Annotated in this window: 53 protein-coding genes and 6 pseudogenes (1 of these 59 running past the window's edge); 32 read left to right on the forward strand and 27 right to left on the reverse strand. The window is 70.2% G+C overall.

The annotated features are described in order from the left end of the window. The 6 genes and pseudogenes from H293_RS0141405 to H293_RS0141425 all read left to right on the forward strand — a co-directional run. Positions 1-294, forward strand: a pseudogene (locus H293_RS0141405) (SDR family NAD(P)-dependent oxidoreductase); the annotation flags it as partial. 203 nt (positions 295-497) lie between these two features. Beyond that, positions 498-1,661 carry an epoxide hydrolase family protein gene (locus H293_RS0141410; protein ID WP_033416307.1) on the forward strand — a complete coding sequence of 388 codons (1,164 nt, stop codon included), beginning with the start codon at positions 498-500 and terminating at the stop codon, positions 1,659-1,661. A 187-nt stretch (positions 1,662-1,848) separates the two neighbouring features. Continuing rightward, a pseudogene (locus tag H293_RS59430) lies at positions 1,849-2,171 on the forward strand (transposase); the annotation flags it as partial. A gap of 217 nt (positions 2,172-2,388) precedes the next feature. Further along, a complete protein-coding gene (locus H293_RS60730) occupies positions 2,389-2,877 on the forward strand; it encodes an MFS transporter (protein ID WP_259294648.1) in 489 nt (162 codons plus the stop codon). Positions 2,878-2,915: 38 nt separating this feature from the next. After that, positions 2,916-3,164 (forward strand): hypothetical protein, encoded by a 249-nt coding sequence (locus H293_RS60735; protein ID WP_051138232.1) that lies wholly within the window; start codon positions 2,916-2,918, stop codon positions 3,162-3,164. 147 nt (positions 3,165-3,311) lie between these two features. Then, entirely contained in the window at positions 3,312-4,334 is a 1,023-nt protein-coding gene (locus H293_RS0141425; protein ID WP_199790255.1) for a zinc-dependent alcohol dehydrogenase family protein, read from the forward strand. Between the two features lie 21 nt (positions 4,335-4,355). On the opposite strand, the gene H293_RS0141430 is transcribed toward H293_RS0141425, so the two are convergent. Beyond that, positions 4,356-5,333 (reverse strand): helix-turn-helix domain-containing protein, encoded by a 978-nt coding sequence (locus H293_RS0141430; RefSeq protein ID WP_020123659.1) that lies wholly within the window; start codon positions 5,331-5,333, stop codon positions 4,356-4,358. Then, on the reverse strand, positions 5,330-6,151 hold the full coding sequence (locus H293_RS0141435; protein WP_020123660.1) for a peptidoglycan-binding protein: 822 nt from the start codon (positions 6,149-6,151) through the stop codon (positions 5,330-5,332). The genes H293_RS0141430 and H293_RS0141435 overlap by 4 nt, the downstream gene beginning before the upstream one ends. 275 nt (positions 6,152-6,426) lie before the next feature. On the opposite strand from H293_RS0141435, the gene H293_RS0141440 reads away from it, so the two are divergent. Continuing rightward, positions 6,427-6,873 carry a peptidoglycan-binding domain-containing protein gene (locus tag H293_RS0141440; protein ID WP_020123661.1) on the forward strand — a complete coding sequence of 149 codons (447 nt, stop codon included), beginning with the start codon at positions 6,427-6,429 and terminating at the stop codon, positions 6,871-6,873. Positions 6,874-7,029: 156 nt separating this feature from the next. Further along, positions 7,030-8,676, forward strand: a complete 1,647-nt coding sequence (locus tag H293_RS0141445) for a peptidoglycan-binding protein (protein WP_020123662.1) — start codon at positions 7,030-7,032, stop codon at positions 8,674-8,676. A gap of 94 nt (positions 8,677-8,770) precedes the next feature. Here H293_RS0141445 and H293_RS51155 read toward each other — a convergent pair. From H293_RS51155 to H293_RS0141460, 3 genes and pseudogenes are all read right to left on the reverse strand, one after another. Next, positions 8,771-9,187, reverse strand: a pseudogene (locus H293_RS51155) (alpha/beta fold hydrolase); the annotation flags it as partial. A 204-nt stretch (positions 9,188-9,391) separates the two neighbouring features. After that, entirely contained in the window at positions 9,392-10,063 is a 672-nt protein-coding gene (locus H293_RS0141455; RefSeq protein WP_020123664.1) for a class I SAM-dependent methyltransferase, read from the reverse strand. A 124-nt stretch (positions 10,064-10,187) separates the two neighbouring features. After that, complete coding sequence (locus H293_RS0141460) at positions 10,188-11,366, reverse strand: cytochrome P450 family protein (RefSeq protein ID WP_020123665.1); 1,179 nt, start codon at positions 11,364-11,366, stop codon at positions 10,188-10,190. A 197-nt stretch (positions 11,367-11,563) separates the two neighbouring features. Here H293_RS0141460 and H293_RS0141465 point away from each other — a divergent pair, with 197 nt between their 5' ends. After that, positions 11,564-12,169, forward strand: a complete 606-nt coding sequence (locus H293_RS0141465; RefSeq protein ID WP_199790256.1) for a hypothetical protein — start codon at positions 11,564-11,566, stop codon at positions 12,167-12,169. 139 nt (positions 12,170-12,308) lie between these two features. Here H293_RS0141465 and H293_RS0141470 read toward each other — a convergent pair whose 3' ends face one another. Continuing rightward, positions 12,309-12,902, reverse strand: a complete 594-nt coding sequence (locus H293_RS0141470) for a GNAT family N-acetyltransferase (RefSeq protein WP_020123667.1) — start codon at positions 12,900-12,902, stop codon at positions 12,309-12,311. A gap of 142 nt (positions 12,903-13,044) precedes the next feature. Between H293_RS0141470 and H293_RS0141475 the strand changes: the two genes are divergently transcribed. Then, positions 13,045-13,383: a hypothetical protein gene (locus tag H293_RS0141475; protein ID WP_310591958.1), complete on the forward strand. Its 339-nt coding sequence runs from the start codon at positions 13,045-13,047 to the stop codon at positions 13,381-13,383. A 296-nt stretch (positions 13,384-13,679) separates the two neighbouring features. On the opposite strand, the gene H293_RS0141480 is transcribed toward H293_RS0141475, so the two are convergent. Then, positions 13,680-14,894, reverse strand: a complete 1,215-nt coding sequence (locus H293_RS0141480; protein WP_020123669.1) for an amidohydrolase family protein — start codon at positions 14,892-14,894, stop codon at positions 13,680-13,682. A gap of 103 nt (positions 14,895-14,997) precedes the next feature. Here H293_RS0141480 and H293_RS51160 point away from each other — a divergent pair, with 103 nt between their 5' ends. From H293_RS51160 to H293_RS0141495, 3 genes are all read left to right on the forward strand, one after another. After that, positions 14,998-15,498 carry a MarR family winged helix-turn-helix transcriptional regulator gene (locus tag H293_RS51160; protein ID WP_020123670.1) on the forward strand — a complete coding sequence of 167 codons (501 nt, stop codon included), beginning with the start codon at positions 14,998-15,000 and terminating at the stop codon, positions 15,496-15,498. Positions 15,499-16,036: 538 nt separating this feature from the next. Then, positions 16,037-16,927 carry an alpha/beta fold hydrolase gene (locus H293_RS53210; protein ID WP_259294649.1) on the forward strand — a complete coding sequence of 297 codons (891 nt, stop codon included), beginning with the start codon at positions 16,037-16,039 and terminating at the stop codon, positions 16,925-16,927. After that, positions 16,924-17,520, forward strand: coding sequence for a DinB family protein (locus tag H293_RS0141495; protein ID WP_020123671.1), 597 nt, complete (start codon positions 16,924-16,926; stop codon positions 17,518-17,520). Before H293_RS53210 ends, H293_RS0141495 begins: the two co-directional genes overlap by 4 nt. A gap of 71 nt (positions 17,521-17,591) precedes the next feature. On the opposite strand, the gene H293_RS59435 is transcribed toward H293_RS0141495, so the two are convergent. After that, positions 17,592-17,906 carry a hypothetical protein gene (locus tag H293_RS59435; protein ID WP_199790257.1) on the reverse strand — a complete coding sequence of 105 codons (315 nt, stop codon included), beginning with the start codon at positions 17,904-17,906 and terminating at the stop codon, positions 17,592-17,594. A 77-nt stretch (positions 17,907-17,983) separates the two neighbouring features. On the opposite strand from H293_RS59435, the gene H293_RS59440 reads away from it, so the two are divergent. The 3 genes from H293_RS59440 (at position 17,984) to H293_RS0141515 (ending at position 19,784) form a co-directional block, all read left to right on the forward strand. Further along, the gene (locus tag H293_RS59440; RefSeq protein WP_020123673.1) at positions 17,984-18,409 is read left to right on the forward strand and encodes a hypothetical protein; all 426 of its coding nucleotides are present in this window, start codon (positions 17,984-17,986) and stop codon (positions 18,407-18,409) included. A 269-nt stretch (positions 18,410-18,678) separates the two neighbouring features. Continuing rightward, entirely contained in the window at positions 18,679-18,846 is a 168-nt protein-coding gene (locus tag H293_RS58715; protein ID WP_020123674.1) for a hypothetical protein, read from the forward strand. Continuing rightward, the gene (locus H293_RS0141515; protein ID WP_020123675.1) at positions 18,846-19,784 is read left to right on the forward strand and encodes a hypothetical protein; all 939 of its coding nucleotides are present in this window, start codon (positions 18,846-18,848) and stop codon (positions 19,782-19,784) included. The genes H293_RS58715 and H293_RS0141515 overlap by 1 nt, the downstream gene beginning before the upstream one ends. Positions 19,785-20,310: 526 nt before the next feature. Here the strand turns inward: H293_RS0141515 and H293_RS0141520 are convergent. Next, positions 20,311-20,736: a DUF4267 domain-containing protein gene (locus H293_RS0141520; RefSeq protein ID WP_020123676.1), complete on the reverse strand. Its 426-nt coding sequence runs from the start codon at positions 20,734-20,736 to the stop codon at positions 20,311-20,313. Positions 20,737-20,867: 131 nt separating this feature from the next. Next, positions 20,868-21,314 (reverse strand): anthrone oxygenase family protein, encoded by a 447-nt coding sequence (locus H293_RS0141525; RefSeq protein WP_020123677.1) that lies wholly within the window; start codon positions 21,312-21,314, stop codon positions 20,868-20,870. A gap of 90 nt (positions 21,315-21,404) precedes the next feature. Between H293_RS0141525 and H293_RS0141530 the strand changes: the two genes are divergently transcribed. After that, positions 21,405-21,983, forward strand: coding sequence for a TetR/AcrR family transcriptional regulator (locus H293_RS0141530; protein WP_020123678.1), 579 nt, complete (start codon positions 21,405-21,407; stop codon positions 21,981-21,983). Between the two features lie 312 nt (positions 21,984-22,295). Here H293_RS0141530 and H293_RS0141535 read toward each other — a convergent pair whose 3' ends face one another. After that, positions 22,296-22,733, reverse strand: coding sequence for a DoxX family membrane protein (locus H293_RS0141535; RefSeq protein ID WP_020123679.1), 438 nt, complete (start codon positions 22,731-22,733; stop codon positions 22,296-22,298). An 85-nt stretch (positions 22,734-22,818) separates the two neighbouring features. On the opposite strand from H293_RS0141535, the gene H293_RS0141540 reads away from it, so the two are divergent. Beyond that, the gene (locus H293_RS0141540; protein WP_028808657.1) at positions 22,819-23,499 is read left to right on the forward strand and encodes a helix-turn-helix transcriptional regulator; all 681 of its coding nucleotides are present in this window, start codon (positions 22,819-22,821) and stop codon (positions 23,497-23,499) included. Between the two features lie 31 nt (positions 23,500-23,530). Here the strand turns inward: H293_RS0141540 and secD are convergent, their stop codons facing one another. The 3 genes from secD to H293_RS0141560 form a co-directional block, all read right to left on the reverse strand. Continuing rightward, positions 23,531-25,744, reverse strand: coding sequence for a protein translocase subunit SecD (gene secD, locus H293_RS0141545; RefSeq protein ID WP_078612838.1), 2,214 nt, complete (start codon positions 25,742-25,744; stop codon positions 23,531-23,533). A 560-nt stretch (positions 25,745-26,304) separates the two neighbouring features. Then, positions 26,305-26,970, reverse strand: a complete 666-nt coding sequence (locus H293_RS0141555) for a response regulator (RefSeq protein WP_020123682.1) — start codon at positions 26,968-26,970, stop codon at positions 26,305-26,307. Then, positions 26,967-27,917 (reverse strand): HAMP domain-containing sensor histidine kinase, encoded by a 951-nt coding sequence (locus H293_RS0141560; RefSeq protein ID WP_020123683.1) that lies wholly within the window; start codon positions 27,915-27,917, stop codon positions 26,967-26,969. The genes H293_RS0141555 and H293_RS0141560 overlap by 4 nt, the downstream gene beginning before the upstream one ends. 337 nt (positions 27,918-28,254) lie before the next feature. Between H293_RS0141560 and H293_RS0141565 the strand changes: the two genes are divergently transcribed. The 4 genes from H293_RS0141565 (at position 28,255) to H293_RS0141580 (ending at position 30,502) form a co-directional block, all read left to right on the forward strand. Continuing rightward, a complete protein-coding gene (locus H293_RS0141565; protein WP_020123684.1) occupies positions 28,255-28,581 on the forward strand; it encodes a TraR/DksA family transcriptional regulator in 327 nt (108 codons plus the stop codon). A 46-nt stretch (positions 28,582-28,627) separates the two neighbouring features. Further along, the gene (locus H293_RS0141570) at positions 28,628-29,002 is read left to right on the forward strand and encodes a TraR/DksA family transcriptional regulator (protein WP_028808660.1); all 375 of its coding nucleotides are present in this window, start codon (positions 28,628-28,630) and stop codon (positions 29,000-29,002) included. Continuing rightward, positions 28,999-29,820, forward strand: coding sequence for an acetate and sugar kinases/Hsc70/actin family protein (locus H293_RS51175; RefSeq protein WP_020123686.1), 822 nt, complete (start codon positions 28,999-29,001; stop codon positions 29,818-29,820). Before H293_RS0141570 ends, H293_RS51175 begins: the two co-directional genes overlap by 4 nt. A 61-nt stretch (positions 29,821-29,881) precedes the next feature. Beyond that, positions 29,882-30,502, forward strand: a complete 621-nt coding sequence (locus H293_RS0141580) for an Rv1733c family protein (RefSeq protein WP_020123687.1) — start codon at positions 29,882-29,884, stop codon at positions 30,500-30,502. A gap of 115 nt (positions 30,503-30,617) precedes the next feature. Here H293_RS0141580 and H293_RS0141585 read toward each other — a convergent pair whose 3' ends face one another. Further along, on the reverse strand, positions 30,618-31,355 hold the full coding sequence (locus tag H293_RS0141585) for an SDR family NAD(P)-dependent oxidoreductase (RefSeq protein WP_020123688.1): 738 nt from the start codon (positions 31,353-31,355) through the stop codon (positions 30,618-30,620). 92 nt (positions 31,356-31,447) lie between these two features. On the opposite strand from H293_RS0141585, the gene H293_RS0141590 reads away from it, so the two are divergent. Continuing rightward, positions 31,448-32,287 (forward strand): LysR family transcriptional regulator, encoded by an 840-nt coding sequence (locus tag H293_RS0141590; RefSeq protein ID WP_020123689.1) that lies wholly within the window; start codon positions 31,448-31,450, stop codon positions 32,285-32,287. A 129-nt stretch (positions 32,288-32,416) separates the two neighbouring features. On the opposite strand, the gene H293_RS0141595 is transcribed toward H293_RS0141590, so the two are convergent. Then, positions 32,417-32,854 (reverse strand): glutaredoxin domain-containing protein, encoded by a 438-nt coding sequence (locus H293_RS0141595; RefSeq protein ID WP_020123690.1) that lies wholly within the window; start codon positions 32,852-32,854, stop codon positions 32,417-32,419. 297 nt (positions 32,855-33,151) lie between these two features. On the opposite strand from H293_RS0141595, the gene rox reads away from it, so the two are divergent. From rox to H293_RS51180, 3 genes are all read left to right on the forward strand, one after another. Beyond that, positions 33,152-34,645, forward strand: coding sequence for a rifampin monooxygenase (rox, locus tag H293_RS0141600; RefSeq protein WP_020123691.1), 1,494 nt, complete (start codon positions 33,152-33,154; stop codon positions 34,643-34,645). A gap of 216 nt (positions 34,646-34,861) precedes the next feature. After that, positions 34,862-35,446, forward strand: a complete 585-nt coding sequence (locus tag H293_RS0141605) for a hypothetical protein (RefSeq protein ID WP_020123692.1) — start codon at positions 34,862-34,864, stop codon at positions 35,444-35,446. Positions 35,447-35,549: 103 nt separating this feature from the next. Next, positions 35,550-36,179, forward strand: a complete 630-nt coding sequence (locus H293_RS51180) for a TetR/AcrR family transcriptional regulator (RefSeq protein WP_020123693.1) — start codon at positions 35,550-35,552, stop codon at positions 36,177-36,179. 79 nt (positions 36,180-36,258) lie between these two features. On the opposite strand, the pseudogene H293_RS60740 reads toward H293_RS51180, so the two are convergent. The 3 genes and pseudogenes from H293_RS60740 to H293_RS0141620 all read right to left on the reverse strand — a co-directional run. Next, positions 36,259-36,678: pseudogene (locus tag H293_RS60740) on the reverse strand (TetR/AcrR family transcriptional regulator); the annotation flags it as partial. Then, a complete protein-coding gene (locus H293_RS51185; RefSeq protein ID WP_020123694.1) occupies positions 36,593-37,144 on the reverse strand; it encodes a DUF6597 domain-containing transcriptional factor in 552 nt (183 codons plus the stop codon). The pseudogene H293_RS60740 and the gene H293_RS51185, both read right to left, overlap by 86 nt. A 70-nt stretch (positions 37,145-37,214) precedes the next feature. Next, the gene (locus H293_RS0141620; protein WP_020123695.1) at positions 37,215-37,586 is read right to left on the reverse strand and encodes a winged helix-turn-helix transcriptional regulator; all 372 of its coding nucleotides are present in this window, start codon (positions 37,584-37,586) and stop codon (positions 37,215-37,217) included. 83 nt (positions 37,587-37,669) lie between these two features. On the opposite strand from H293_RS0141620, the gene H293_RS0141625 reads away from it, so the two are divergent. After that, positions 37,670-38,578, forward strand: a complete 909-nt coding sequence (locus H293_RS0141625; RefSeq protein ID WP_020123696.1) for an NAD(P)-dependent oxidoreductase — start codon at positions 37,670-37,672, stop codon at positions 38,576-38,578. Between the two features lie 102 nt (positions 38,579-38,680). Here H293_RS0141625 and H293_RS55920 read toward each other — a convergent pair. Next, positions 38,681-38,833 (reverse strand): annotated as a pseudogene (locus H293_RS55920) (helix-turn-helix domain-containing protein); the annotation flags it as partial. A 383-nt stretch (positions 38,834-39,216) separates the two neighbouring features. On the opposite strand from H293_RS55920, the pseudogene H293_RS60745 reads away from it, so the two are divergent. The 4 genes and pseudogenes from H293_RS60745 to H293_RS0141655 all read left to right on the forward strand — a co-directional run. Further along, positions 39,217-39,450 (forward strand): annotated as a pseudogene (locus tag H293_RS60745) (hypothetical protein); the annotation flags it as partial. 410 nt (positions 39,451-39,860) lie between these two features. Then, entirely contained in the window at positions 39,861-40,304 is a 444-nt protein-coding gene (locus H293_RS0141645; RefSeq protein WP_020123700.1) for a DUF485 domain-containing protein, read from the forward strand. After that, entirely contained in the window at positions 40,301-41,932 is a 1,632-nt protein-coding gene (locus H293_RS0141650) for a sodium/solute symporter (protein ID WP_020123701.1), read from the forward strand. Before H293_RS0141645 ends, H293_RS0141650 begins: the two co-directional genes overlap by 4 nt. A 95-nt stretch (positions 41,933-42,027) precedes the next feature. Further along, positions 42,028-42,528, forward strand: a complete 501-nt coding sequence (locus tag H293_RS0141655) for a pyridoxamine 5'-phosphate oxidase family protein (protein ID WP_020123702.1) — start codon at positions 42,028-42,030, stop codon at positions 42,526-42,528. 39 nt (positions 42,529-42,567) lie between these two features. On the opposite strand, the gene H293_RS0141660 is transcribed toward H293_RS0141655, so the two are convergent. Beyond that, positions 42,568-46,743 carry a beta-galactosidase gene (locus H293_RS0141660; RefSeq protein WP_020123703.1) on the reverse strand — a complete coding sequence of 1,392 codons (4,176 nt, stop codon included), beginning with the start codon at positions 46,741-46,743 and terminating at the stop codon, positions 42,568-42,570. A gap of 473 nt (positions 46,744-47,216) precedes the next feature. Further along, a complete protein-coding gene (locus tag H293_RS0141665; RefSeq protein ID WP_020123704.1) occupies positions 47,217-48,401 on the reverse strand; it encodes an ROK family transcriptional regulator in 1,185 nt (394 codons plus the stop codon). Positions 48,402-48,538: 137 nt separating this feature from the next. On the opposite strand from H293_RS0141665, the gene H293_RS0141670 reads away from it, so the two are divergent. Further along, positions 48,539-49,993 carry an APC family permease gene (locus H293_RS0141670; protein WP_020123705.1) on the forward strand — a complete coding sequence of 485 codons (1,455 nt, stop codon included), beginning with the start codon at positions 48,539-48,541 and terminating at the stop codon, positions 49,991-49,993. Between the two features lie 73 nt (positions 49,994-50,066). Here the strand turns inward: H293_RS0141670 and H293_RS0141675 are convergent, their stop codons facing one another. The 5 genes from H293_RS0141675 to H293_RS0141695 form a co-directional block, all read right to left on the reverse strand. Next, positions 50,067-51,836 (reverse strand): RICIN domain-containing protein, encoded by a 1,770-nt coding sequence (locus H293_RS0141675; RefSeq protein WP_020123706.1) that lies wholly within the window; start codon positions 51,834-51,836, stop codon positions 50,067-50,069. 185 nt (positions 51,837-52,021) lie between these two features. Next, positions 52,022-52,843, reverse strand: coding sequence for a carbohydrate ABC transporter permease (locus H293_RS0141680; protein WP_020123707.1), 822 nt, complete (start codon positions 52,841-52,843; stop codon positions 52,022-52,024). Continuing rightward, positions 52,840-53,823, reverse strand: coding sequence for a carbohydrate ABC transporter permease (locus tag H293_RS0141685; protein ID WP_020123708.1), 984 nt, complete (start codon positions 53,821-53,823; stop codon positions 52,840-52,842). The genes H293_RS0141680 and H293_RS0141685 overlap by 4 nt, the downstream gene beginning before the upstream one ends. 115 nt (positions 53,824-53,938) lie before the next feature. Continuing rightward, complete coding sequence (locus H293_RS0141690) at positions 53,939-55,192, reverse strand: sugar ABC transporter substrate-binding protein (RefSeq protein ID WP_020123709.1); 1,254 nt, start codon at positions 55,190-55,192, stop codon at positions 53,939-53,941. Positions 55,193-55,293: 101 nt separating this feature from the next. After that, positions 55,294-56,318 carry the 3' portion of a glycoside hydrolase family 127 protein gene (locus H293_RS0141695; RefSeq protein WP_020123710.1) on the reverse strand. It continues 961 nt past the right edge of the window, so 1,025 of the gene's 1,986 nt are visible here — the last part of the coding sequence; the start codon falls outside the window, past its right edge — the gene reads right to left on this strand; it ends in the stop codon at positions 55,294-55,296.

Here is a 56,318-nt window from a genome sequence, read left to right on the forward strand (position 1 = left end):
GCAGGTTCCGGGCCGATGATCGCCCCACACGTGGCGAACGTTCAGATCGCCACCGGCGGGATGCGCAACTGGATCCTCAACCTGCATACCGCGCTTTCCGGTACCGGCGTCTACGCCGCGCACGTGGCGATTGCCGCCTTCATCGGCCAAGGCGGCCAGGACTCCCAGCCAGAGACGATGGCAGACGCTTACTGGCGGCTGCACATCGAGCGAACCGAAGCCGAGCTGGTCATCGAGGACCTGCCGGACGACTACCTGGAAAAGGGTCTGGCGGACAAGTTCATGGAGTCCTGAGGCTGTCGTAGACGCTCAGCCGCCGTGCAGGGCCGGCCGGGTCCGCTCGACGAGGTCGACCATTCCGAAATCCCTCGGGCGCCCCCGACCGGACCGTACTACCTGGCGAGTGTGATGCCCGAGATCAGGGCACTCTCCTCGGCGGCCAAGACTTATTTGAAATGAGCATTTCAAATGACCTGTCAGTGCTTAAGGTATCTGTCATGAAAAAACGTACGACTTCTGCGATCGACTTCATTCCGAAGATCGATCCAGCAGTGGTGGAGGACCTACGCGCTCGGGCCCGCGCGACTCGCTGGCCCGACGCTCACGAGGACGCCGGGTGGTCCCTCGGTGTCGAACTCGACTACCTGCGCGAACTGGTCGAGTACTGGGCGGACGGATTCGACTTCGAAGCCCATCGCGCCAGGCTCGCCGCGCTGCCGGGCCGCCGGGTCGAAATCGACGGCATTGGCATTCACTTCATGCATGCCCGCGCCGAGGCGGGATCGGGGAGCGCTGCGCCGATCCCGCTGCTCCTCGCGCACGGCTGGCCGGACTCGTCGTGGCGCTACCGCAAGGCCGTGCCGCTGCTGACCCGGCCTGCGGCGCAGATGGGCGCGGACGCTCAGGTCTTCGATGTCGTCGTCCCCGACATGCCCGGTTTCGGCTTCTCCGACCGGCTCATCGGCAAAGCACCTGACGTACGTGCTGTTGCCGGTATGTGGGCCGAGCTGATGACGGCTCTCGGGTACGAGCGGTTCGCCGTCGCGGGCGGGGACTTCGGCGCCCATGTCGTGCGCTATCTCGCGCTTGATTTCCCTGACCGGGTCATCGGCGTGCACCGGATGGACGGCGATCTTCCGACCGGGGACCCTGCGACGTTGACCCAGGAGGAGCGTGACTGGATCCGGGACAGCCAGAACTGGCAGGCACGCGAGGGCGCGTACTCGGCGATGCACGTCACGAAGCCGCAGACGATCGCCGTTGGCCTCATGGACTCGCCGGCCGGCCTGGCCGCCTGGGTGGTGGAGAAGCTGCAGTCCTGGAGCGACTGCGGTGGTGATCTGGAGTCCGTCTACACACGGGACGAGATCCTTGATCTGCTCACCGAGTACTGGGTGACAGGCACGATCGGATCGTCGATCCGCTCCTACCGGGCGATGGTGGAGATACCGGCGGAACAGCTCCCACGACGAGTCGAGGTTCCCTCCGGCTTCACGATGTTCCCTCGAGACTTCAAGAACGCACCGCGGGCCTGGCTCGAGCGGATGACGAACCTCGTCCATTACAGCGAACCCGAGCGAGGGGGGCACTTCGTCCCGTTCGAGGAACCCGACCTTTACGTTCAGGAGTTGCGGAACTTCTTTGGCGCCGGGTGGTTGTGAGCAGGCGGCAGCCTGTTGTTGTCAGCATGAGAGATGAAGATGCGTGAGGCCGTTGTCCTTGAGCACGGACGCTGAAGGCTTCGAGTTCGTCGCGTGCGGCGGCCCGCCGAGCACGGTGGGTGGGCGCTCGGGGGTTCGACCGTTCGATCGTTGAGCGGCTGGTGCCGGATGAGTTGTGGGAGCTCATGGTGACCGGGAGGTGCTGGCCGCAATCGTGTTCGTGGCCACGTCGGGCTGCACGTGGCAGCAGCTGCCGTTCGGGCCGTCGGGAGCGAGGGCTCACTGGCGCTTTGCCGGGTGGTCGAAGGCTCGGGTGGGGGCCAGGCTCCACCGCCTGGTCCTCGACGAGCCCGGCGCCCGCGGCGAGCTGGACTGGTCCCGCTGCGCGATCGACTCGGTGAACATGCGGGCCCTGAAAAGGGGGAGCTGACAGGCCCGAATCCTGTCGACCGGGGCAAGTACGGCTCGAAGGTCCACCTGATCACCGAGCGGACCGGTCTGCCCCTGTCCGCGATGCTGACCCTGCGGCTGCCCCGGCGATGGACGCTGGTCCTCGCCCTGGCCGTGTTCGCTGTCGGCCACGCCGTCGTGGCCGTCGCTTCCAGCTTCACCGTGCTGCTGGCGGCGCGTTTCCTGACGGCGCTGGCGACCGGCGCGTTCTGGGCGGTGGCCACCGTGGTGGCCGCGCGCGGTCGGTCCCGCCGCGAGCTCCCGCGCGCTGGGCGTCGTGGGCTCCGGCGCGATGCTCGCCAACGTCGTCGGCGTGCCGCTGGGCGCCTTCGCCGGACAGCTCATGGGCTGGCGCGGACCGTTCTGGGCGCTCGCCGCCCTGGCCGTGGCCGCCATGGCACTGATCGCCCGGCACGTCCCGCACGACGGGCCCGCCCAGGAGGCGGTCTCCGTCCGGTCCGAACTGTCCGCGCTGCGGTCCGAGCGCCTGTGGCTGGCCCTGGCGGCCTGCGCGACCACGACAGGCGGCGTGCTGTCGACGTACTCCTACGTCTCGCCGCTGCTCACCGACCGGGCGGGCCTGGCCTCGGCCCTGGTACCACTGGTCCTGGTCGGCCTCGGGGCCGGCGCCCTGGCCGGCTTCCTGGTCGGCGGCCGTCTCGGCGACCGCCGCCCGTACGCGACGACGATCACGGCCCCAGCGGTCACGACGGTCCTGCTGCTGACGATCTGCCGGCCGGCCATGCCGGGCCGACGATCGCGCTGATCGCCCTGCTGGGCCTGTTCGGGCTCGGCGCGAACCCCGTGCTCATCGCCCTGGCCGTCCGCTTCGCCGGCCGCTCCCCCACTCTGGGCTCCGCGCTGACTGTGTCGGCGTTCAACCTCGGCATCGCCGCCGGTTCCTGGGCGGCGGGACACGCCCTCGAATCGTCGCTGGGTGCCACGGGGCCGGCCGCGGTCGGCACCGTCATCGCCGGGCTGACCCTGATCCCCACCATCGCCATCGCGCTCACCCGGCGTCGTACGGCCGTCGTCCGCCCGGGCCACCGGTAGGCGGCGCGCCCCGGGCCGGTTACGCCCTTCCGGCGGGCTCGGCGGCGCCAGACCCACAAACCGAGGAAGCCGCGGCGATCCCGTGTCTTCCTGAACCAGTGACCGGCGCCCCATGGCGCCGGAACAAGCAAGCAAGGAGCAACCACCATGCGTGGAGTAGTGATGCACACCGCCGGTGACGTACGCGTGGAGGAGCGCGACGACCCGAAGATCATCGAGCCGACCGACGCCGTCGTGAAGCTGACCGCGACCTGCATCTGCGGCTCCGACCTGTGGCCGTACCGCGGGATCGAGCCCGCGGACCACACGCTCATGGGGCACGAGTACGTGGGCGTGGTCGAGGAGGTCGGCTCCGCGGTGCGGACCGTCAGGCCGGGGGACTTCGTGGTCGGGTCGTTCGTCGTCTCCGACAACACCTGTGAGATCTGCCAGGCGGGCTTCCAGTCCAAGTGCGTGCACGCCGAGTTCGTCCACGCGGGGATCGGCACCCAGGCCGAGAAGGCCCGTATCCCGCTGGCCGACGGCACCCTGGTCGCCACACCGGGACAGCCGGACCCCGAGCTGATCCCCGCTCTGCTGGCCGCCTCCGACGTGCTCGGCACCGGCTGGTACGCCGCCGTCGCCGCCGAGGCCGGGCCCGGCAAGACCGTCGCGGTCGTCGGCGACAGCGCGGTCGGACTCATGGCCGTGCTCGCCGCCAGGCAGCTCGGTGCCGAGCGGATCATCGCCATGTCGCGCCACCCGGAGCGGCAGAAGCTGGCCCGCCACTACGGCGCCACCGACATCGTCGAGGAGCGCGGCGACGAGGGCGTCGCGAGGATCAAGGGCCTGACGAACGGGCTCGGCGCGCACTCGGTCATCGAGGCGGTCGGCACCCAGGAGTCGTTCATGCAGGCCGTCGGCGCCACCCGTGGCGGCGGGCACCTTGGCTATGTGGGCGTGAACCACGACGTCAGCATCCCCGGGATCGAGCTGTTCTTCGCCGGAATCCACACCCTCGGCGGCCCGGCCCCCGTACGCCGCTTCCTGCCCGACCTGATCCAGCTCATCTGGGACCGCGAGATCGACCCCGGCAAGGTCTTCGACCTCACCCTGCCCCTCGACCAGGCCGCCGAGGGCTACAAGGCGATGGACGAGCGCCGCGCCACCAAGGTCCTCCTCACGCTCTGACGGGTTCCGGGAGAGCGCGCTCTACCTCTGTCGGCGGGGCAGGACGGGACCGGAGACGGCCTCGTCCGTGGAGCGGGCTTTGAAGCATTCCTTCACGCCGCCGACCGCGGGGCTGAAGCAGGCTTGCAAGGGGGTTCCGGGGCTGACCACGCTCATGAGGGTGTGGACGTAGGTGTCGGCCTCGTGGCGGGTGGTGACCTGGGCGCTGTGGAGGAAAGCGTGCCGGTCTCCCACCCGCATCTCGACGCGGTCCTTCATGACGGCGCCCCACATCCGGGCCCAACTCGTCCCGCATTCCTGGCTGTAGCGGATCTGGATCCAGGCACCGGTGGCGGTCTCGTGTTCGGCGAGGGTCAGCGGTTGGGCACCGCATCGCATCGCGATCGGGTCCTTGTTCTGACAGGTCGCGTGTCGGCAGAGCGTCCCGGTGGCCACGGAGGGCGTGGTGGGGGTGGGTGCCGCCTCCTCGCGGTGCGTCGAGGGAAGGTGAGTGAGTACGAGCGCCCCCAGGGCGACGGCACAGGTCGACAGAAAGGCGGTGACGATGTTCGTCGCGCGCCGGTGGCCGGTCGGGAGGGTGCGCGGGTGGTCGGCGCCGCCCGGGATCGTCTCGCTCGGGCCGGTGGCAGGCGGGAGTGTGCGCGTCTGAGCCGTCTGGCCGGTGGCGGCGTCGAGTCGGACAGGGGCGGACACTGCGGCCGGTGTGTCCGTCCCGGTGGCCGTGCCCTGTCGTACCGGCCCGCTGCCCTCCGTCCGGTCCGTGCGGGCGATGTCCAGGAGTGCCAGCGCATGGTCGGCGGGTTCGTCGGCGAGACGGCACAGCTCCTTGACCGCGCTGCGCGGGGGCAGGCTCTTGCCGTTGAGGTAGCGCTCCCAGGACGACTTGCTGTAGGTGGTCGCGTTCGCGAGCTGCGCGAGGCTCAGTCCGGTGCGCTGCCGCAACTGCTGGAGTACGGCGGCGAGTCGCGCGCCCGGCGGTGAGGGTGCGCCGGATGTCATCCCCGCAGCGCCTTCCACGAGCGCGGCCCCACGATGCCGTCGGCGGTAAGGCCCGCGCGATCCTGGAACGTCTTGACCGCCCGCAGCGTCAGCGGGCCGAACATGCCGTCGATCCCGCCGGGTGAGATGCCTGCCCGGCGCAGCAGACACTGTGCCTCAGCGACGTCGGCGCCGGTGGCACCGTAGCCGATCTCGGTGGTGCGGCCCTTGTTGATGCCCGCCGACCAGAGCCCGTCGACCCGTGCGATGTGGCAGGTGTAGGAGGGCGGCGGGGAGGCCGCGGTGGTGCGGGGCGAAACGGTGACGGCTGCCTGACCGGCGTCGTCGTCGAGGCGCAGCACGAGCAGCAGCGCCGCCGAGAGGGCTACGGCCAGGGCGGCGATGCCCGCGGTGAGAGCGATGTGCGGGAAGCGGCCGGGGGCCGGTTCGGGGGCCCGGGGTGGCGTGGGTGCGGCTGGTACGGCGAGCGGCCGGGTCGTCGGATGGGCCGGTGGCTCCTGTTCCCTTCCGCGCTGCTCGTCCTGCTGCTGTACGGCGGGACTTGCGCGGCGGCCGTCCCGGGAGTCGGCGGCGATCTCGTGCAGCGCGAGCAGGGGGACCGGGTCGGTGCCGGTGATCCGGGCCAGTGCCTCCACGGCCTCCCGCGGTGGCAGCGAGGTGCCGCCCAGGTAGCGCTCCCACGACTTGGCGCTGTAGCCGGTCTTGGCCGCGAGCTGTCGCATCGTCAGCTCGCTGTGGTCCTTCAGTCTGCGTAAGCGGGTCACCAACTGTCGTGCGCTGGGGTCGAGTTCCGCGGGCAGCGTCTTGGAGCGCGGCATGTTTCCCCCAAAGCGGTCATCAGCATGGTCGTGTGCGTGAACAGCGGTCCCCTCCGCTTCTCCGCATTCTGCATGAGCACGCCACATCTGTCACAGGTGTCCCGCATCACCGTCCCACCGCTTGCTGTCTCCGCAGGTCAGCAGGGTGGTCGTCCCATAACGCCGCCACTTGGGCCGCAGCCGTGGCCGCCGTGCCCGGGCGCCCTGCACCTTGGTCTCGCCACCTGGCCCGCTCGGCGAGACAGGTGCAGACCCCACAGACGAAAGAGGAACGCATGCGACCGAACGCTCTGGGCAGGACCATCGCCGGTGTCATCACCGTTGTCGGCCTCGCCGCCGGCAGTGTGGCGACCGCGGGCACCAGCTTCGCGGCGACCGCGAGCACCGCGCAGACGGCTGCGGTCGCCCAGCCCGCCGCCGTGGCCGCGACGCAGAACTTCGGTCTGACCGCGGCCGAGGCCAAGAACGTCCAGAATTTCCTCGCGGACTACTGGGGCTACACCGGCGCCATCGACGGTCAGCTGGGCACCAACAGCTGGAAGGCCTTCCAGCGCTGCCTCGCGACGTACTGGGGCTACACGGGCGACATCGACGGGGACCCGGGCCCCAACACGATCAAGGCGCTGCAGCGTCTGCTGAAGGACGACTACGGCTACACGGGCGCCATCGACGGCATCGCCGGTGCGGGCACCCGGGCGGCGTTCAAGCGCTTCGCCGCCTGACCGGTACGACATCGCTCGACCGGTACGACGTGCCGTTCGGACCGATCGTCGAGTGACCTACCGCGGCCCGTCCTTGCCCGGCAAGGACGGGCCGCGGATGTGTGTCACCTCCCTGCCACGCCCCACGCTCGTCTCTAGAAGGAGAACCTCGCAGCCATGGGAAGACTCGCGTTCCTCGTTCGCACCGAAGACCAACATCCACCGCAGCGGGCCGCGGGCCGGACCGGACCGGGCTGGCGGATCCGCGTCGGGACGTTCGCCGCAACCGCGGCGATGGTCTCGGCCGGCATCGTGCTCGGCGCCGGCCCGGCGTCGGCGGCGCCGGCCCCGATCAAGCTGACGTCCGCCTCCTGCCCCAACGAGATCGTGCAGGGCCAGTCGAGCGGCTGCGTCACGGAGTTGCAGAGGCTGCTCAACACGCACGGCGCCGGTCTGGCGGTGGACGGTCAGTTCGGGTCGGCCACGCTCTACGCCGTCCGTGAGTACCAGGCCGCCACCGCGATCGCCGTGGACGGCCGGGTGGGCCCCGCGACCAAGAGCAAGCTGTACGCGACCGGTGGCTCGGCGCCCTCCCCCGTCAATCTCAACTCCTCCTCGTGCCCCGCGAACCTCGTCCAGGGCGCCAAGGGCGGATGCGTCACCGAGCTCCAGCGGCTGCTCATCCACCACGGCTACGTGGTCGACGTGGACGGCGACTTCGGCGGCGGGACCGCGAGTGCCGTCCGCGGCTTCCAGTCCGCCCACGGCCTCACCGTCGACGGGCAGGTCGGCACGAACACCAAGCGGGCGCTGTACGACACCGACGAGTCGCCGTCGACGGGCCTCGACCTGAGGTCGGCGTCCTGCCCGGCGAACATCGTGGAGGGCCAGAGCGGCGGTTGCGTCGCCACGCTGCAGTCCCTGCTGAACGGCAAGGGGCACAGCCTCGACGTCGACGGCAGCTTCGGCCCGCAGACCCTGGCGGCCGTGAAGGCGTTCCAGTCCGCGAGCGGCCTCTCCGCCGACGGTGAGGTCGGTCCGAACACCAAGGCCGCCCTCTACTCGAACATCGGCGGTGGCGGCGGCAACGGCGCGCCCGCCCCGGTCAACCTGACCTCCGCCTCCTGCCCGAACGAGATCGTGCAGGGCCAACGCAGCGGCTGCGTCACCGAGTTGCAGAGCCTGCTCAACCACCATGGCGCCGATCTCGCCGTCGACGGCGACTTCGGTCCGCTCACCGACAGTGCCGTCAGGGACTTCCAGTCCGAAAAGGGTCTCGCGGTCGACGGCCATGTGGGGCCGAACACGAAGGCCGCCCTGTACGGCGCGGTCACCCCGCCGTCCTCGCCCGCGCCCGGCGGCGGTTACGCCAAGATCCTCGACGTGGCGGCGGCCGAGGCCGGCACGGTCGAGGGCAGCGCCCGCGCTAACAGCTACGGTTCGGCCGTGGGCCTCTCGCTCTCCACCAGCAACTACGCCTGGTGCGCGACCTTCGTGAGCTGGGTGGCCAAGCAGACCGGAGCCAGCTCCTACCGCAACACCTATGTCTCGGGCTGGGTCAAGCAGGCGCGGGCCGGCAACTACCACCTCTCCGTGACGACCAACCCGCAGCCGGGTGACATCGTGGCCTTCGACTGGGACGGCGGAAGCGACTTCACCGGCGGCCACGAGCACATAGGCATCGTGCGGACGGTGTCCGGGGGATCGTCCTTCACCACCGTCGAGGGCAACACGAGCAACCCGAACGGCGGCGGCGACGGCGTCTACGTCAAGTCCCGCTCCACGAACAGCGGTTACGACGTGCTCTTCATCCGGGTCCGCTGAGCCGGACCCGCCGCCCCAGGACCATCACGGCGGGGCAGGGCCGCACGGACGCATACGAGGGAGTGCGTCCGCGCGGCTCTCCGCAGGGGGTACGTCAGCTCGCCGCGCGCACCGCTTCGCGGATCAGGTCCGGGACCGCCTTGGGCTGGGAGACGGCCACGGCGTGCGAGGCACCTTCCGTCGCGACGACGGTCGCCCCGGCGCGCCTGGCGCCGAAACGATCGACCTCCGGGTTGATGGCCTGGTCCGCTCCGGCGATCAGCGCCCAGGACGGCTTGGTCTTCCAGGCGGCCGCGGCGGCGGTCTCCTCGAACGCTGCGGCCGCCCGCGGACGCTGGGCCGCCGCGAGGACCTTGGTGGCGTCCGCGGGCACGTCGGCGGCGAGCACCAAGGGGAAGGGGGCCACGGCGAGGGTGACCTCGAAGACCGGGTCGCCGCCCGGTACCGGGCACCTCCACTCCTTGAGGGCGCCGACCAGCGACGAGAGCGGGAAGCGGGCCGACGCTCTGCCCCTCCGGGGACACCGGCGCGGTGTGCCGCGTCGGCCGTTTCCCTCACTGCCATGAGCCGTTCGCGGTCCGCCGCGTCGAACGACATGCGTGCCGTCCCGTTGGTTGAGGGTTCTGGCTCCTCCCCCGGCAGCACACGAGGACATACCGCGCCCACCACCGGCGTCACTCGATCAGTGACCGCGCCGCAGGCCCCCAGTGGGTGTTCAGCGCTCCGCGCGGCGGGCCAGCAGGACCGAGTCCTCGGCCTCGACCGGCCCGGTGTCCCGCTTCAGCGTGCGAGTGCGCTGCTCCACGACGACGGGCTCGAAGTCGTCCGGCAGGCCGGGGAGGAGTTCCGCGGCCAGGAACATGGCCTTGCGGTGGCTCTCGGAGAGGTGGGTGAACTCGTGGGACGGCGCATGTCCGACCACCAGGAGCAACCCACCGGGGGCGACGGCCGCGGCGAGGCGACGGGTCACTTCGACCATGCCGCCGTCCGGCGCGTGCAGATAGTGGCTGGTGACCAGGTCGTACGAGCGGTCGCCGGCATCGAAAGCCCTGGCGTCCACCTGCCACCAGTCAACGCGGTCGGCCACACCGGCCTGCTCGGCATGGCGGGCGGCACGGGCCAGGCCCTCGGCCGAGAAGTCGGCGCCGGTCACGTGCCAGCCCTGCCCGGCCAGCCAGACGACGTCGCCACCCTCGCCGCAACCGACGTCCAGCGCAGCGCCAGGGGTCAGCTCACCGGCGGCGGCGACGAGCTGCGGATTGGGTTCGCCGCTCCAGAACCGCTCCTGACCCGCGTACCGCTCGTCCCAGGCCGCCGGCTCGAACATCTCGGCGGCCGCCGGCCCGTCGTGCTCGCCGCTTCGGCCGTGCTCGTGGTGTCCTGACACCGGATGCCTCCCGTTGCTCGTGATGCGCTACCGCGCCGCCCCCTCTGGGCACGTTGTCGATGGTCCCCGGGCCTGCGCCGATCCGCACGAAAAGTTGCCGGACCGGCAAATATCCACCGCCCAACTACACCGTGACGGGAAGCTCCGCCAACCCGCGAACGAGACGAGTGCGTCGCCATTCCAGTCGATCAGACGGTACGGCCAGACGGATGCCGGGGAACCGGGTCAGTACCGCTCGCAGCGCGATCTCCGCCTCGGCCTTGGCCAGGGGCGCGCCGACACAGCGGTGGATGCCGTGGCCGAAGCTGAGATGCCCCGCGGCGTCTCGGTCCAGATCGAGCAGGTCCGGCGACGGGAACCGCACGGGATCGCGGTTGGCTGCGCCAAGAGCGACCAGCACCGGGGCCCCGGGCGGAATGTCGACACCGCCTAGCGCGACAGCCTCCGTCGTGAAACGGAAAGTGGCTGTACTGACGGGGGAATCGAACCGCAGCAACTCGTCCAGCGCGGCCGGGACGTCGTCCGGATTCCTCCGAAGGTGGTCCAACGCGGCAGGTCGCTGCAGCAGTGCCAGGGCCGCGTTGCCGAGGAAGTTGGTCGTGGTCTCGTGCCCGGCCACGAGCAGCAGCACCGCCAGGGAGACCAGTTCCTCCTCGCTCAGACGCTCTGCTCCGTCGCGAGCCGAGATGAGCCGGTCGAGGAGACCGTCACCGGGGTCCAGGCGCTTGGCGGCGACGAGGCCCGTCATGTAGCCGGCCATGGAATGCGAGGCCGCGTCGATGACATCGGGCCTGCCTGCCGCGAACAGTTCGCCCGACCAGCGCTGGACGTCGGGCCGGTCTTCCTGCGGGACTCCGAGCAGCTGACAGATCACGATGACCGGCAGCGGCACCGCCAGGCCTGACACGAAGTCGAACCGCTCGCCGACCGGCCATCGGTCCAGCAGTTCCTCGGTGACCCGCCCGATGAACGGACGCAGCCGCGCAACGGCCCCGGCCGTGAACGCCTTGGTCACCAGTTTGCGCAGCCGGGTGTGCCGGGGCGGGTCGGTGGCCAGCATGGTGTGCGCCACCGCGGGGTGCAGGCGACGCCGTGACTCCTTGCCGGCGAAGAAGGCGGCCGTGTCCTTGGAGAGCCGAGGGTCGCAAAGGGCTTCCCTGGCTTCCGTGTAGCCGGTGACCAGATAGCTGGGGCGCCCGCCCGACGCCGTGGGCATGGACTGCACAGGGCATCTGGACCGCATGGCCGCAAGGGCGGGATAGGGGTCCTGCAGGAAACGGGGATCCTGAGTCGGGTCGGTCATGCTTTCAGACTCCAACGGACTCTGGCTCACCGTCATCGACGACACGCCCAACACGGGGCGCTTAAGCGTCAGTTGCCTGGAGGAGCCCATGCGAGCGCGCATGGAGATCATTGGCCGACCTCCGGGCGGGCCGACGCCGCCCTCCGCGATGTCGCAATCGGCGGTGTCGGCGGCTGTGGCCGTGACATCGTGGCCGAGTGGTGCGCGGAGAAGAAGAGGAGTGGCTGGCGACTCAGCGTCCGTCACGGGTGCGCGAAGTCCAGGCCGGTCGCCTGGCCTGGACCGAGATCGACCTGATCGACCTCGGGGGCGGGTTCGCGCGTCCGTTGCGTGACGGGTTGGAAGTCTTCGGTGTCCAGGTCAACTATCTGCGCGTCGGTCAGCCTCGCCATCTGGTGGCCGCGCTGGACGGCACCAGACCGATCGCCCCCTATGTGATCTTGTCCTGCCACGGCGACGAGGGCCGCATCCTGATGGAAGACGTCGCCGAGGAGCTGGCCAGATTCCAGCCGTTCAACGGTGACGTCGGGCCGGACCGTGTACGCGAACACTTCCATCTGCCAGGCAGCGTCACTCTCGTCACCGGATGCGACACGGGGGATCCCGCGCTCGCCGACGCCTTCCTCGACGCCGGTGCGGGCATCTATGTCGCCCCTCGGGGCGCCCCGTTCGGCTATGCGAGCATGTTCGCCCCGCTGTTCTTCTTCTACGAGCTCACAGAACAGCGCACTCCCATGGCGGCCGTCGAACGCCTGCGCGCGCACGACGACGAACTCGCCATGTGGGAGCTCTATCAACGCTGACCGGGATGCCTCTCGCACCCGGTTCGCGTGTCCTTCGACCACCCCGGCACTCCGAGGGGGGCGAGTCCGGTGGTGACGGCGTCGAGGTCCTGGCGGAGGAAGCCGGCAGCCGCCCGCTCGACGCCGAGCGCCCCTGGACTCAGTTCTCCCTGTCGCCCGCCGGAGTCCCGTCCTTCCACTCGTGAGCGAGCATCGCGTAGATGTACTCACTGCCCCAACGCTCCCCGTCGAGATCGTTGTCGATCAGATGAGCCTCACGGCGCATGCCCAGGCGCTCGCACACCCGCACGGATCCGGTGTTGAGGACATCCAGCCGGGCAAAGACGCGATGGGCGCGCAACCGGCCGAAGGCCAACGAGAGCAGAGCGCGCGCGGCTTCGGTGGCGTAGCCCTGTCCGGCGTACCGCGGGTTGAAGATCCAGCCGATCTCGGCCTGCCGGGCGGCGGCACTGCTGAGGGTGAGGACCACTTCGCCTACGACAGCTGGCTCGTCCGCCCGGCAGACGGCCAGCAGGAGTACATCGCCGTCCGCCTTCCAACTGGTCCCGCCCGCACGTACGGCGACGGACTCGGCGCAGGCCTCACGGGTGAGCGGTGGGCGATAGAGGTACCGCGCGACCTCCGGCAAGGACTGGTACGCGTACCGGTCCTCGGCATCATCCGGTGTGAATGTCCGGAGGAGCAATCGTTCAGTGGCGATGGTTGCCGGAATGCGCTGCGAGACGGCCGACATGAATTTCCCCCCTTGCAACTGCCTTGACCGGCCAGACTATTTGATCACTCTTCGATCCAGCAGCCAGAAATAGCGCAGTCCGCTGGAGCCGCACGACGGACGTTGGGTCGTCGGGGACGCCACGCGAATGGGCACTCACTGGGTGGACTTGCGCCCGGACGGGCTCTACCAGCACGAGCCGGCTTCCGAGGGCCAACTGTTCCCCTGGTCCAGGATCATGACCGACATCCGGATCACCTGGGGCAAGTACTCCTGGAACTCGTTGAGCAGGGGCAGGTACACCCTCAAGGGCATGATCGCCGGGCGCAGCGGTGGCTGGATGCACATGACGCCGCGTCACCCGTACGAGGACCACCAACTGCGCTGGCTGGGCGATGCCGTGGCACACCTGATCGGCGGAAAGAACCGCTGGATCACCAGTCGTGCGCTGCGGCTGACGGCAGCGGAGGCTGTCACGGTGGCCGGCCCAGCCGGCCGCTGACAGTCCGCCGGCGCCTACGGCACTTCCCGGGACGTCCGACCGCGACCATCCGCTGGCAGGTCTCGGCGGTCTCGCGGGTCTCGCCGCTCTCGCCGCTCTCGCCGCTCTCGCCGACTCCGGCGGAGCAGTCCGCTCGCTCCGCCTGATGGCCGGACTCCCCCAGGAGGGGCTGGAATTGGCGAGTCCCAACCCCTGCACTCCCCCAGCGGAACGCCACGAACGGGAGACCGGCCCCGCCGGCTCGACCGCGAGACCGCCCCTGACCCGTCGTGACACCCACGGGGAAGTACGTGCGGTCATGCCGCCAGGCGGGTGCCGCGGCGCCAGACGGCGCGGGTGTTGAGGGTGTCGCTGATGTTGCTGGTCGGGTCACCCTCGACCAGCAGAAGGTCGGCACGGAGCCCCTCGGCGATGCGGCCCCGGTCACTGAGGCGGAAGCGGCGGGCCGTCGTCGCCGTGGCCGCGCGCAGGGCCCGTGCGGGCGTGAGACCGGCCGCCACGAGGTATTGCAGCTCGTGGTGCAGGCTCGCTCCGTGTGCCAGGCCCCCGAAGAACGTCTCGGGCATGGAGGCGTCGGTGCCGGCCAGCAAGTCGACGCCGGCGGCGTCCAGAGCGCGCACGGTGTCGTACACGTCGTCGAGCTTGCCCTGCGGGTAACGGTCGTAGCTGGACCGCAGGGTTCGTTCCCATGCACTGTCGAGGCGTGCGGAAACCCGGGGGTCGTCGGCGAGATCGCTTCCGGTGATTCCCATCATCGAGGCATTGAGGCTGATACAGGGAATGACGAACATGCCCGCGTCCCTGATGAGGGCGATGATCTCGGCGGTGTGCGGCTGGTCCATGAACACGTGGGTGAGGCCGTCGATGCCGGCTTCGGCTGCCGTCCTGGTGGCCTCCGCTGTCAGCGCGTGGGCCACGGTCAGGGCACCGTACTTCTTGGCTTCGGCCACACCGGCGGCCACGGTGGCCCGGTCGAGTGACGGCAGCCCGGGGTGTCCCTCCACACTGCCGTCGTCGATCATGAACTTGATGAAGTCGGAGCCCCGGGCGAGGAGTTGGGGCACAAAGGCGGCCGCTTCCTCGGGAGTGCTGGAGAACGGCATCAAGGGCATCACCGGCGGGAGATCCCACTTCGGCCGGAAGCCTTCGGGCATCAGCTCGCTCGGGTGACCACCGGGCGGTGTGATGGCGAAGCCGGAAGAGCGCACGTCAGCCAGGGTGTCGTCCTCGGTGATGGCCCCCCGGTTCTCCCGGGTGTTCATCCCCTGCATCTCCAGTTCGGTCGTCACCCCGAACCGCAGGGCGAGTGCCAGGGAACCCGGAGCGGAGTGAACGTGGGCGTCGATGAGCCCCGGCAGCAGGGTGGCGCCGCTGCCGTCCACGATCTCGCTGTCACGAGGAGCCTCGCCACCGACGCGAGCGATCCTCCCGCCGTCGATGACCACGGTCCGCACGCCTACCGACTTCTCTCCGTCGAAGATCTGCGCATTGGTGATCGCGGTGAGCGCCATAGCAGTCCGCCTCGTTTCGTCGCTCGTCCCAGATTTACATACCCTAAGCTATATACATATCTAGAGGTATGCAAATGGGTGGGCTGGGCCTAGACTCAGACGCATGAGCAGCCCGTCCTTCCCCGAGCAGCCTTCCGACGACGCGGCGTTGGACCAGATCGGCCCCGCGCTGTCACGTCTGCGACGACGCGCACCGGCATCGAGCAAGGACCTCTCCCGCAACCTCGTACTCAATGTGATCGCCGATGCGCCGGGCGAGACGACTGTCGGCCGCCTCGCTGCCGAGATGGGTGTCGCCCAGCCGGTGGCCAGCCGGACCGTCGCCGCCTGCATCGAGGACGGGCTGCTGCGCCGGACGGCGTCCCAGATCGACGGTCGCCGCACCGTGCTCGAACTCACCGAGCACGGCGAGGCCGAACGCAGCCGCTTCGCCGCTGAACAGCGCAAGGCGTTTCAGGAGATCACCGCTGCCTGGTCGCCGGAGGAGCGGATCCAGTTCGCACGCCTCTTGGCCCGATACGGAGCTGACGCCACCGCATGGTCCAGGAAACAGGCCTCGAGCCGCGACCGAACGAGCGGTGCCGCGCTTCTGCGTGAGCGATGAGTTCGGGCGGTGGATCAGGTCTGCCCTGGCATGACTCGACTCATCGCCGCCGTCTCGGCCTCTCCCGACGGCTGCCTCGCCGGACCCGACCCCAGCCGGGACAACGATCGCCCGGCGCCGTCGCCCTCGGGCACCTCGTCGACGTGGTCGAAGAGCCGAGTGGCTGGTACGGTCCGCCTGGCCGCGGCGCCCACGCGGTCGGCAACACCGCGTCCGTCGTGACGGGGTCGGCGCCCGGTTCAGTGCGGACGCCCCCCGTCGACCCAGCGTTCGTCACAGCCGCGCACAAGCGGGCCGAAGCGACGGCGTCGGAGAGCGGCAAGGAATTCGACCTCATCCTCGCGGGCCGCGTGTGCCACGGTCGGTTCGGCGACGTAAGCCTGACCGGCCGACGCTCCGACGCCGCACGTCGCGCGCAGCGTCATGGACGCCGGAACGCTACTGGTCACCGGTGGAGCGCCGTACACGCTCATGCAGCGGAGCGTGCTCTCGGCATCGACCGCGACGCATCCGGCCCACGACCTCTTGCGGTGATCCGGTGACCACTGTCAACGCCAATGGGATCGACTTGGGCATCGAGTCGTTCGGTGACCAGGACGCCCCCCTCGTCCTGCTCGCGGGAGGGACGGCGATGCTCTCCTGGCCCGACGCACTGTGCGAGCGCCTCGCCGCCGGAGGGCATCGGGTGGTGCGTTACGACCTGCGCGACAGCGGGGAGTCGACGACCACGGATCCCATGGCGCCCGCCTGCACCCTGCGCGACCTGGCCACCGACGCGGCGACCCTTGCTGACGCGCTCGGCGGGGAGCCGGCGCACCTTGCGGGGATCGGGGTCGGCGGGATGGTCGTCCAGGTGGCCGTACTCGACCATCCGCACGCGTTCTCGGCGCTCACCCTGGTCGGCACCCGCGCGGTTGCGCCCGGCCCGGTCGACGAGGACCTCCCCGACCATGACCAGGCGACGATGGGTCGGCTGTTCGCGCGTGCGATGCCGGATTGGACCGATCGTGAGGCGGTCGCGGCCTTCGTCGCCGCCGGTGCGGAGATCCTCGGCGACGACCCCGTCGCCGCGCCCGCCACCGCTGCGCGCATCTGGGACCGCACGCCCGGCACCGCGCCCCCGGTCCAGATGGCCAACCAGCTGGGCGTGGTGTTCGCCGGCCTCGACTGCAAACCCCGCTGGCGCGAGCTCCTGCCGAGATCGCGGTCCCCACGCTCGTCGTCCACGGCCGCCGCAACCGGTTCTTCCCCGTCGGCAACGGCGAAGCGCTCGCGCGCGACATCCCCGGAGCACGGCTGCTCGTCCTTGAGGAGGCCGCCACGGCAATTCCCGATGCGGCGGTCGGCGAGGTCACCGAGGCGATGCTCAGTCTCACATGACCGAGGCCACTCCCCGGTGTCAGTGCCGGCTGGAAGACTGCCCGCATGATCGAACCGAACCCGAAAGCGGACCTACTTCGATACCTGCAAGAAGCGCGAGACGCCCTGGTCTGGAAGCTCGACGGACTCTCCGAATACGACATCCGGCGCCCACTCACCCCCACGGGAACGAATCTGCTGGGGCTGGTCAAACATGTCGCCAGCGTGGAGCTGGGGTACTTCGGCGACACGTTCGGGCGGCCGTTCTTCGACGAGCAACCGCCGACCTGGTGGTACACGCAAGACGCGGAACCCAACGCGGACATGTGGGCCACGGCAGACGAGTCACGCGAAGACATCGTCGGGCTGTACCGCCTGGCGTGGCAGCACTCCGACAGCAGGATCGCGATGCTGCCGCTGGACGCGGTCGGCCGCGTGCCGTGGTGGCCGGAGGAACGTCGCGAGGCGACACTGCACCACATCCTGGTACGCGTGATCTCCGATACGCAGCGGCACGCGGGCCACGCGGACATCGTGCGGGAACTCATCGACGGATCCGTCGGGTGTTCGCAGGGCAAGGGCGACTTGCCGCCAGGTGATCAGGCCTGGTGGGCGGGCTATCGGAGCCGGCTGGAGCGCGTGGCGCGGGAAGTCGGCGGCTGATCCAGGCCGTGGCCTTGGTGGGGCCGCGGGCCTACCCTTTCCGTCGCACCTGGTCAGGCCCTAACCATGGTTCAGGTAGGCCCGGAGCAGGTTCCGGTCCGGCTCGGTGGCGAAGTGCGAGGCGTTGGGGACGTAGACCGTCCGGCGTTGACTGCGGCAAGGACCGTGTCACCGTGGCGTGAGGTGAACGCGAAGTCGTCGATACCGCCGAGCCCTGTCGCCCGGGTCTCGATCGGGCCGGCGGAGCCGTTTCGGCGTACGGGGATGCGCAGCACCATCCCGCGGTCGGTGTTGGACACCCATACGGCGTCGTCGTGGACCTTGATGCCGTCGGCGCCGAAGCCGGTTCCGGACGGCAGCGGGGTGAGAGCCGTCCCCGTGGCCACGCGGTGCACTCGCCTCCTGCCATGGGCACGCGCCAGACGATTCCCCGCACCGAGTCGGCCGCGTACAGCACGTCTCGGTGCTCGTCGAGGGCCAGGCCGTTGGGCAGCCCGTTCGCGGGCAGCTCTGCGATCTGCTGGGGCTTGCCGCCGTCGGGGGCGATGCGCCGGATGCCGGTCTCGCTGGTACCGGTGGCGTCGTTGACGCAGAGAGTGCCGTCGTGGGCGCGGGCGATGCCGAGAACGATCGCGTCGTGGACGATGGGGGTGTTCGGGTCCGCGACGGCGGGCAGGGTGACGCGTCTGCGGATGTCTCCGCGCCGGGTGACGTTGGCGACCTGGCGGGCGAAGCGAAGGTCAGGTCGGCGGAGCCGTCGGGCTCGACCGCGATGTTCTCGGGTGCCTCCCCGGCGGCGAGGTCGAAGTGGGCGACGACGGTCGCGGCGATACCGGCCAGGTGCGGGAGTCCGGGCATGAACCACTCCTCGGGCGGCGACAGGCGCTGATGTCTCGACCGGCACCCAACCCGGGCACGAGACGGTGAACGTCCTGCGTCCTGACGGGCTCTACGTCACCCTCATGCAGTGGCACGCGGCGAGCCAGAACGCCCCTTCGGGGAGTGCCCGCGGCGGGCGTGGGGGGGCTGATAGCGCCTGGCCGACACATCGTCGAGCGGGAGGGCTTCTCCGACGCACCTCCGCAGGTGCTTGACCCGGGTGCTGGCCCGAGTGCTGACCGGGATGCGGGATCCCGCGTCGCGGGCGACGCTGGTGCCGTGTCCGAGCGTCGAGCGATCGTCCACCCGCCGTCTGAGACCGGCGGCCGTCTGGTGCGCATCGCGGACCGGAGCTACGGCACCGCGCACACCCCCTACGACCGGACGCTGCTTGTGCGGAACGCCGGTTCGGACCTGGGCGAACGGCACGAAGGCGGGCCGGAGTGATGGCCGCCGTGAGCAGGCGCAAGGGCGGGAAGAGCGGCGCGGAACGCGACGTGGAAGCGGTTCTCGACGAGCTCTACACCACGCCCCCCGCCGACTTCGTCGCCCGCCGTGAGGAGTTGGCCGCCGCGGCCAAAGCGGCCGACCAGGTCGACGATGCCCGACGGATCCACGCGGCCCGCCGCCCCACCCTGGCGGGCTGGGCCGCGAACCTCCTGCTGCGATCCCAGCAGCAGGAGAGCCGGCAGTTCCTGGAGCTGGGGCAGGCTTTGCGCGAGGCATACCGCACCCTGGACGCCGTAGGGATCAACGAGCTGTCCGAGCAACGGCGGCGCATCGTGGCTGCCTTGTCCGGGCAGGCGGCGCAGCTTGCTCAGGAGGCCGGGCACCGACTGTCGGACCAGGTCCGGCAGGACGTCGAATCCACCTTGCGCGCCGTGCTCACTGATCAGGATGCGGCCGACCAGTGGGCAGGCGGCCGCCTGGAGGGCGCTCTCACCCCGCCGTCGGACTTTCCCGGCACCGCCCCGCCCACCGGCCCCGCGCACAAGCCACGCCGGGAGACGACTCCGCAGCCGTCGGCGCGAACGCGGGCGAAGAACGAACTCGCCGAGCGGCGGCGTCAAAGGGAGGAGCGGCTCGATCACGCCCGGACAGCGGCCGAAGAGGCCGCGCAGCGATTGCGGGACGCCCGGAGGGAAGCGGCCGAGGCTGAAGCGGCACGGCAGCACGCGCGCGACGGGCACGACCAGGCCCGGAAGCTGGTGTCCGCCGCCGAGCAGCAACTGCACCAGGCACAGCGGGAACTCCAGCGAGCCGATCGCGAACAGCGGGAGGCTGAGGAACGCAGCCATACGGCCGCTGACGCACACGCACGGGCCCGACAGGAAGCGCGCGAAGCTGAGCGGGAGGTGAGGCGCCTGACCTCACGCAGGAGCTAGGTGTCGGCGGAAGCGCGCGGGTTCGCTCTGGTTGACGGGATCTGGTGTCCCGAACGCTCGCCGAGCCGCAGGCGATCGGCTAGCCCGGCGGCCGGCGCGGGTTCGGCATGCCGTCATCGCTCATGTGCGCCCGCTGGCAGATCCCCCTCCAGCCGTACGGGATCGCCGGCGCGAGTCGGTGCAGCTGTCCGCAGGGACAGGGCACTGCCGCCCACGCGCACCCCGGCACAGCTCGACCCAGCCGTGGCCCGTCGAGACCGACTCCGGAGTCGACTCCCCGTCCAGAACGAGGTGGCCGCACGACTCGTGCTCGCCGATCGGCCGGAGCGCAAAGTCGTCGGCCACGCATTTCTCCAGGACGGTTCGCATCACGATCACACGAAGGATGACGGTCTCTCGTCGATGCCTCGCGGATGCCCCGGACCAAGCGAGGCCTGGCCCCGCCGGGCCGCCACCAGGTGACCCGCGACCGCCGGCACGCGCCGAGGTGGCCCGGCCGGGGCCCGGCCACCTCCGGCCGATGGGATCAGGCGGGCTGCGGGGCGGGCGTCGCCGGAGCGGACGCGCCCTCGCGGGTCTCGCGCATCATCAGCAGGCCGCTGACCACCATCAGCGTCGCGGTCAGGCCGTGGACGCCGAACGCGGTGGCCACTGAGCCGTGGTGGGCCAGCACCGTGGTCATGTCGCCGTAGGCGGCGAGAGCCTCCACCAGCAACACCCAGCCCAGCGCCCGGCGGTGGCCCGTCACCAGCAGGATGCCCAGGACCAGGGCCAGGACGACGTCGCGGATTCCCTTGATGATAAGGAAGCCGCCACCGTCGCCGGACGGCCAGCTCGGCAGGCCGAAGGTCGGCGCCGTAGTCTCCGGGCTCAGGATGAACTCCGCTCCGAACCAGAGGATGAAGAGGATGAAGGCGGCGGTCAGGACGGTGTTGATCTTCTTCAGCGCCATGGTTCGTCTCCCTGCGAGTCTTCGTGAGCTTGATAGGGCTTGGTGAGCCGCGCTGACCCCCACTCAGGGGATAAGCGGCGACCGGAACTCTTTGGCCGTTCGGGACCCCCGGGGCGGCTGAGCCCCTGGGCTCAGGCGAGGGCGGCGACCAGCAGGGCGAAGGCGGCGATGATGACGGCGACGCGGACGTAGTGGAAGCGCTCCCAGCGGTTCAGCTGCTGCTTCCAGTCGGCGGGCCGATTGTCAGGGGTCCACGTCCTGTTCCGGTTGTTGATCGGAACGAGCAGCAGAACCGACATGACCACGCTGAGGATCAGCAGCGCGCCGGCCGTGACGACGAGGCCGGTGCCGTTGTGGTGCCACCCGGCGACAGCCCAGATGCCGACAAGGACGAGCGAGCCGATGTACCAGACCGGCATCACGGCGCCGAGCATCCGGCCCCCATGAGCGTGGCCGAGTTGGCCACTGTCCTCCGGGAGCGCGTCGAGTATCCGGTTCATGACGAAGGCGACGGAGAACTCCACCCCCACCATCACGCCGACGACCACGGTGGTGATGACCTCGAGTGCGTTGAGCATGACGACCCTCTCGGAATCTAGTGTTGCTAGCCGATGAGGCAACGCTAGTACTACTGCCGCTCCTTTGTCTAGCAGTGCTAGGATCGAATCATGTCGGTACAGGAACGCAAGCAGCGGGAACGGGCGGAGCGCGAACGCCTCATCGTGGCGACGGCCCGTGAACTCGCTGAGCAGCAGGGTTGGGACGCCGTCACCACACGGCGGCTCGCCGAACGCATCGAGTACAGCCAGCCCGTTCTCTACAGCCATTTCCGCGGCAAGCGCGAGATCATCGGCGCCGTCGCCCTCCAGGGCGCCACAGAGTTGGCCGTCGCGGTGCGGGCCGCGACCGCCGCCGTGGATAGCCCACGCGAGCGGGTCGCCGCCCTCGCGCACGCCTATCTCGACTTCGCCCAACGCAACCCGGCGGTCTACGACGCCATCTTCCAGCTCGACGGCGGGCTGGCGTACGCCCAGGAGGACACCCCGGCACCTCTCAAGGACGCCTTCGCCGCGCTGCTGGAGTGCCTCGGCGAGGTCGCCGGGGACGGTGTCGACCCGGGTCTGTTCACCGAGACGTTCTGGGCGTGCCTCCACGGGTTGACCACCCTGACCCGGGCGGGACGGCTGCCGCCGCAGGAAACCGAGCCGAGGGTGAGGCTGCTGGTGGACCGGCTCGCCATGCTCTGACACACCGGCCGGCCTTCCGCCCCCGTCGCCCTCGTCGAGGCGGGCGGTCACCGAGTCAGTCCGGTGGGCGCCGGTCCTCCCTGCGCGTGCGGGCGGCGAAGCTGTGTCAGCTCACGCAGTTGTGGCCCGCACGGTACGACGACCCTGCGCTCCGCCCTGACGGAAGCGGACTACGTCGTGCCCGGCCGCACCCCTCACCCAGGACCCCTGGGGCATGGTCGACGCCTCCGTGGTCGCCACCGCGAAACCGGGGGCGGCGGGCAGCCCCGTGAGAGCCCGCCCGCCGAGTCCTTCACCATGGGCCGCGCCCGTTCAGTGCTGCCGCCTGCCGTGGTAGCGCTCGGCGAGGCGGGCGAGTGCGACGGCGGCGAGCAGGAGGCCGAAGTCGCGCAACGCGATGTCGTAGTAGTCGGGGATGGTCAGCAGGTTGACGATGATGCCGGCCAGCCAGCCGGCCACCAGCCAGGCTCCGAAGCGGGGCGCGAAAGCCACGGCGATTCCGGCGACGACTTCGATCAGGCCCACGGCGTACATGGCCGCCTGAGCGCTGCCGGGAACGAGGTCGTTGATCCACGGCGCGAGGTACGCGGGCCAGTCCACGAGCAGGTTGGTGAACTTGTCCAGCCCGAACAGGATCGGCGCCACGGTGAACGCCGTACGCAGGATCACGAACGCCTGGTACCCGGGGTCGGCGAGCTGCGCACGCCGCGGGGCGGCGGTGGGCGGGGTGCTTGCGGTTGCGGAGGACATGACGACCTCTCCTTCTAGTGACAACTTTCATCACTTATAGAAGCCCCGATCCCTTCTTTAGTCAATGGCCGTGGGTTTTACACTGGTGTTCGTGGACGCCCCGAAGGAAGTACGCGACCCCGATGTCTCCGCCATCGCCGCCTTGGACGAGCCGACCCGCAGGAGGCTGTACGACCATGTGGTGCGCCAGCCCGGCCCCGTCAGCCGCGACGACGCGGCCGCCGCACTCGGCCTGGCCCGGCAGACCGTGGCGTTCCATCTCGACCGGCTCGCCGACGAGTCCCTGCTCGACGTGGTCTACGAACGGCGCAGCGGGCGGACGGGGCCGGGGGCGGGCAGACCGGCCAAGCTGTACCGGCGTTCGGGTAAGCAGATCGCGGTGAGCCTGCCGGACCGGCGCTACGAACTCGCCGGGCGGCTCCTGGCCCAGGCGGTGGAGGAATCCGCGGCAACCGGCGCGCCGGTGCGGGAGGTGCTGCACCGCAGGGCCGAAGAACTCGGCGCGCGGCTGGAAGAGCCGGAGAGCGTAAGCCTTTTCGAACTGCTGGAGCGGTACGGGTTCGAGCCGCGGCACGAGGAGACAGGCACCATCGTGCTGGGCAACTGCCCCTTTCACGTCCTGGCGCGTGAGCACACCGAGACGGTGTGCGGCATGAATCTGCACCTCCTCCGTGGTGTCCTGCACGGGTTGGGCGAGCGCGCGTACACGGCCTGTCTGTCACCCTCCCCTGGCCGATGCTGCGTCCGGCTGGAGCCCGTCGCCTGATCGCCTTACGTCACAGCACCGGCACCGGCACCTACGTACGACGCTTGTGCAGCTCGATGGCCAGTGGGGTGGCCGTGAACATCGAGGAGTACGTGCCCACCGCGCAGCCGATGAGGAGGGCGAGGGCGAAGTCGGCCAGGGAGTCGCCGCCGAGGACGGCCAGTGCGGTGAGGATGAACGCGGCGCCCATACCGGTGTTGACCGTACGGGGCAGGGTCTGCAGGAGGGCCTGGTTGGCGACGCGGGCGAAGGCGCCCCTGTTCGCGCGGCGGCCCAGTTCCCTGATCCGGTCGAAGACGACCACGGAGTCGTTGACGGAGTAGCCGATGACGGTCAGCAGCGCAGCCAGGAACACGCCGTCGACGGGTTTGCCCAGCCAGGCGAAGACGCCGATGAGGATCACGACGTCGTGAGCGAGGGCGGCGACCGCCGAGGTTCCCAGCAGCCGGCGGAAACGTGCCGTGAGATAGACGAGCTGGGCGGCGAGGGCGACGACGAGGGCGATGAGGGCGCCGTGGCGCAGCTCCTTGCCGAGGCTGGGGCCGATCGCCTCGTCGCGGATCTTTTCAGTCCCGGGCGCCAGGTCGGTGACAGCGGCGGTGATGACCGCCGCTTGGTCGTTGCTCAGGTGAGGGGTACGGACGGTGAGCTGGTGTGCGCCGGAAGTCTGGACGACGGCCCGGGGGAATCCGGCGTCGGCGAGCGCGCTGCGGGCCCGGTCGGCGTCGACGGGGGTGGCCGTGGCATAGGCGATGAGGCGGCCACCGGTGAACTCGACGCCGAGGTCCAGGCCGCGCACGGCGATACCGGAGGCGGCCAGGACGAGAGCGGCGGCCGAGGCGGCCAGCCACCGGCGCGGGTGGCGCATCAGGTTCGGGCTGGTGCGGCCGAGGCGCTCGCGGACGGCGCCGGAGTGGGCGATGCCGGTCAGGCGGGGGCGGCGCCGCAGACCGGGGCGGCCGACGGCGTGTTCGGCGAGGACCCGGGTGATGACCAGGGCGCTCAGCATGGAGGCGAGGACGCCGATCCCCAGCGTGACGCCGAAGCCGCGGACCGGGCCGGAGGCGAGGAAGAACAGCAGGCCGGCGGCGATGAGGGTGGTGATGTTGGAGTCGGCGATGGCGCTGAAGGCCCCGCGGAATCCGGAGGTCAGGGATGATCGCGGGGTGGGGCGGTGACCGGAGGCGTACTCCTCGCGGGCGCGTTCGAAGACGAGCACGTTGGCGTCGACCGCCATGCCGATGGCCAGCACGAAGCCGGCGAGGCCGGGCAGGGTGAGGGTGGCGCCGAGGGCCGCGAGGGCCGCGTAGGAGATGAGGCCGTAGCAGGCCAGAGCCACGGTGGCCAGGGCGCCCAGAAGTCGGTAGACGGCGATGATGAACAGCGCGGTCACCGCCGTGCCGATGGCTGCGGCCCAGGCGCTGGCCTTGATGGCTTCGGCTCCCAACGTCGGGCCGACCGTGCGCTGCTCGACGGTCTCGACCGGAACCGGAAGGGCACCGCCGTTGATGAGCAGGGCCAGTTCTTTGGCTTCGCGGTCGGCGAAGGTCCCGGTGATCTGGGTGGAGCCCCCGCTGATGCCGGATCGGCAGGCGACAGACGGGGCGACCTGCGGCGAGGAGATGACCTTGTCGTCCAGGACGATGGCGACGCGGCGGCCCGGGTCTCCGACCGCGTGGCAGGCGGCCTCGCCCGTCAGACGAGCCCACCCCGTTTCGCCTGATCCCCTGAAGTCGACGGTGACGTGCCATCCCGCGCCGCCCTGCTGGTCGAAGCGGGCGGCTGCCTTCTCGACGTCCTTGCCGGTCAGCGCGGCCGCCCGAAGACGCAGAAGGTGCCCGGACTCGTCCGCCATGACCTGCTCGCGGGGCCGCTTGGGCAGTGGGTTCGGCTTGTCGTCGGCGGTGGCTGCCGTACCGAGTACCTGGTGGAAGGTGAGCTGGGCGGTGCGGCCGAGCACGTCGGCCGCCTTCCTGGGGTCCTGCACGCCGGGCAGCTCGACGATGATCCGGTCGCTGCCGGAGCGGGCGATGGTGGGTTCGGTGACACCGAGCGCGTCGATGCGGCCGCGCAGTACCTCCACGGTGCGGTCCGTGGCCTCACCGTCGGTGTCGGCAGTGGCGGTCGGGCGGGTTTCCAGCACGATCTGGGTGCCGCCCCGCAGATCGAGTCCGAGGTGCACGGGCACCGTGAGGGCGACGTACAGGGACAGGGCAACGGCGATCAGGGCGATCACGCCTCTCATGCGCGTGGATCGGGTCACCGTGGATCGGGTCACAACGGGCCTCCGGCAGGCACACCGCGGCCGGCACAGGGGCTGCGGTCGAGAAAGGAACGAGAGGGAAAGGGACAGGGCTCAGATGCCGGAAGGCGGGGGGTGCACGTACCCCATGCCGGTGTGCTGGATGGTCGGATACGGGGGTGGCCTCCACCGCGACCGGGAGCGGCGCGGGCCCGAGCGAACCGATCTCCGGGCGAGGCGACGCGCCCTGGGCGGAGACCGGTGGTGCATGGCGCTCGCCGGTGACATCCGCATGGCTTCGCTGGCCCCGCACCGCGACAGTGGAAACAGCGGAGTCCACGCCCTCCGCGTGGGACTCTCCGTGCGCTGCCCGGGCCTCTGCCGCGAGCACCGCGCCGCCGACCGCACGGGCTTGCTCATCGCCCAGGGCGGCCGGGCCGAGCAGCGTGACGACGACGGCGAGCAGGACGGCCAGCGCAGCCGAACCCCGGCCGCTCATGCGGGACACGGCGACCATCCCCTCCCTCTTTCCTGTCGGTGGCAGCCTGTCGGCGACGGCGCGCTCAGGGTTCGACCAGGCCGGCGCGGATCGCATAGCGAGTGAGCTCCAGCCGGTCCCGCAGACCGAGCTTGCGCAGCAGGTTCTCCCGATGCCGGTGGACGGTCTTGATGCTGATGAAGAGCAACTCGGCGATCTCCTTGGAGGGGTGGCCCTCGGCCACGAGTTTGAGGACCTCCTCCTCGCGCGCGGTCAGCACCTGCTCGGGCGGCTCCTCGCCGTTGCGGACCCGGTCGAGGTAGCTGCGTATCAGCGCGCTGACGGCGCCCGGGTACAGGAAGGGTTCGTCGCGCATCGCGGCCCTGCAGGCCGCCACGAGGTCGCGGTCGGCCACGGACTTCAGCACGTACCCGCTGGCTCCGGCCTTCAGCGCCTGGAAGAAGTACTGCTCGTTGTCGTGCATCGTCAGCATCAGTACGCGCACCCCCGGCTTCAGCGCGACGAGCTCGCGGGTGGCCTGCAGTCCCGTCATCCGAGGCATGGCGATGTCCATCACCGCCAGGTCGACCTCGTGGGTGCGGGCCAGTTCGATGGCCTCCGCCCCGTCCCCCGCCTCGGCGACGACGTCGAGGTCCGGTTCCCGGTCGAGGATGAGCCGCACGCCACGCCGTACCAGCGCGTGGTCGTCGGCGAGGAGGACACGGATCACGGATGTGTAGGGCGTGGTCATGGCTGCTTCCTGAGGGGCACGACAAGCCGGACCGCCGTACCGGCCTGGGGGCGGGAGGTGACGTCCAGCGTGGCTCCGATCAGCAGGGCCCGCTCGCGCATTCCGCGAATCCCCGCCCCCTCGCGGACGGCTTCGGTGCCGCGGCCGTCGTCGGAGACGGCCAGTACCACCGCCTCGCCGGTGTGGTGCAGGCTCACCTCGACCTGGCCGGCCTCGGCATGGCGGGCCGCGTTGGTCAGGGCTTCCTGGGCGACGCGGTACAGCACCAGTTCGGTCTGCTGGTCCAGCGCGGGCAGGCCGCTGTCGAAGCGGCGTACCACCCGCAGTCCCACATGGGTGGCGAACTCGCTGGTCAGCGAGGTCAGGGCGCTGACCAGTCCGAGGTCCTCCAGCACGCCCGGCCGCAGCCGACGTACCAGACGGCGCACCTCGTCCAGACTCCCCCGGGTGATCTCCTGCACCTGCCTCAGCTCGCCGCGCAACGGCTCGTCCGCCTCGTCGGCAGCTCGCTCCAGTGACAGCAGGATCGCGGTCATGCTCTGGCCCACCTCGTCGTGCAGTTCCTGGGCGATACGGCGTCTTTCCGCTTCCTGCGCGAACAGGGCGCGGGCGCTGCTGGAGGCCCGCTCGTGCTCGAGGCGCTCCAGCATGGCGTTGAAGGTGCGGATCAGTTCGGCGGTCTCACCGCGGCCCCCTTCCGGCAGCCGGTGCCCGGGGCGCAGCAGATCGACGGTGGTCATCAGCCGGGTGAGCCGGTCGAGCGGGGCCAGGCCGATCCGCAGCAGGGCCGCGTTGGCGACCAGCATGACGACCAGACCCGCCAGCAGGATGACCGCCTCGGTCAGCACCACCGGCACGGAGACGGTGACCGGGGCCCACAGCAGCAGCGCGGTGGCGCTTCCCAGCACGACCGCGTTGAGCGCGAAGATCCGCCAGAACAGGGACACCGGGTTGACGCCTTTCCATGTGGGACGCGGCTGTGCGTCTGCTGTCGGTCACCGCGCACCCCGAGCGTGAGCTGCGTTCTCCGGTTCAGACCGGCCTGCTGTCCAGCCTGCCCCCTGCCTGTTCCGTCGTCGATGGGCTCCAATGCCCATTTCCCGGACCTGCCCCGCCCACGCCGCGATGGGCCCTGGGCCACGCCGTAGATGGGTATCGCGCCCGATGGGTTTTACGGACCGTTGCGGCCACGGTGGAGACATGGACCGGCCGCCGAGACCGACCCCGCCCCCGTCCTCGACGGCCTCCCGCCCGCCCCACCTCTCACCGGAAGAAGGAACCGCCATGTCGCTCGATACGCCCCAGGCCGAAGCCCGTCGTGAGCGGCTGACGGCGCACGAGGCCCTCCAGCGCCTCGAAGAGGAACGTGCCTCCCGTCTCACTCAGCTACGGGCCATCGACGAAGCCCGGCCGAACGCGGAGGAACAGGTGATGTCCACGCAGAAAGACACCATCCGGCGCGTCCTCACCGAGGTCGAGGCCGCCTTCGCGCGCGTCCATGACGGCAGCTACGGCATCTGCCGCACCTGCTCCAGGCCGATCCCCGTCGAGCGCCTGGAAATCCTGCCCTACACGCCGTACTGCGTTCCCTGCCAGCGCGACGCCGCCTGACAAGCGCCCCTTCGACCTCTCTCAACCGCCCTGCCCAGGGGGTGACTTGGTGAACCATCGGACCATCGACGACCACAACACGACCCTGTCGATCGAGGACTTCGCCGTACTGCGCGAGAACCTGCACGAGCAACGCCTGTTCCGCCGGGAACAACTTCACCAGCTCTCGGCCGCCGTCACATCCCGCGTCGGCACCCCGAGCGCCCGACCGGCGGCCTCCCAACTCGAGGTGCGCGACAAGCTCGCCGCCTCCGCCCGCCTGGTCCTGACCGACGTGGAAGCCGCCCTCCGACGCATGGACCAGGGCCGGTACGGCACGTGCCACCTGTGCCGCGGACCCATCGCCCGCGAACTGCTCATGATCGTGCCGCAAGCCCGCTACTGCACGCGATGCCGACTGGTCAGGGAGGCCGGCCGATGACCACCCCGTCCCACCGTCCCGTGGCGGCCGCCCGGCACCGTTCGTGGCCCTGGTGCCGACGATGCTCCGGCATCGCCCTCGACCTGGGCAGCGCCCGCACCCGTGCCTGGACGTCCGGGCGGCGAACGATCCTCGACGTGCCCACGGTCACCCTGCCGGGCGACAGCGCCACCTGCCCCATTCAGCGCGGAGCGATCGTCGACACCCCCGGAACCGCCCGGATGCTCGACCGGCTGCTCGGTCACCGCCCGCCCCGTGCCGGCCGTCCTCTGGTCATCCTGACCACTCCCGTACTGGGCGGCATCGCCTTTCGGGCCGAAGCCCGCACGGCGGTCGAGGTCCTGCGCCCGCGCAGCGTACTGACCGTCCCCACCGCGCGTGCCGTGGCCGTGGCCGCAGGCGCCGACCTGGGCCGCCCCCTGCTCGTCGTGGACATCGGCGCCCACCTCACCGAGGTCACACTCCTGGCCGACGGCGCGGTGACCGACGCCCGCTGCGCCGCTCTGGGCACCAGCGACCTGGACAGCCTCGCCCCACCCGCGCGGATCACCGACGCGGTCGTCGCCATGGTGACCGGCATGCTGGACCAGGACCACACCTCCCAGACGCTCGACGCCCTCCGGCGGGGCCCACTGCTCGCCGGCGGCGGTGCTCTACGGCCCGACATCACCGGCCGCCTCACCGACCGGCTGCAGGCTCCCCTCCACCCCGTCGTCGCCCCGCACACCGCAGCCGTCCGCGGCGCCGCGAGACTCCTGCAGGCTGCCCACGCCCACCCCTCGGCCCTCGCCGTCACCGACGCCGCGCACCACCGCTAGCCGCCGCCCGGTCCCGCCCACGCCCGGCAAGTGCCCACGTTCACACGGAAGGAGAGACACGGTGGCCCGCGCAGTACCCCCGGCAGACCCTCCCGACGAGCTCCCCCGCGTCCTGTTGTGGCGATGGCGGCGCAACCCCCTGCGCCGCCCAACGGATCTCGCACAGGCGTGGATCGCCGTCGGTCTCTTCCTCGCCGTTCTGGCCGCCACTCCATCCGCCGCGTTCCTGCTGGGCGACACCGCGTACCGCCACTACAAGGAAACCGCCCGGCACCAGAGCGCCACCCGGCACGACACCTCCGCCGTTCTGGTGCGCGACGCTCCTCGTCATCCGGAACCGGGATCGGACGAGGCGAAGAAGGCGCTGTACGCGGTGACCGTCCGCTTCACCGATCCGCATGGCCGCAGTCGCACGGCAAAGACGGACGTCGTCCCCGGTCTGGCCGCCGGCAGCATCATCCGCGTCTGGGTCGACGCCGAAGGAAAGATCACCGACGCGCCCCTGACCAGCCGACAGGTCCGTGACGGCGCCATCGGCTGCGCCGTCCTTGCCGCCATGACCGTTCCGCTCCTCGGCACAGCCGCATACGCCTACGCCCGCCGGAGGCTGGAGCGCCACAACCTCGCCCAGTGGGACTCCGCGTGGGCCCGCGTCGCCCCTCGGTGGACGGCCTCACACTGACAGGCCGAATCAGCGGACTGAGCCCGAGGAACCGGTGATGGCGTTCGCCCGGCTTACGCGTGAGCGGGCGGGCCGCAGCGCGGCAACCCTCTCGTCGCGGGAACACATCAGAACATCACCAGGACACAACTCCCGTGTAGTCGAACAGCTGACCGTTGGGGCCGTCGTCCGGCAGGGTCGCGAGTCGCAGGGCGATTGCCGCGCCCTGCTCAGGGGTCTCAGTACCGCTGAACCCGTTGAGGTCGGTGGCCACGTAGCCGGGGCAGGCGTTGTTGATCAAAATGTTGGTACCGCTCAGCTCCTTGGCGTACTGGATGGTGACGGCGTTGAGGAAGGTCTTCGTCGGCGCGTAGGCCCCGCTGATCCCTCCGAGGTCGACGCCGGGCGTGGTCTGCAGTGCCAGCGAGCCGACATGGCTGGACTGGTTGACGATCCGCGGGTGCGCCGAGCGGCGCAGCAGCGGCAGCATCGCGTTGGTGACCCGGATGACACCGATGACGTTGGTCTCCACCAGCCGCCGCACGGTCTCCACGTCGATGGTTGAAGGCTCCTCCGGCCAGCCACCCGCGACGCCGGCGTTGTTGACCAGTACGTCAAGGCGTCCCGACCGCTCCTCGATCAACCGCGCGGCGCCGGTCACGCTCTCTTCGTCGGTCACGTCCAAGGGCACACCGAACGCGTCGGCGCCTGCCGCGCGCAGCTTCGCCACGGCGTCCGTCCTGCGCTGCTCGTCCCGGGCGCCGACACCGACGCTCCAGCCCAATGCGCCCAGGCCGACCGCGATCTCGTACCCGATGCCTTTGTTCGCGCCCGTGACCAGCGCAATCGTCTTCTCAGTCATGACATCGAGCATGGCTGCGCCTCGGCCAGGCACCAACACCATCTCGGTAGTACAGCGATACCCGGGCGGTATCGATCGGCCCGCGTCACGGTTACCGTGCATGCATGGAGATACGCGAGCTGCGGTACTTCGTCGCCGTCGCCGAGGAACTGCACTTCGGCAAGGCCGCCGAGCGTCTGGAGATAGCGCAGCCGCCCCTGTCCCGCGCCATCGCCCGGCTCGAACGACAGCTCGCGGTCACGCTGCTGGAGCGCACCAGCCGGAGGGTCACGCTCACCGCGGCCGGGGCGGTCCTGCTGTCCGAGGCACGCTCGATCCTCAGCGCGGTGGCCGCGGCCGAGCGTCGTACCCAGCAGGCCGCGCGAAGCCGCCCCCGCCTCGTCCTCGCCGTCAAATCCGGCACCGTGGGCGAGTTGCTGGCCAAACTGCTCGATGCGTACCGCGCGGAGCCCGGCGCGGCCACCGTTGATCTGCTGCTCTGCGAAGCGCACCAGCAACAGGAACTGCTCCAGAACGGGCAAGCCGATGTGGCCCTGCTGCACCTGCCCTTCGATTCGGTGGCCGGACTCGACACCGAAGCTCTGTACACCGAGGGACAGGTGGCGATCCTGCCCGCCTCTCACCGCCTCGCCCGCCGCTCCCGGATCCGCGTGGCCGAGGTCGCGGCGGTGCCGGAACTCCCGATGGCGCGCTGGCCGGACCGCGGCGGCAACTACCCGGAGGGACCAGGCCCAGAGGTACGGAACCTGACACAGCTCTTCCAGTTGATCGCGCTCGGCCTCACCACCGTGATCATCCCCGAGTCCGCCGGCACGGACCTGCGCCCGGACCTCGCCGCCGTGCCCGTATCCGATGCCCCGCCCGTGACTACCGTGATCGCTTGGCCGTCGCAGAGCCGACTTCGCGCAGCCGCCGACCTGATCCGGGTAGCAACACGTCTTTGACTGACCGTTCTGCATCCTCTACATCGTCTGTCGCACGGTCCATGGACGTATCTCACCGAGCTGACCAGGACTGACACAATCGGGTACGGCCGCTTCCGGCTTCGATCCACTTCGAGTGGTGCGGTGGCGTCACGCGGAACGACCCAGTTGCTCGCGCACCCACGCAGGATCGGGGTTGGTGTGCGCTTCGCCCGCGACGACGACGGTCGGCACGGTCTCGTCGCCGTCGTTGGCCGCCCTCACCACCGCGGCCGCGGCCGGGTCGCGCCATATGTCGACCCAGTGTGCCTGCCGGGCCTTGCGACCCAGCCGGATGCGCAGTCGAAGGCAGTACTGGCACCCAGGTCGCCAGAAGACGACCGGTCTGCCATCGACGGCACTGCGACGCTGTGCCTCCAGTACGCCGATCGACTTCGGGAAGACCAGAGGCGAGTTCACGCCTGCGAGCAGCGCGAAGGCCAGCACGATCGCTGTGGCTGCGCCGGGGGCCCCGCTGACGATCCGCCCAGCCGCGAGGGCTGAGCCGCAGAGAACCAGCAGCATCGGCAGGATCCAGGCGCGCATCATGAGGACGAGGCTATCGATGAGTCGACATGGGCCTCGAATCGGGCAGCCCATGCACCGCCGCGTCGACGGCCGGGTGCATTCGGAGTCGTCCAGCGCGCGGCGGAGAAGCAGCGGAAAAGCAGTGGACGGGGTGGTGACCAGCCTTGTAGCTTGCGATTGCCCGTGACACCGCCCGAGGAGGTGAGACCCATGAACGCAGTAGCGATGTGGGTGCTCCCCCTTGCCGTCACGGCCGGCGATTGACGTAGGTGTCGCCGGGAGCGCCTCGACAACAGGCACTCCTGAAAGGCAACACCTATGGACTCTCCGCAGTTCACCGCCCGGCCGTCGTCGGATTCCCGCGCCGAGCGCGCGCCCCTTGGGCTCGACTTCGACGTGATCATTGCCGGGTGCGGACCGACCGGTGCGATGCTGGCCGCCGAACTCCGGCTGCACGACGTGCGGGTACTCGTCCTGGAGAAGGAAACCGAGCCCGTCTCATTCGTCCGTATCGTCGGTCTGCACATGCGCAGTCTCGAACTGCTGGCAATGCGCGGTCTGCTGGATCGCGTGCGCGCACACGGAAGGCAGCGTCCGGCCGGCGGGTTCTTCGCCGCCATCAACAAACCCGTGCCCCAGGGCCTGGATTCGACGCACCCCTATCTGCTGGGCATCCCGCAGCCTGTCCTCGTCGACCTGCTCGAAGACCATGCGATCCAACAGGGTGCGCAGGTCCGCCGCGGGCGCGCGGTCACCGGATTCGAGCAGGACGACGAGGGGGTGACCGTCGAACTGGCCGACGGCGAGCAGCTGCGTTCGCGCTACCTCGTCGGCTGTGACGGCGGGCGCAGTACGGTGCGCAAAGTGCTCGGTGTCGGCTTCCCCGGCGAGCCCTCACGGACCGAGACGCTGATGGGCGAGATGGAAGTGGGTGCGCCGCAGGAGGAGGTCATCGCCAAGACGGCCGAACTCCGAGAGACCCACCACCGGTTCTGGCTCCGGCCCTTCGGCGGCGGGGTCTACAGCGTCGTCGTCCCCGCCGCGGGAGTCAGCGATCGCGCGAAGCCGCCCACCCTCGAGGATTTCAGACAACAGCTGCACGCCGTCGCCGGAACCGATTTCGGCGTGCACTCCCCGCGCTGGTTGTCCCGCTTCGGGGATGCCACGAGGCTGGCCGAGCGCTATCGGGTCGGGCGGGTGCTGCTGGCCGGCGACGCGGCACACATCCATCCGCCCGTCGGCGGGCAGGGCCTCAACCTCGGCGTTCAGGACGCCTTCAACCTCGGCTGGAAACTGGCCGCTCAGATCCGGGGCTGGGCGCCCGAATCACTGCTGGACACCTACCCGGCCGAACGTCGTCCGGTGGCCGAGGACGTGCTGGACAACACCCGCGCCCAGATGGAACTCCTGTCCACCGAACCGGGTCCGCGGGCCGTGCGCAGGCTGCTCACCGAGCTGATGGACTTCGACGAGGTGAACCGTCATCTGATCGAGAAGATCACCGCGATCAGCGTCCGCTACGACTTCGGTGAGGGGCCCGACCTGCTCGGCCGCCGCCTGCGCGACATCGACCTGAAGCAGGGACGCCTCTACGATCTGCTGCAACGCGGCCGTGGCCTGCTGCTGGACCGCACCGAACGCCTCACCGTCGGCGCCTGGTCGGACCGGGTCGATCACCTCACCGATCCCACCGCGGCCTTGGACGTTCCCTGCGTCCTGCTGCGCCCCGACGGCCACGTCGCGTGGATCGGCGACGATCAGCGGGACCTGGACAGCCACCTCGCCCGTTGGTTCGGCAGGCCCGCCGACTGACGGACGAGGAGTCGGGTGCCGGTCCCGCGGCCGTTCAGGCCGTGCCGAGCGTCAGTCCGGCCCCCGGAGAGGTGCTGCTCCGGGGGCCGTTCAGGCGACGGCCGGGCCGCCAAGCCCCATTCACATGGTCCCTGGGAAGTCCAACCACCGGGCGCCTCTTCGGTCACACTGGAGGCGCTCGGTCAAGAGGCAATCGTGGCGGGGGAAGGAAGACCGTTGCCGGAATCCGACCTGTTCGCACGGGAAGCCCTCGTCGTGGCGCAGCCGAAGCGTTCACGGTGGCGCAGGTACACCGGTCCCGCGCTGGCCGTGTCGACCGTGGAGGGCACTCTGCTCGCCCAGGTCACGCACACCGACGACACGCGCTCTCTTCTCACGAGTGTGTCCGGCGAGTACGTCGTACGTATCGAGAAGAGCTCCAGGTTCGGGCAGTTCGGACCGGTGCGGTTCCGTTTCATCGACGCCACGGACCACGAGGCCGGCACCGTCGATGCCCGTGGACCCGTCAAGACCGGGCAACTGAGCCTGCGGACGGCGCACGGACGCGCGCTGCTCCTCACGCGTCGGGGTCTGCTGTCCACCGAGTGGCAGCTCACGGAGAGCGATCCGCATCGGAGCCCGGCACCGGAGGTTCTCGGCCGGGTCACGGTGAGCACTGTCGACGGGTGGCTCGGGTTGCAGCAGTACGCCGTCGTGACAGACCCCCGCCTGGACACGTCGGAACGGCGGACCGTCGTCACCTCGGTCATCTGTCTGCACCTGCTCCGCCGGCCTCCGGACAGCAGCAGCACGCCCGCATGAGCCGCAGGCATCCGATCTGGCATCATGGGCGAAACGGAACCCGGTTCCATAAGTCGTACGGAACCCGGACCCGCTGTGCCGTCGCAGGGAGAGGAGCCTCAGGGTGAGCGACAGCCGCCAGGGCACGGAGAAGGCCGCCGCGCCCCAGCGCAAGGACGTCCGGCGCAACAAGCAGATCCTGCTGGACGCGGCCGCCGCCGTCTTCGTCACCTCGGGCGTAGAAGCGCCGGTGCGCGACATCGCCGCCAGGGCGGGCGTGGGGATCGGCACGATCTACCGCCACTTCCCCACCCGGGCGGACCTGATCGTCGCGGTCTTCCGCCACCAGGTCGAGACCTGCGTCGAGGCCGGCCCCGCCCTGCTGGCGAGCTGCCCGACGGCGTACGACGCACTGGAACGGTGGATCGACCTGTTCGTCGACTTCCTGGTGACCAAACACGGCCTCGCCGCAGCCCTCCAGCACGACAACGCCGGCTTCGAGACCCTGCACGCCCACTTCATCGACCACCTCGTACCCGTGTGCACGCAGCTCCTCGACGCCGCCACGGCCGCCGGTGAGATCCGCTCCGGCATCGGAGGGCTCCAGCTGATGCGTGGCGTGGGCAATCTCTGCGTCGGCGCGGAGAACGATCCCAGCTACGACCCTCGCGCCCTGGTCACGCTCCTCGTCGCAGGACTGCGCCAGCCGCACCGGTCCGGGTCGGAATCCGGGGCGGCCGACGGCGAGCCGTGAGCGGCCCGCGCACCCCGTACCGCTCACGAACCGGCCCCGCCGCACCCCCCGACAGGCGCGTCTTCCGGTCGCAGACGAGGGGCCAGTTGCGCAGCGCCGCGTCGGCAAGATGCTGGAGTTCATCGCGGCCGACACCGCTCGGGGCCTGTACGGCGATGCCGTGGGCGAAGGTGGTGACATAGCGGGCCGGCAGTCCCGGATCGGTCCCCGCAGGCAGATCGCCGTCCTCGACGGCTCACCGGAACCGATCCCGAACGCAGGCGTGGCCGTCGGTGCGCCAGGCGACGAGGACGTCAGTCGCTGGTGGACAGGGCGCCCTGGACTCCCAGACACCCCTGGGGGCGGGCCCGGCGGGTGGTGGTCCGGACGGCGCCCGCCAGGATCGCGTGGCGACTTCCAGGGCGGTCGGCTCCTCAAGGGCGCGGGCCAGGTAGGCGCTCGGGCCGTCGGTGTACCGCTTCAGAGCCTTGCGGAACAGCTCCTCCTTGTTGCCGACCGCGCGCCGGGGCTTCGGCAAGGCGCGACCGTAGCTCCTCCTCCACCACGCGCAACGTCTCCGCGGCCGATGCGACGTCGCCGACCCGGTTTCGGATCCGGTCCACGGAGCGTTGCCAGACGGCATCGACCGGCGCCCACCGGTTACGCAGTTCGGCCGCCGGTATGTCGACGAACGGCGACATCCCCCATGGTTTGAAGTGCACCCCCACGAGCCGCACACGCGCCGGGTACTCGAAGAGGAAGCGCCTGGTCCACACACCCATGAACCACCCGTCGGCGAACAACGCCGGTGGCACCGAAGGGTCGGAGTCCCACAGCCGGACAGGCCCGCCCAGGTGAAGGAACAGGTGTGCCGACGGCATCGGCGGCACGTTCATCAGCCGGTGGCGCGGGGCCCCGGTCAGGCAGTACACGTCGTCGATGAACCGGTCGAGCGGCGGAGCGGGCACCCGGCCGACGTATTCCATGGACCCAGTGTGGACGCTCGAACGTTCCGTTCGCGAGGGCGGTGTCACCGCCTCTGCCAAGGATCGTCCTCTAGCCGTGTGGGGCCTCGCCCACGCCGGCCATCTCGGAGTCTTCGCGACGTAGCCGTTCAGCCCCCCAGGCGCCCAGCGGCCCGAGCGCCTGGTTGAGCGTGTGCCCGTGCTCCGTGAGGGAGTACTCCACGCGCGGCGGCACCTCGGCATACACCTTCCGGTGCACGAGACCGTCCTCCTCCATCTCCCGCAGGTGCTGCGTCAGCATCTTCTCGCTCACCCCCGGTAACCCGCGACGAAGCTCGGCGAAGCGACGTATGCCGTGGGCGTGGAGTTCCCACAGGATCAGTCCCTTCCACTTGCCGCTCACCACGTCGAGCGCGGCGTCGATGCCACAGATGTACGGCCCGCGTCTCGGCGCCTTGGCCATCACTGAACCCCTTACTAAAAGGTAAGTACCGCAGAAAATGGTGGGTACTTCCGACAGTAGTGACGCTCTCCGAGCATGGAGGGGTGAACGAACAACAGAACTCCCCCACCGGCCGGAGCAGCGCCGTCACCGTGATCGGGCTGGGTCCGATGGGCCAGGCGATGACCCGCGCCCTCCTCGCCGCCGGCCACCCGGTCACCGTCTGGAACCGCACCCCGGCCCGTGCCGACGGCGTCGTCTCCGACGGAGCCATCCTCGCGTCGACACCCGGCGAGGCGGTCGAGGCGAGTGACCTCGTGATCCTCAGCCTCACCGACTACCGGGCGATGTACGACATCCTCGACGGCGCCACCGCATCGCTCGCCGGCCGCACCCTGGTCAACCTGAGCTCCGACACCCCCGACCGCACACGCGAGGCGGCGACCTGGGCAGCCGGCCACGGCGCCGCCTTCCTCACCGGAGGTGTCATGGTTCCCGCGCCGATGGTCGGCACCGAGGCGGCCTACGTCTACTACAGCGGCCGCGACCAGGTGATGGAGAGACACCGCGCGGTGCTGGCACCACTCGGCACACCCAAGTACCTGGGCGATGACCCCGGCCTCGACCAGCTGATGTACCAGGCCCAACTCACGGTGTTCCTCACCACCTTGTCGGCGCTGATGCACGCCACCGCGATGCTGGGCACCGCAGGACTGAAGGCATCGGAGGCGCTGCCCGAGTTGCTCCTCACCGCCGACTCGATCGGCGACATGCTGAGGGCCGGGGAGGAGACTCCCGGCGCCGCGCTCGATGCCGGGGAGCATCCCGGCACCCTCAGCACCGTCACCATGATGGGCGGGACCTCCGACCACATCGTCGAGACCAGCGCGTCCCTCGGTCTCGACCTCGCGCTCCCACGGGCCGTACAGGCCCACTACCGGCACGCCGTCGACAACGGGCACGGCAGCGACCACTGGACCCGCATCGTCGACAGCATCCGAGGAGCGCGCTGACCCATCGCGGAGGCGGTGCGGCCACGCCGGGCTGCTCCTGCGTGAGCTGCACGCCGCACTCGCGAAGGCCGCCGGGCACCAGGGACCGACCGCTCGGCAGGCTCAGGGGTACAGCACCGCTCGGAACGTGAACGAGACGAGTTGGGCTCGATCGCGTGCGCCGACCTTCGTCATGGCCCGCACCCCGTGCGTCTTCACGGTGAACGCCGACACCGACATCCGGGCCGCGATCTCGTCGTTGCCGAGACCGCCACTCGATGACACACACCACCGTCACTTCGCCGGTTTCGGCCACGACCCCGACGACGTCCTCCGGGCTCCGATCGCTCCACCTGATCCGAGTCGTCTTCTCCCTGATCTGGGTGGCGCTGATCCTCACGACCTCCGCCTCCCTGGTGTCGACGGACAGGCCCACAGCGATCGCGGGCCTGCTCCTCGTCATCTACCCCCGTGGGACGTCATCGCCACACTCCTAGAGCGTCGCCTGGCCGAAACCGGCTCCACGCACCGCGTCAGTGCCGGCAACATGGCTCTCGGCCTCGCGACCGCAGCGGGGATGATCATCGGGGTCTTCTCCGTCATCCAGGACGGCCCTCCTCGTCTTCGGTGTCTGGGCCCTCCTTTCCGGAGCGGTTCAGCTCGTGACGGCGATCCGACGCAGGCGCACCGTCGGCGCCCAGTGGCCCATGATCATCAGCGGTGCCCAGTCCGTCCTCGCGGTGCCACCATCGCCGCCGGCTCGGCCTCGGAGACGAGCGGCCTGTCCACCCTCGCCGGGTACCCGGCCTTCGGTGCCTTCTGGTTCCTCGTCTCCGTCGTCGCCCAGAGCAACCGCAGCCGACGCGCGGCGCGTTGACCTGGAGAGCGCCTGATCGTGCACCGGGGCACATTCGGGCGGCGCGATATCCGCCAGGCATATGACAGCAGTACCACCCCCTCGATGGACGGCACACCACTCCCGCATTCGTCGTACCGCTCGTCATCCCGACGCCCGGTCCGCTTCCGTCGGAGCGGGCCAGGCCGACTGGCACTGGTGTACGACGTACGGACGGCCGGTTCAGGAAGGAAGGGGTCACAGGAGACGCCTGTCATCCCTTCCGTCACACCCTCACCATGGGCACCCGTCGAGGCCGCCCCGCGTTCGGGCCGTCCGCAGGAAAGTTCAACAGAACACCCATCCACCGCCCGGACACCCGCATAACGTGCGGTGACCCGAACCGCCTCCGCCTCCCCCACTTCCTGCGGTCCGTGACGCCGGGCCCACCGCGCTAGGAGCTTTGGGATGTCCTACGACCGCTCGGAATTATCCCTGCCGCACCGGCACAACGGACGGGTCCCCTCCCCCACCGCACACCGGCCGCCGCCCCTCGCGCCGGCCGGAGTGCGCCCGGGCAGCGGGGCCCGTCCGCGTTCGTGGTCCAGCTACCACCGGGCCCTGCGTGTCCTGCGCCGCGCCTGCCGCTGGCAGCGACGCGTGGCCACCTTCGTCGCCCTCGGCTACTTCGCCGTCTTCCTCACCCTCACCGTCCGGGCCCCCGCCTTCATGGCCCGCCCGGTCCTCGGCGGACTCCCCACCGGCCTGCTGCTCGCCGTCGTACAGATCCCCGTCACCTGGCTGGCCGTCCTGCTGTTCGAGTACTCGGCACGGCGGTTCGTCGATCCCCTGGCCCGCCGGGTCAGCCAGTACGCACGCCCGGCCGGCGGCGACGGGCGGGCACAGGCATGACCGACCTCGGCGGCTCCGCGCAGTCCTGGTCCCTGGTCGCCTTCTGCAGCGTCGTCACCCTCACGCTCCTGCTGTGCGTACTGACCGGCCCCGACCGCGACGACCTGGAGGAGTTCTACACCGGCTACCGAACCCTCTCCCCGCTGCGCAACGGCCTCGCGGTCGCCGGTGACTACATCTCCGCCGCGACCGTGCTCACCATCGGCGGGGTCATCGCGCTGTGCGGCTACGACGGCGTCGTCCTGGCCCTGAGCACGCTGCTGTCCCTGCTCCTGCTGATGTTCCTGCTCGCCGAACCCCTGCACAACACCGGCCGGTTCACCATGGGCGACGCGCTGAGCCGACGTGTCCCCGGGCGGGCCGTGCGCATCACCGCGTGCGTGGTGACCCTGCTGTCGCTGATCCCGATGATGATCGTGCAACTGGCGGGCGTGGGACAGCTGCTGGCCTTCATCCTGGGTTTCTCCGACGGTGCCATGCAGACCGGCTGCATCGTCGGCGCGGGAATCCTGATGATCAGCTACGCCGCCCTCGGCGGGATGAGGGGGACCGCGCTGATCCAGATCATCAAGACGGTGATGCTCCTCGGGTCCGGTCTCGTGGTCTCCGTACTCGTCCTCGCCTCCTTCGGCTGGCACCCGGGAGCGATGCTCGACGCCGCGGCGCAGCGCAGCGGCACCGGCCGGGCGTTCCTCCAGTACGGCCTCCAGTTCTCGGACGGACCGCACCCCGCACCGGACATGATCAGCACTCAGGTCGCCATCGTGCTCGGCGGTGCCTGTCTGCCGCACGTCACCATGCGGATGTACACCGCGGGCAACGCCCGCCAGGTGCGGCGCACGATGTCCTGGGCCGTGTCCTCGGTGGCCCTTTTCATGCTGGTGATCACCGTCGTCAGCCTCGGCGCCACGGCACTGGTCGGCCGCGAACGGATCACGGCCGCCGACCCGCACGGCAGCACCGCCTATCTGCTGGGTGCGCGCGCCGTGTTCGGCTCCGATGTCTCCCGCACCGAGGGCCTGGTGTTCAGCACCGTCACGACGGCGATCTTCCTGACCCTCCTGGCGTCCGTCGCCGGAATGACGCTCGCCTGCGCCAACTCGCTGGCGCACGACGTCTCCGCCTCCCGGAACAAGGGCATGCCCGCGCTGCGGGAGATGACCCTCGCCCGGACCTGCGCGCTGGTCGTCGGCATCCCCGTGGTGCTGCTGGCCGCCCTCGCCCAGCACCGCAGCCTCCAGCCCCTGGCCACGCTCTCCTTCTGCATGGGCGCCTCCGCCATCGCGCCCGCGCTCGTCTACTCGCTGTTCTGGCGACGCTTCAGCAAGGCCGGACTGCTCGGCACGCTCATCGGCGGCTCGGTCGCCGTCCTGGTCCTGATGTCCGGCACCCGGCTCGTCTCCGGGTCACCGACGTCGGCCTTCCCGGAGGCCGATCTGAACTGGTTCCCCTTCACCACGACCGCCCTGGTGTCCGTGCCGGTGGGCTTCGCCTGCGGCTGGCTGGGCACGGTCCTCAGCGGACGCCGCAGCGCCCGCCGCGCACGCGAACGGTACGCCGGCATCGAGCAACTGATCCTCGCCGGACCCCCGCGACGCCGTCCGAGCTGGAGCCCGGACGGACCGTAGCGGGAACCTTCGAGAACTCGTCGTGTGCCGGGTGTCGAGAACGTGGCACTGACTCCGTCCCAGGTGCATCAGTCACCACTGCGGGAGGAACGACCGTGCAACCGAACGAGATCACCGAGGTTCTGAACCGGCCTCTCAGCCAGGAGCTGCTGGCGCGCGACCTGACCCGCCTGGCCTACGCCGCCAAGGACGGCACACCCCGCAACGTCCCGATCGCGTTCGCCTGGAACGGCTCGGAGATCGTCATGTGCACCTCGAAGAACGCCCCGAAGCTAGCGTCCCTGCACGAGAACCCGGCGGTCGCCCTGACGATCGACACCGAGGTGCACCCGCCCAGGATCCTGCTCATCCGGGGCCGGGCCGAGCTGGACTACGTCGACGGCATCCCGGACGAGTACCTCCAGCCGACCAGCAGCTACGAGATGACCCCCGAGCAACGGGTCGAGTGGGAGGCGGAGGTGCGTTCGCTCTATCACGACGGCATGGTCCGGATCGTCGTGACCCCGACCTGGGCGAAGTTGATCGACTTCGAGACGACGCTGCCGAGCGCGGTCGAGGAACTGGCCCGGCAGCGGGAGGAACGGAAACGGGCCTGAGCGGCGAGCGATCACGTACCCGCTTCGCCGCTACGGCCGTCAGCCGCACGTCAGTGTCGGCACCGCCCAGTCGCCGTGGTCGTTGCCGTTGCCGTCACCGGCGTCGCCGACCTTGAGGTCGACCACCTGGGCGCCGCTGACGTCGACGTCGACGGACACGGCGGCCTGTCTGCCGCGCATCGTCGGCGTGGTCACCAGGGTCCTGCCGTCGGCGATCACGGAGAACGTCACCGTGCCCGCGCCCCCTGTCTCGTCGTCCACCCCTACCTGCGCCGTCAGGCGCGAGCACTTTCCTCCGAGGTAGAGCTGGACGTCACTGAGCGCGTTGGTGCCAAGCCCCTTGGCGTGGTTCACACCGCTGATGGTGATCGCCCGGCCGTCCCCGGCCGCCTGCTCGCCGACGCTGCTGTCGCGCTCCACCGGGCCCCACCCGTTGGTGGAGGACAGGAACGGCAGGTCGCTCACCGCACTCTCCCCGGCCGGTGGAGCCGCCGGTATCCCTCCGACGATGCGCTCGTCGGTGCCGGTGGCCTGCCGTCCGTGCCGCAGGTAGAGCACCGTGGTGGTGAGCGCCGAGGCGGACGGCAGGTCCCCCGCCGGTGGCTGGACCTGCCAGGTGAAGGCGGCCGTACCCCCGGGCTTCAGGCTCTTGAGGGACAGCGGGCTCGTGGCGCTCACGCTCCAGCCGTCGGGGGCGGCGAGCGAGGCCGTCAGCCGGGACGCGGACGTCTCGCCCTTCGGCACCCGCACGGTCGTCCGAGCCGTGAAGGCCTCCCCAGGCTGAGCCGTGTCCGGCACCTCCAGGGCGACCTCCGCTCCCGGACGCCTGGGCATCGCGTACTTCCGGGAATCGTAGCGGGGGCTGTCGTTCTGCGCGACGCGCAGGGAGGAGACGTAGCTGCCGTAGTCGGTGAGGGAGACCTTGCCGAGGCCGCCGGTGCTGCCGTCCAGGTTCCACACGGCGATGGCGATGCTGTTGCGGCCGTTCGGGTTCAGGATTCCGTTCGGGACGGGGAACGTGTGCTGCGGGCCGAGGTAGTTGACGTAGTTGCCGACCTGCCAGCCGTTCACGAAGATCGTGGCCCGGTACTTGCGTGCCGGGTCGTCGGTGAACGTCAGGCCGAGCGAGGTGTCCTGGCCCTTCGGCAAATCCAGCCTGGCATCGGTCCGGTACCAGGAGACCCCGGGGCGGGTGTCGGTCGTCGGCAGGGACACCCGGTTCCACTTGGCGTCGGGGTAGCTCGGCAGGGACCAGCCCGCCCGCTCGCCGTACAGGCCGCCGGTCGAGAGCGGGCCGCGCACCGTGTCCTGGAGGTCCTCGCCCCCGCGTACGCCCTGGAGGCGCCAGGTGACGGAGGTCAGTGGGGCTCCGACGAGGGAGGCGCTGGTCAGACCGCGGGCGGTCTTGTTGCCGTTGGTGGAGTTGTAGTCCTCCTCGTGTCCCATGTTCACGGTGAGCACGGAGAGGACGTTGTCACCCTGGGACTTCACCGATCCGGCCGGGAAGGTGAAGTCGGCGCTGCCGGTCGTGGAGCTGCCGAGGAAAGTGCCGTTGAGCCAGGCGGAGAAGGCCTGTGCGCCGCCGCCGGAGTCGGAGACCAGGTGGATGCCGGTCTCCTTGCCGGTGGCGTGGAAACGGCCGCGGTACCAGGTGTTGCCGGTGTGGAAGCCGTAGTCGTCCGCGTAGAGCACCGGCAGCTTGTTGATTCCTGAGACGCTGTTGGTGGTCGTCCTGTCGGCCACCTGCCAGCCCGTGTCGTCGAAGCCGGGAGCCGCTTCGGGGGATTCCTCGGCCTGCTTCCAGTTCGTCAGGGCCGGAAGGTGTACCGCGGCGGCCACCGGGATCGTGCCGGTGCGGCTTGCCGTGTCGGTGGCCCGGGTCTTCACCGGATTGCCGTTCCAGGTGACGTGGTCGGCGGTGGCGAACACCTCGATGTTCTTGTCGTCGGCGTTGTCGCCGGTGAGCGCCACGGTACGGCCGCCGTCCCGGCTGGTCGCCGTGCGCAGCAGGTGTGTGCCGCGCACCAGCACCGGGCCGGTCGCGGTGTCCTGACGCCAGAAGGTCTTCGCCGTGGCCTTGTCGCCCACGAGCAGCAGCAGGGGGCGCTGCCCGCCGCCGCTGACGCTGATCCGGATGAGGCCCTTGTGGGTGTAGTTCAGCCGCAGGTCACCGGTGGCGGGGTCCCAGGTGGTCGTGGCGGTGCCGCCGCTGGTGGTCACCGTGGGCTTCGAGGAGTAGCGCAGGACGGTCTCACCGTCGCTGTCCTGGTCGCCGTAGAGCACGGCGACGTCCCGGTCTCCGATGGTCGCGCCGGTCATGATCTCGGAGGTCGAGTACTGCAACTGCGCGTCCCCGAGGCGGTAGTTCGCCACGATCACATGGGAGTCGCGGCCGTCGAGCGTGATCGCGCTGCCCGGCTGCTGGGGCACGACCGGGTAGGTCGGCTCCGTGGCGGCGGTACCGGTGGGCACGTCGATGGCGTCGACGGCCACGTAGTTGTCGGTGGAGCCCGAGCTGTGGTTGCCGGCGACGACGATCTTCAGCGTGTGCGCCCCGGGAGCCAGACCGGTCTTCTGGAAGACCACCGCCTGGCTCTCGCCGCCGGAGTCGTCGACGGTCGCCGCCTTGGTGCCGTCGAGGTAGACGTCGGCGTTGCCGTGGTTGTTCGTCTTCGAGCCGATCCAGCGGATCGCGGTGCCGTCGAAGGGGACGGTGAGCGAGTCACCGGCCTTGTTGGAGAACGACTCGGTGTGCTTGTAGTCGCCGCCGGTGTAGCTCGTGTCGGCCACGTGCGACCACGAACCGGCGTACTGGAGCGCGGAGTCGGGGTCGTCCCAGGTGTAGCTGGTGTCTCCGGCCGGCTGGGCGCTGAAGTCCAGGGAGATGTGGGCCTTGTCGACCGCCGTGGACGTGGAGTTCCCGTGCCGCAGCACGTGGAACTGCGTCTTGGTGTCGGGGTTCATCCGGGCCGTGTCGACGACCGCCGAGTCGTCCGGCGGTGTGGTCCTGATCGCGTCGGTCTTGGTCAGCGGGGCCACCGACTGGGTGAAGTACCCGATCAGCTTGTCCTCGTCGTACTTCGGATCGAGCTGCCTGGTCTCCCGGATCGCGGCTCCGTAGTCGTACGACGTGTAGTTCTGCGGCATGCTCAGCCAGCCCCAGTTGGTTCCGCCGTACGTCATGTAGAAGCTCTGCGCCGTCGCGCCGACCGCGATGTTCTGCTTGTAGAACACGTTGGCGAACTGGTCGTTGATCAGCTCGGCGCACTTGGCGTAGCCCGGGCCGCCCCAGGGGTCGAAGGCGCCGCCCTGGAACTCCGGTGAGTACAGCGGCTTGCCTGCCGGGTGGTCGTAGCTGATGTCGGGGACGCCGTTCCACTTCGAGGGGTTCGAGCAGTCGAAGCCCTGCGGATAGGAGTCCGGGCCGTCCACGTCCAGGGCGCCGGCACCGGAGTTGAAGGTGCCGTTGTTGTTGCCGGTCAGCGGCACGGTGATGCCGTCGGCGCGGGCCTTGTCCTCCAGGTGCTGCATGTAGGAGCGGGCGGCCGCGGAGCCGTTGTAGTACTCGTTCTCGACCTGGTAGGCGATGACCGACCCGGTGCCGTTGGTGAGTTGGTGCCGGGCGATGATCCGGTCGATCCGGGTCAGCCACTCGTCGGCGTACTTGAGGAACCTCGGGTCGTCACTGCGGTTGTTCTCGGCCTTGGTGGTCAGCCAGCCGGGCAGACCACCGCTGTCGACCTCCGCGTTGATGTACGGCGCGGGGCGCGCGATGACGTAGAGCCCGGCTTCCTCGGCCATGTCGAGGACCTTGTCGACGTCCCGCACCCCGCTGAAGTCGTATACGCCTGGCTTGGGCGAGTGGTATCCCCAGTCGAAGTACAGGGAGGTGGAGTTGAAGCCGGCGGCCTTCATCTTCTGGAAGATGTCCCGCCACAGGTCCGGGCTCGGGAGCCGGAAGTAGTGGAACTCGCCGGACCAGAGGTAGGTGCGCTTGCCGTCGACGAGGAACGAATAGCCGTCGAGAGTCACCGTGTGCGCCTGTGCGGCGGCGGCCGGAGCGGCGGCGGGCGCCGACCCGCTCGCCTCGCGCGCCGCGGCGGGCGCGGTCATCCCCACGGCCAGGGCGATGGTCGCGGCCGTCGCGAGGGCCGCCCTCCACCATCCACGGCGACCGGGTCTCGCGGTCTCTGCGTCGGTCCGATTGCCTCGCACTGCGGCCTCCTCTCGCCTGAGCGATCAGCATCCAACAGACTCAGGCAAAGTCGAACAGTAGGGGGGCCGTTGGCTCAGCACAATGGGTCGGCAGAACCCGGATGAGGCGGCGGGGGCGGCTGAGCACCGGGGCTGTCCGACGGATGCGTGTCGGCGATGGCCGAGGGTTCGACCGTCGCCCCGGCCGACAGGTCGCACCAGGCAAACCGCCACCCCGGTAAGGGCGTTGACGAGCACGGCGACGACCTGGCAGGCCTCGGCGGCCGTCTGCCGCGCCTACCCGAGTCGTGCGACCGACAGCCCCCACCCCCACAACTCTCCACAACCAGCCTAACGATGACTCGCCGGAGCGAACTCACCACGCCCGGACATCCGTTACCGCCTCGGCCGTTCACCCCTCGCCTCACGACCCGCACAGATATCCGCAAGCCGCGATACGTCGCCTCGATCACCATGGCCCGCGCCCGGTCCGCTCAGGACACGGCCGACCGTCGCTCGAACACCACTTCCCGGGCGGTCCCGAGCGCCGTCGCCACCGCGCCGAGGAGGACCGCGTCCTCGCCCAGCCGACTGGGGGCGAGCTTCGGACGCAGCGGGGTCAGGGCCCTGAGGTTGTCGCGCACCGGCTTCAGCAGAAGGTCGACACTGTGCCCGACTCCGCCGCCGAGGACCACGAGGTCCGGGTCGAGCACGGCCGCCGCCACGGCCACCGTGTGGGCGATGCGCTCGCCCTCCAGCCGGACCGCCCGGACCGCGGCGTCGTCCCCCTGCCGGGCCGCGTCGAAGACGGCCTTCGCGGTGAGCTGTCCCCGCATGCCGAACCGGCGCGCCGCCTCCACCACCGCCACGCCCGACACCGCGTCCTCCAGCCGCTCCGGCTTCTGCTGCCCCGGCCACGGCAGGAACCCGATCTCCCCGGCGAGACCGTGCGCACCCGTGAACAACCGCCCCTCGCTCACCACGCCCATGCCCAGACCGGTGCCGATGAGGATGTACGCGAACAGCCGGCTGCCCGCCCCTACGCCGTACGTGTACTCACCGAGCGCGGCGAGATTGGCGTCGTTGTGCACCTCCAGCGGGACGCCCAGTTCCTCGCGCATCCGGTCGAAGAGCCCGGCACGCCCCCAGCCCGGCAAGTGCATCGCGTAGCGCACCCGGCGGTGCTCCTCGTCGTACACACCGGGCGTGCCCACCACCGCGTGCACCACCTCCGCCGGCGCCACGCCCGAGTCGGCGACCACCCGCCGGGCCGTCGAGACCACCAGGTCGGCCATCGCCGCCGAGCTGCGGGCCTGGTTGCGTACGTCGGAGCGGGCGACGACGGTGCCGTCCAGGTCGGCCACGGCGACCCGCAGCCAGCTGCGGCCGACGTCGACGCCGAGGACGTGACCCGCCGCCGGGTCGGGCGCGTACAGCACCGCCGTACGACCGCGCTCGGGTACATGGGTGCCCACCTCGCGGACCAGTCCGGCCGACTCCAGGGCGGCGAGGGCGCTGGAGACGGTCGGCTTCGACAGGCCCGTCCCCCGGGCGAGCTGGGCCCGGGACGCGGGGCCGTCCGCGCGCAGCCGCTCCAGCAGCAGGCGCTCGTTGGTGCTGCGCAGCCGCTGCCGGTTCCAGGGCTGTTCCTGTTGCTCCACGACGTCACCGGCGGCCATCGCACCATTCTCACGCACGGCGGGCCCCCTCTTGACGCATCTAGTAAGTCTCCTTAACTTTATCGGCCAACAGACACCGGATACCGGCCCGCACGCCGCGTCTCACTCCCTCGCGCCTCACCACTCCAGGAGCCCTCATGTCCGGTAGCCCGCCGCCCAGCGGTGGTTTCGTCCGCCGCGTCGGCCTGTTCCAGGCCACGGCCATCAACATGAGCCAGATGTGCGGCATCGGCCCGTTCGTCACCATCCCGCTGATGGTCGCCGCGTTCGGCGGACCGCAGGCCGTGCTCGGATTCGTCGCGGGCGCGGTCCTCGCGCTGGCCGACGGGCTGGTGTGGGCCGAACTGGGCGCGGCGATGCCCGGCTCCGGCGGCAGTTACGTCTATCTGCGCCAGGCCTTCCAGTACCGCACCGGCCGCCTGATGCCGTTCCTGTTCGTCTGGACGGCGATGCTCTTCATCCCGCTGATCATGTCGACCGGCGTGGTCGGCTTCGTCCAGTACCTGGGCTATCTCGCCCCCGACCTGGGGCAGACCTCGGGCGACCTGGTGGGCCTGGGCGTCATCGTCCTGGTCGTGGTCCTGCTGTGGCGGGGCATCGAGCACATCGCGCGCATCACCGCCGTGATGTGGGCGGTCATGATCGTCTCGGTGCTGCTGGTCATCCTGGCCGCGGCGACCGACTTCAGCGCCCATCTCGCCTTCACCTACCCGGCGCACGCCTTCGACCTGGGCAGCAACACGTTCTGGATCGGCTTCGCGGGCGGCCTGACCATCGGCATCTACGACTACCTCGGTTACAACACCACGGCGTACATGGGCGCCGAGATCAAGGACCCGGGCCGCACTCTGCCCCGCTCGATCATCTTCTCCATCGTCGGCATCATGACGATCTACCTGCTGTTGCAGATCGGGACGCTGGGCGTGATCGACTGGCACCGGATGACGGACGCGAAGGACATCGCGTCCACCTCGGTGGCCTCGGCGGTGCTGGAGGAGACCTGGGGCAAGGGCGCCGCCGACACCGTCACCGTCCTCATCCTGATCACGGCCTTCGCGTCGGTCTTCACCGGCCTGCTCGGCGGCTCGCGCGTGCCCTACGACGCGGCCCGCGACCGGGTCTTCTTCCGCCCTTACGCCCGACTGCACCCCAAGCACCGCTTCCCGACCCTCGGTCTCGCGACGATGGGCGTGATCACCGCGATCGGGTTCCTGATCGGCCGCCACACCGACCTGGCGACCCTGATCCAGCTCCTCACGACCGTGATGGTCATCGTCCAGGCACTGGCCCAGATCGTGGCGCTGAGCGTGCTGCGCAGGCGCCGGCCGACGCTGAGGCGGCCGTACCGGATGTGGCTCTACCCGGTGCCGAGCGTCATCGCCTTCGTCGGCTGGTGCGTGATCTACGGCTACGCGGACAAGAACTCGCCGGGCCGCCACCCCATCGAGTGGTCGCTGGCGTGGCTGGCCCTCGGCTGCGTGGCGTACGTCCTGTGGGCACGCTTCGAGAAGGTGTGGCCGTTCGGCCCGAAGGAGATCACGGAGGACTACCCGACACAGGAGACGACACAAGCGGAGCCGGCGGGCACGTGAACGCGGGCACCCGTCCCGTGACCGCTACGGCCCCGCGCCCGCCGGATCTCGGCCGGCGCGGGGCCCGCGTGTGTCAGCGAGCGGTCAGCCTCCACAGGTGGTCGGCGGTGCCGTTGTCGGTCCACTGCAGGACCTGCGCGCCGGAGGACGCGCTCATCTGGTCCACGCCGAGCAGGCGTCCGCTGTTGTAGTTGGCGATCTTGCAGTAGCCGTCTCGGGCCGGGACGACCTGCCAGAGGTGGTCGGCGGTGCCGTTGTCGCCCCAGATCAGGGCGGTGCCGCCGTCCGCGGTGCCCGCGTTGGTGATGCCGAGCAGCAGCCCGCTCTTCTGGTTGACGATCTTGTAGAGGCCCGAACCGGCGGACACGAGGGTCCAGTTCTGGTCGGTGCCCGTGGTGGACGTGGCCTGGACGACCGAAGTGCCCTGGGCGGTGCCCGCGTTCAGGGTGTCCAGCGCGAGTCCGCTGTTCTTGTTGGTGATCTGGTAGCGCCCGGCCAGCGAGGTGTTGGTTGCGCTCGGGGTGATCACCAGGTGGTAGCCGTCGGTGGCGTTCATCGTGACCGGCACGGTGACGGAGCCGTTGCTGACGCTGTAGTCGGCGTCGGAGATGGTGACCGGGCCGGAGGAGGCGGTGGTGCGGCCGGTGCCGGGGCTGTACTCCAGCTTCACGTGGACCGTGCTGCCGAAGGCGGACAGGGAGTTCAGGCCGTTCACCGTCACGGCACAGGAGCCGGCGCAGCCGCCGGCGAGGACGCTGATCTGGTTGCCCGAGCCGTTGCGCGAGGCAAGGCCGTCGATTCCGGTCTGGGCGGGGGGCGTGGTGGTCAGCATGGTGCCGGACATGTCGCCGTACCACTTGTACGTCCAGTACGAGCCGTTGGGCGATCCGCCGGTGTCGGTCAGCGTGTCGCCGAGGGTGCCGTAGTGGTTCCAGAAGGCGAGCTCCGCGTCCCGGACGCCGGTCCGCTCGAACTTGGCGGCGTAGCCGATGAGCGCACCGGAGTTGCCCATCTCGGAGGGTGTGCCGTACTCCTCGATGTCGATCGGCCGCGGGCTGATGCCGAGGCTCGACTCCAGCGCGCGGTACGCGGAGACGTGCGCGGCGATGTCCTGGCTGCCCTGGAGCTCGTGCCAGGCGATGACGTCCGGCACCGTGCCGGAGGCCTTCGCGTCGGTGAGGAAGGAGCTCATCCAGGACTGGTTCCACGCCGAGTGGCTCGGGCCCTGGATCGGCGTCGTGGCGTCCTTGGAGCGGACCTCCTTGAACGTGCGCGCCCACCCGGCGTCGAAGGCGCCCGCGTTGGTGGTGTCCCAGGTCCAGTCGGGTTCGTTCCACAGCGCGTAGGCGCTGATGTTGGTGGCGCCGGATGCCTTCACCGAGGCCACCTGCTTGTCGACGGCGGACAGCCAGTCACTCCAGCTCACCCACTTGTAGGGGAAGTTCGGGTACCAGTCCGGCATCCGTACGACGACCTTGGCGCCCGCGCGGGCCGCCTTCGCCGCCACCACGAGGGAGTCGCCCGCGGGAGCGGGCTCCCCGTTGGGCAGCTGGGTGCCGCCGGGTGCCATCTGGATGAAGGTGTTCGGCTTCAGCGCGGTGACCAGGCTGTCGGCCGGTGTGCTGTTGTCGGCGAGGCCGTAGAGGCTGCCGGTGCCGACGTGGGTGACGGACCGCAGGGTCTGCGCGGCGTTGACGACGAGGGTGGTGGAGGAAGTGGGGACGGCGTGGGCGGATCCGCCCGACAGGACAACGGCGGTGGTGGCGAGGGCGGTGGCCGTCGCGGCGGCGGCGGTGCGGCCGAGCGGGACTCTGTGACGGCGACGGGAGCTCAGGTACGACATCAGCGGCTCTCCTGAGGACGGACTGGAGGGGGGACATACCGGTGGCGCGGAGCGCCGGAGGGGGCGGTCCGGGGACCGTCGGACGAGGTGCGCGGGGAAGGCAACCCCCGTGACGGTGGCGGGGCGGGGCAGGGCGGGGCTCGGCTCCGCCCTGCCGGTGGGCCGGGAGCGGCGGGCACTGTGGTTCAGTCCTTGACCGCGCCCGCGGTCACACCGGCGGCCACATAGCGCTGAGCGAGGACGAGCAGTACCGCGGCCGGCAGCGACGCGACGACGGCGGTGGCCATGATCGCGTTCCATTCCTGGTTGTTGTTGCCGATGTAGTGGTAGATGCCGAGGGTGATGGGGCGCAGGTCCCCGCCGCCGTCCAGGGTGTTGGCGAAGACGAAGTCGGACCAGGCCCACAGGAAGCTGAACAGCGAGACCGTGACGAGCGCGTTGCGGCTGACCGGGAGCACGACGGAGCGGAAGGTGCGGAAGGTTCCGGCCCCGTCGATGCGGGCCGCGGCGATCAGCTCACCGGGGATGCCCGACATGAACGCCGTGAAGATCATGACGCCGAACGGCACCGCGATGGTGGAGTCGGCGATGATCAGGCCCCACCAGGAGTTCAGCAGCCCGAGGTCGAGGAAGATGCCGTAGAAACCCATCGCCATGACGATGCCGGGGATCATCTGGGCGACCAGCAGGGCGAGTCCGAGGAAACCCCCGCCCGGGGGACGGAGCTTGGCCAGCGCGAAGCCGGCCGGCGCGGCGAGCACCAGGGTGAGGACGACCGTGCCGACACCGATGAGAAGGCTGGTGCCGAGATAGGGCATCTGGTCGTTCAGGACGGCCCGGTATCCCTCGAAGGTGGGGTGCAGGGGCAGCAGGTCGGGCGGGCTCTTGCGCATGTCCTGCTGCGGGGTCAGGGACACGTTCAGCATCCAGTAGACCGGGAACAGCATCACGGCGGTCAGCAGGAGGCCGATGACGGTGTAACGGCGTTTTCCCGTAGCGGACTTCATGCTTCCTGCCTCCTCTGGACCCGGATGTAGAGCAGTCCGAACACGAGGGCGATGAGGATGAGGATGTTGCCGACCGCGGCCCCGGGGCCGAACTTCGGGAGCAGGGAGCCGAAGCCGAGCTGGTACGACCAGGTCGCCAGGGTCGAGGAGGAGTCGCTGGGACCGCCCTTGGTCATGATCCAGATCAGGTCGAAGACCTTGAGGGTGTAGACGAGACCCAGCAACAGCGTGATCGCGGACACCGGCCGCAGCAGTGGGAAGGTGATCCGCCGGAACTGCTGCCAGGCGCCCGCCCCGTCCAGGGAGGCCGCCTCGTAGAGCTCGCCGGGGATGTTCTGCAACCCGCTGTAGAGGATGACCAGGTTGAAGGGGATGCCGATCCAGACGTTGGCGATGATGACCGAGGTCAGGGCCCAGTGCGGGGAGTTGAGCCAGTCGACCGGGGCCACGCCCACCGTGTGGAGGGCGTAGTTGAGGACGCCGGACTCGCTGTTGAGCATCCACGACCAGGTCGACGCCGACACGATCAGCGGCAGCAGCCAGGGGATCAGGAACAGCGCCCTGAGGGTGGCGGCCAGCCGGAAGTGCCGGTTGAAGAAGACCGCGAGGGCGAGCCCGGCGGCGTACTGGAAGGCGATCGACACGAAGGTGAAGATCATGGTGTGGCGCATCGCCGGGCCGAAGGTGGGATCGTCCAGGACGGTCCTGAAGTTGTCCAGGCCGGAGAACGGCGCGTCGCCCGCGACGAACGACCGGACGGTGTAGTCGCGCAGGCTCAGGTCGAGGTTGCGGTACAGGGGATAGACGTAGAACGCGGCCAAGTAGAGGGCCAGCGGTGCGAGGAACGCCAGTGCGGTCAGCCGACTCCGGCGGCGGCGGTGGCGCCGTAGGGCCAGGCCGTCCGCCGGGGCGGCGGTGGCGGCTTCCCGGGGCCTGGCCGGGGACCGCGGGGCGCGGCGGTCGATGCGGGCGATGGTCATGCGGACTCCAGAGGGGGTGGCCCGCCCGGGACCGGCGGCGGTGTCCGGGCGGTTGCGAGTGCCGAGCGGCGGGCGGGGACGGGGCCCCGGAAGGTGCCGCGAGGGCGTCGACCGGTCAGCTCCCGCCCTTGTCCGCGGCCTTCTGCGCGGTGTCGAGAGCGGCCTGCGGGCTCCGGCCTCCGGACAGGGCGCTCTGCACGGCGGTCCACATCGGCTGCGAGATCGTGGGGTACTTGGTGCCCAGACCGCCGCTGGTGCGCCCCCGTGCCGCGGCCACCGCGTCGACCCACGGCTTCAGTTCGGGGTTCGCCTTGACCTGCTCGGTCTGCACCGCCGAGGTGGGGGCGACGTAGGCCAGGGTGGTGTCCGTGGCCAGCAGGTTGGCGGAGCTGGTCAGGCAGGTGACGATCTTCTTGGTGACGTCGTACCGTCCGCTGTCCTTCTGGACCGGAACGGTGACGAACTCGCCGCCGGTCGGCACCGGAGCCGCCCCGCCGCTCTGTCCGGGAATGCTGAGGACGCCGTACTCGAAGCCGGCCTTGTCGGCGTTGCCGAGCTGCCAGGTGCCGTTCTCGCCGAACGCGTAGGCGCCGGTGGCGAACTCCTGCCAGCTGGTGGTCTGGGTGTTCTGCAGGACGTCCTTGGGAGCCAGTCCCTCGTCCACCCAGCCCTTCCACAGGGACAGCGCGGCCACGCCCTTCGCCGAGTCGAGCTCGGTCAGGTCACCGCCGGCGCCCCAGAACCACGGCAGGAACTGGAAGCTGCCCTCTTCCGTGTTGATCGCGGAGAAGGTGATGCCCTTCTTACCGGCTGCCTTGACCTTCTTCAGGGCGGCCGTGAGGGAGTTCCAGTCCTTGACCGAGGCCGGGTCGACGCCCGCGGCGGTGAGGACCTTCTTGTTGTAGTAGAGCGCGAGGGTGTTGGCGCCGATCGGGACACCGTAGGAGGCGCCGTCGATCTCGCCCGCGCCGAGGATGTTCTTCTGGATCGCCTTGGTGTCAAGGCCGAGATCGCTGGTCTTGTTGAGGATGCCCGCCTCCACCAGCGTGGAGACGACCGGGTTGTCCACCAGCATCACGTCGGGGGCGTTCCCCTGCTGGGCGGCGAGCAGGGCCTTGTTGCCGAGGTCGGTGGTGTCCATGGCGGTGCGCTTGACCTTGACCCCGGCGTCGGTGCCGCACTTGCTGACGAGCCTGCCCCACGCCGACGAGCCGTCGAACTGCGGGTACGGGTCCCAGAAGGTGTACGTCCCGCCGGCGCCGCCGGTCCCGGAGGCGGAGGAGTCGGAACCGCCTCCGCAGGCGGCGACGGAGGTGAGCGCGCCGACGGTGGCGACGGCGCATATCAGGATGCGACGGGTGTTTCTCACGGCGACCTCGTTGTCTTGGTTCGGCTCATCGGGAGGGGCGGGGCGCGGGGGGATGTGAGGCGTGCGGAGGGCCCTGGAGGGCCTTCGGGTGTCGGTCGGGCTCAGTGGGTGGGCAGCCAGACCCGCATGCTGCCGTCCTGGCGATTGGCCCACGCGTAGTAGGGGACGGCGGTGAGTTCGACCGGAGCGGGCTCCGTCGCTGGTGCCTGGGCGTCGGCGGGGGCATACGGCCACCAGCCGGTCTCGGCACGGGGGCGGCGGTGTCCGGCGGCCGTCACGGTGGTCACGCCGCCCAGCAGGTCGGCACGGTGCGTGTCGGCGAGCGGGCCGCCGGGGTCCAGGACGATGTCGTCGAGGCCGCCACCGGGGTGGTCGACCCCCTCCAGGCAGTACACGAGCGGCCCGCGCTCGATGGCGACGCAACCGCGTACGGCGTCCACCCGGGGGTCGGCGGCGGTGAGCCGGGGGGCCAGCGAGAGTTCGAGGACGACCCGGTCGCCCGGTGCCCAGGTCCGCTCAAGGCGCAGCCAGCCGTCGGTGACGGGCGCGTCCGTCTCGTCGTACGCCGTGTCCGCGCACCGGACCCGGTAGGTGCCGCTCCACTGCGGGATGCGCAGCGAGAGGGTCCAGGGCCGGTCGGCCGGCGTCTCCTCGACCGTGAGGGCGATCGTGCCCTGCCAGGGGTAGTCGGTCTCGGCGCTCACCGCGACCGGGGTTCCGTCGAGGTCGCCGGCGTAGCGGCCGGTGACGTACTGGTGGATCTGCAAACCGCCGCCGTCGCTGGAGGCGAGGTAGTGCTCCAGGGAGGCCAGCAGCCGCATCGCGTTCGGAGGGCAGCAGGCGCAGCGGAACCAGCGGGTGCGGCGGGCCGACTGGTCGCCGCCGGGGTCGGTGTGGCCGTCGCGGACCTGGAGCGGGTTGACGTACAGCCAGCGCTCGCCGTCCAGCGACACCCCGGCCAGGAAGCCGTTGAACAGGGTGCGCTCGATCAGGTCGGAGTAGCGGGTCTCGCCGGTGAGCAGGGCCATGCGCCAGCTCCACTGGATCGAGGCGATGGCGGCACAGGTCTCGCAGTAGGCACGCTCGTTGGGCAGCTCGTACGGGTCGCCGAAGTCCTCCTCGTCGT

The sequence above is a fragment of the Streptomyces canus 299MFChir4.1 genome (assembly GCF_000383615.1).
GTDB lineage: Bacteria > Actinomycetota > Actinomycetes > Streptomycetales > Streptomycetaceae > Streptomyces > Streptomyces canus_C.

Coding starts and splice junctions, on each gene's coding strand:
- H293_RS0141445 (WP_020123662.1), top strand. CDS start 7,030: ATGGGAAGACTCGCGTTCCTCGTTCGCACCGAAGACCAACATCCACCG.
- H293_RS0141410 (WP_033416307.1), top strand. CDS start 498: ATGAAAAAACGTACGACTTCTGCGATCGACTTCATTCCGAAGATCGAT.
- H293_RS0141565 (WP_020123684.1), top strand. CDS start 28,255: ATGTCGCTCGATACGCCCCAGGCCGAAGCCCGTCGTGAGCGGCTGACG.
- rox (WP_020123691.1), top strand. CDS start 33,152: ATGGACTCTCCGCAGTTCACCGCCCGGCCGTCGTCGGATTCCCGCGCC.
- H293_RS0141535 (WP_020123679.1), bottom strand. CDS start 22,733: ATGTCCTCCGCAACCGCAAGCACCCCGCCCACCGCCGCCCCGCGGCGT.
- H293_RS0141585 (WP_020123688.1), bottom strand. CDS start 31,355: ATGCTCGATGTCATGACTGAGAAGACGATTGCGCTGGTCACGGGCGCG.
- H293_RS0141555 (WP_020123682.1), bottom strand. CDS start 26,970: ATGACCACGCCCTACACATCCGTGATCCGTGTCCTCCTCGCCGACGAC.
- H293_RS0141645 (WP_020123700.1), top strand. CDS start 39,861: ATGTCCTACGACCGCTCGGAATTATCCCTGCCGCACCGGCACAACGGA.
- H293_RS0141480 (WP_020123669.1), bottom strand. CDS start 14,894: ATGGCGCTCACCGCGATCACCAATGCGCAGATCTTCGACGGAGAGAAG.
- H293_RS0141440 (WP_020123661.1), top strand. CDS start 6,427: ATGCGACCGAACGCTCTGGGCAGGACCATCGCCGGTGTCATCACCGTT.
- H293_RS0141595 (WP_020123690.1), bottom strand. CDS start 32,854: ATGATGCGCGCCTGGATCCTGCCGATGCTGCTGGTTCTCTGCGGCTCA.
- H293_RS0141425 (WP_199790255.1), top strand. CDS start 3,312: ATGCGTGGAGTAGTGATGCACACCGCCGGTGACGTACGCGTGGAGGAG.
- H293_RS0141430 (WP_020123659.1), bottom strand. CDS start 5,333: ATGACATCCGGCGCACCCTCACCGCCGGGCGCGCGACTCGCCGCCGTA.
- H293_RS0141675 (WP_020123706.1), bottom strand. CDS start 51,836: ATGTCGTACCTGAGCTCCCGTCGCCGTCACAGAGTCCCGCTCGGCCGC.
- H293_RS0141460 (WP_020123665.1), bottom strand. CDS start 11,366: ATGACCGACCCGACTCAGGATCCCCGTTTCCTGCAGGACCCCTATCCC.
- H293_RS0141435 (WP_020123660.1), bottom strand. CDS start 6,151: ATGCCGCGCTCCAAGACGCTGCCCGCGGAACTCGACCCCAGCGCACGA.
- secD (WP_078612838.1), bottom strand. CDS start 25,744: ATGAGAGGCGTGATCGCCCTGATCGCCGTTGCCCTGTCCCTGTACGTC.
- H293_RS0141525 (WP_020123677.1), bottom strand. CDS start 21,314: ATGCTCAACGCACTCGAGGTCATCACCACCGTGGTCGTCGGCGTGATG.
- H293_RS0141685 (WP_020123708.1), bottom strand. CDS start 53,823: ATGACCATCGCCCGCATCGACCGCCGCGCCCCGCGGTCCCCGGCCAGG.
- H293_RS0141530 (WP_020123678.1), top strand. CDS start 21,405: ATGTCGGTACAGGAACGCAAGCAGCGGGAACGGGCGGAGCGCGAACGC.
- H293_RS0141620 (WP_020123695.1), bottom strand. CDS start 37,586: ATGGCCAAGGCGCCGAGACGCGGGCCGTACATCTGTGGCATCGACGCC.
- H293_RS51160 (WP_020123670.1), top strand. CDS start 14,998: ATGAGCAGCCCGTCCTTCCCCGAGCAGCCTTCCGACGACGCGGCGTTG.
- H293_RS0141590 (WP_020123689.1), top strand. CDS start 31,448: ATGGAGATACGCGAGCTGCGGTACTTCGTCGCCGTCGCCGAGGAACTG.
- H293_RS0141470 (WP_020123667.1), bottom strand. CDS start 12,902: ATGTCGGCCGTCTCGCAGCGCATTCCGGCAACCATCGCCACTGAACGA.
- H293_RS0141665 (WP_020123704.1), bottom strand. CDS start 48,401: ATGGCCGCCGGTGACGTCGTGGAGCAACAGGAACAGCCCTGGAACCGG.
- H293_RS51175 (WP_020123686.1), top strand. CDS start 28,999: ATGACCACCCCGTCCCACCGTCCCGTGGCGGCCGCCCGGCACCGTTCG.
- H293_RS0141515 (WP_020123675.1), top strand. CDS start 18,846: ATGGCCGCCGTGAGCAGGCGCAAGGGCGGGAAGAGCGGCGCGGAACGC.
- H293_RS0141650 (WP_020123701.1), top strand. CDS start 40,301: ATGACCGACCTCGGCGGCTCCGCGCAGTCCTGGTCCCTGGTCGCCTTC.
- H293_RS51185 (WP_020123694.1), bottom strand. CDS start 37,144: ATGGAATACGTCGGCCGGGTGCCCGCTCCGCCGCTCGACCGGTTCATC.
- H293_RS0141680 (WP_020123707.1), bottom strand. CDS start 52,843: ATGAAGTCCGCTACGGGAAAACGCCGTTACACCGTCATCGGCCTCCTG.
- H293_RS0141495 (WP_020123671.1), top strand. CDS start 16,924: ATGATCGAACCGAACCCGAAAGCGGACCTACTTCGATACCTGCAAGAA.
- H293_RS0141520 (WP_020123676.1), bottom strand. CDS start 20,736: ATGGCGCTGAAGAAGATCAACACCGTCCTGACCGCCGCCTTCATCCTC.
- H293_RS0141670 (WP_020123705.1), top strand. CDS start 48,539: ATGTCCGGTAGCCCGCCGCCCAGCGGTGGTTTCGTCCGCCGCGTCGGC.